This is a genomic window from Oerskovia sp. NPDC060287 (assembly GCF_042726775.1).
GTDB lineage: Bacteria > Actinomycetota > Actinomycetes > Actinomycetales > Cellulomonadaceae > Oerskovia > Oerskovia merdavium.
The window spans coordinates 1-46,247 of record NZ_JBHXBO010000004.1; the positions used below are offsets into that span (position 1 = coordinate 1).

The 46,247-nt window shown below is 73.5% G+C and carries 33 protein-coding genes and 2 pseudogenes; 14 read left to right on the top strand and 21 right to left on the bottom strand.

Annotated features, from left to right (window positions below; translation table 11 throughout):
• The 3 genes and pseudogenes from ACFWFR_RS00575 to ACFWFR_RS00585 form a co-directional block, all read right to left on the bottom strand.
• Window positions 1-549, bottom strand: a pseudogene (locus ACFWFR_RS00575) (hypothetical protein); the annotation flags it as partial.
• 216 nt (window positions 550-765) lie between these two features.
• A pseudogene (locus tag ACFWFR_RS00580) lies at window positions 766-912 on the bottom strand (type IV toxin-antitoxin system AbiEi family antitoxin domain-containing protein); the annotation flags it as partial.
• 194 nt (window positions 913-1,106) lie between these two features.
• The gene (locus ACFWFR_RS00585; RefSeq protein ID WP_377620476.1) at window positions 1,107-3,422 is read right to left on the bottom strand and encodes a cytochrome c oxidase assembly protein; all 2,316 of its coding nucleotides are present in this window, start codon (window positions 3,420-3,422) and stop codon (window positions 1,107-1,109) included.
• Between the two features lie 249 nt (window positions 3,423-3,671).
• Here ACFWFR_RS00585 and ACFWFR_RS00590 point away from each other — a divergent pair, with 249 nt between their 5' ends.
• The 6 genes from ACFWFR_RS00590 to ACFWFR_RS00615 are packed head-to-tail and all read left to right on the top strand — an operon-like array spanning window position 3,672 to window position 9,385.
• A complete protein-coding gene (locus ACFWFR_RS00590; protein ID WP_191805118.1) occupies window positions 3,672-4,670 on the top strand; it encodes a MoxR family ATPase in 999 nt (332 codons plus the stop codon).
• Window positions 4,671-4,680: 10 nt separating this feature from the next.
• Window positions 4,681-5,607, top strand: a complete 927-nt coding sequence (locus ACFWFR_RS00595) for a DUF58 domain-containing protein (protein ID WP_377620478.1) — start codon at window positions 4,681-4,683, stop codon at window positions 5,605-5,607.
• Window positions 5,594-6,112, top strand: a complete 519-nt coding sequence (locus ACFWFR_RS00600; RefSeq protein ID WP_377620481.1) for a hypothetical protein — start codon at window positions 5,594-5,596, stop codon at window positions 6,110-6,112. Before ACFWFR_RS00595 ends, ACFWFR_RS00600 begins: the two co-directional genes overlap by 14 nt.
• Window positions 6,106-7,212 carry a VWA domain-containing protein gene (locus ACFWFR_RS00605; protein ID WP_377620483.1) on the top strand — a complete coding sequence of 369 codons (1,107 nt, stop codon included), beginning with the start codon at window positions 6,106-6,108 and terminating at the stop codon, window positions 7,210-7,212. The genes ACFWFR_RS00600 and ACFWFR_RS00605 overlap by 7 nt, the downstream gene beginning before the upstream one ends.
• Window positions 7,209-8,261, top strand: coding sequence for a VWA domain-containing protein (locus ACFWFR_RS00610; protein ID WP_377620485.1), 1,053 nt, complete (start codon window positions 7,209-7,211; stop codon window positions 8,259-8,261). Before ACFWFR_RS00605 ends, ACFWFR_RS00610 begins: the two co-directional genes overlap by 4 nt.
• A complete protein-coding gene (locus ACFWFR_RS00615) occupies window positions 8,258-9,385 on the top strand; it encodes a hypothetical protein (RefSeq protein ID WP_377620487.1) in 1,128 nt (375 codons plus the stop codon). The genes ACFWFR_RS00610 and ACFWFR_RS00615 overlap by 4 nt, the downstream gene beginning before the upstream one ends.
• Before the next feature lie 24 nt (window positions 9,386-9,409).
• On the opposite strand, the gene soxR is transcribed toward ACFWFR_RS00615, so the two are convergent.
• Complete coding sequence (gene soxR, locus ACFWFR_RS00620; protein ID WP_191805126.1) at window positions 9,410-9,880, bottom strand: redox-sensitive transcriptional activator SoxR; 471 nt, start codon at window positions 9,878-9,880, stop codon at window positions 9,410-9,412.
• A gap of 152 nt (window positions 9,881-10,032) precedes the next feature.
• Here soxR and ACFWFR_RS00625 point away from each other — a divergent pair, with 152 nt between their 5' ends.
• The gene (locus ACFWFR_RS00625; RefSeq protein WP_377620489.1) at window positions 10,033-11,568 is read left to right on the top strand and encodes an MFS transporter; all 1,536 of its coding nucleotides are present in this window, start codon (window positions 10,033-10,035) and stop codon (window positions 11,566-11,568) included.
• Between the two features lie 71 nt (window positions 11,569-11,639).
• Here ACFWFR_RS00625 and ACFWFR_RS00630 read toward each other — a convergent pair whose 3' ends face one another.
• The 9 genes from ACFWFR_RS00630 to ACFWFR_RS00670 form a co-directional block, all read right to left on the bottom strand.
• Window positions 11,640-12,539: a sirohydrochlorin chelatase gene (locus tag ACFWFR_RS00630; RefSeq protein ID WP_377620491.1), complete on the bottom strand. Its 900-nt coding sequence runs from the start codon at window positions 12,537-12,539 to the stop codon at window positions 11,640-11,642.
• Window positions 12,536-13,627, bottom strand: coding sequence for a uroporphyrinogen-III synthase (locus tag ACFWFR_RS00635; RefSeq protein ID WP_377620524.1), 1,092 nt, complete (start codon window positions 13,625-13,627; stop codon window positions 12,536-12,538). The genes ACFWFR_RS00630 and ACFWFR_RS00635 overlap by 4 nt, the downstream gene beginning before the upstream one ends.
• A 71-nt stretch (window positions 13,628-13,698) precedes the next feature.
• Window positions 13,699-14,991: a uroporphyrinogen-III C-methyltransferase gene (gene cobA / locus ACFWFR_RS00640; protein ID WP_377620492.1), complete on the bottom strand. Its 1,293-nt coding sequence runs from the start codon at window positions 14,989-14,991 to the stop codon at window positions 13,699-13,701.
• Window positions 14,988-15,503 (bottom strand): nitrite reductase small subunit NirD, encoded by a 516-nt coding sequence (gene nirD, locus ACFWFR_RS00645; RefSeq protein ID WP_377620494.1) that lies wholly within the window; start codon window positions 15,501-15,503, stop codon window positions 14,988-14,990. The genes cobA and nirD overlap by 4 nt, the downstream gene beginning before the upstream one ends.
• Window positions 15,500-18,184, bottom strand: coding sequence for a nitrite reductase large subunit NirB (gene nirB / locus ACFWFR_RS00650; protein ID WP_377620496.1), 2,685 nt, complete (start codon window positions 18,182-18,184; stop codon window positions 15,500-15,502). Before nirB ends, nirD begins: the two co-directional genes overlap by 4 nt.
• Before the next feature lie 197 nt (window positions 18,185-18,381).
• Window positions 18,382-22,011, bottom strand: coding sequence for a hypothetical protein (locus ACFWFR_RS00655; protein ID WP_377620498.1), 3,630 nt, complete (start codon window positions 22,009-22,011; stop codon window positions 18,382-18,384).
• 102 nt (window positions 22,012-22,113) lie between these two features.
• The gene (locus ACFWFR_RS00660; RefSeq protein WP_377620500.1) at window positions 22,114-24,162 is read right to left on the bottom strand and encodes an FAD-dependent oxidoreductase; all 2,049 of its coding nucleotides are present in this window, start codon (window positions 24,160-24,162) and stop codon (window positions 22,114-22,116) included.
• Window positions 24,159-26,495 carry a molybdopterin oxidoreductase family protein gene (locus ACFWFR_RS00665; RefSeq protein WP_377620502.1) on the bottom strand — a complete coding sequence of 779 codons (2,337 nt, stop codon included), beginning with the start codon at window positions 26,493-26,495 and terminating at the stop codon, window positions 24,159-24,161. Before ACFWFR_RS00665 ends, ACFWFR_RS00660 begins: the two co-directional genes overlap by 4 nt.
• A 2-nt stretch (window positions 26,496-26,497) precedes the next feature.
• Window positions 26,498-27,982: an MFS transporter gene (locus tag ACFWFR_RS00670; RefSeq protein WP_377620504.1), complete on the bottom strand. Its 1,485-nt coding sequence runs from the start codon at window positions 27,980-27,982 to the stop codon at window positions 26,498-26,500.
• A gap of 376 nt (window positions 27,983-28,358) precedes the next feature.
• On the opposite strand from ACFWFR_RS00670, the gene ACFWFR_RS00675 reads away from it, so the two are divergent.
• On the top strand, window positions 28,359-28,733 hold the full coding sequence (locus tag ACFWFR_RS00675) for a hypothetical protein (RefSeq protein WP_377620506.1): 375 nt from the start codon (window positions 28,359-28,361) through the stop codon (window positions 28,731-28,733).
• Between the two features lie 120 nt (window positions 28,734-28,853).
• Here the strand turns inward: ACFWFR_RS00675 and ACFWFR_RS00680 are convergent, their stop codons facing one another.
• Complete coding sequence (locus ACFWFR_RS00680) at window positions 28,854-31,193, bottom strand: choice-of-anchor A family protein (RefSeq protein WP_377620508.1); 2,340 nt, start codon at window positions 31,191-31,193, stop codon at window positions 28,854-28,856.
• Window positions 31,194-31,695: 502 nt separating this feature from the next.
• Here ACFWFR_RS00680 and glsA point away from each other — a divergent pair.
• Window positions 31,696-32,718 carry a glutaminase A gene (gene glsA / locus ACFWFR_RS00685; RefSeq protein WP_377620510.1) on the top strand — a complete coding sequence of 341 codons (1,023 nt, stop codon included), beginning with the start codon at window positions 31,696-31,698 and terminating at the stop codon, window positions 32,716-32,718.
• On the top strand, window positions 32,715-34,352 hold the full coding sequence (locus tag ACFWFR_RS00690) for an MFS transporter (RefSeq protein WP_377620511.1): 1,638 nt from the start codon (window positions 32,715-32,717) through the stop codon (window positions 34,350-34,352). The genes glsA and ACFWFR_RS00690 overlap by 4 nt, the downstream gene beginning before the upstream one ends.
• A gap of 13 nt (window positions 34,353-34,365) precedes the next feature.
• On the opposite strand, the gene ACFWFR_RS00695 is transcribed toward ACFWFR_RS00690, so the two are convergent.
• The 5 genes from ACFWFR_RS00695 to hisC all read right to left on the bottom strand — a co-directional run bounded on the left by ACFWFR_RS00695 (window position 34,366) and on the right by hisC (window position 39,875).
• Window positions 34,366-35,805, bottom strand: coding sequence for a dihydrolipoamide acetyltransferase family protein (locus tag ACFWFR_RS00695; protein WP_377620512.1), 1,440 nt, complete (start codon window positions 35,803-35,805; stop codon window positions 34,366-34,368).
• Between the two features lie 68 nt (window positions 35,806-35,873).
• Window positions 35,874-36,884, bottom strand: a complete 1,011-nt coding sequence (locus ACFWFR_RS00700; RefSeq protein WP_191805146.1) for an alpha-ketoacid dehydrogenase subunit beta — start codon at window positions 36,882-36,884, stop codon at window positions 35,874-35,876.
• A complete protein-coding gene (pdhA, locus tag ACFWFR_RS00705) occupies window positions 36,881-38,050 on the bottom strand; it encodes a pyruvate dehydrogenase (acetyl-transferring) E1 component subunit alpha (RefSeq protein WP_318244623.1) in 1,170 nt (389 codons plus the stop codon). The genes ACFWFR_RS00700 and pdhA overlap by 4 nt, the downstream gene beginning before the upstream one ends.
• Before the next feature lie 382 nt (window positions 38,051-38,432).
• Window positions 38,433-38,714, bottom strand: coding sequence for a hypothetical protein (locus tag ACFWFR_RS00710; RefSeq protein ID WP_225220546.1), 282 nt, complete (start codon window positions 38,712-38,714; stop codon window positions 38,433-38,435).
• Window positions 38,715-38,759: 45 nt separating this feature from the next.
• The gene (gene hisC / locus ACFWFR_RS00715; RefSeq protein WP_377620514.1) at window positions 38,760-39,875 is read right to left on the bottom strand and encodes a histidinol-phosphate transaminase; all 1,116 of its coding nucleotides are present in this window, start codon (window positions 39,873-39,875) and stop codon (window positions 38,760-38,762) included.
• A gap of 168 nt (window positions 39,876-40,043) precedes the next feature.
• Between hisC and ACFWFR_RS00720 the strand changes: the two genes are divergently transcribed.
• On the top strand, window positions 40,044-40,433 hold the full coding sequence (locus ACFWFR_RS00720) for a phage holin family protein (protein WP_377615311.1): 390 nt from the start codon (window positions 40,044-40,046) through the stop codon (window positions 40,431-40,433).
• A 99-nt stretch (window positions 40,434-40,532) separates the two neighbouring features.
• Window positions 40,533-40,970 (top strand): protein-tyrosine phosphatase family protein, encoded by a 438-nt coding sequence (locus ACFWFR_RS00725; RefSeq protein ID WP_377620516.1) that lies wholly within the window; start codon window positions 40,533-40,535, stop codon window positions 40,968-40,970.
• A 31-nt stretch (window positions 40,971-41,001) separates the two neighbouring features.
• Here the strand turns inward: ACFWFR_RS00725 and ACFWFR_RS00730 are convergent, their stop codons facing one another.
• Together ACFWFR_RS00730 and ACFWFR_RS00735 are read right to left on the bottom strand one after the other, a co-directional pair.
• The gene (locus ACFWFR_RS00730) at window positions 41,002-42,588 is read right to left on the bottom strand and encodes a hypothetical protein (RefSeq protein WP_377620517.1); all 1,587 of its coding nucleotides are present in this window, start codon (window positions 42,586-42,588) and stop codon (window positions 41,002-41,004) included.
• Window positions 42,585-42,884, bottom strand: a complete 300-nt coding sequence (locus ACFWFR_RS00735; RefSeq protein WP_377620519.1) for a hypothetical protein — start codon at window positions 42,882-42,884, stop codon at window positions 42,585-42,587. The genes ACFWFR_RS00730 and ACFWFR_RS00735 overlap by 4 nt, the downstream gene beginning before the upstream one ends.
• A gap of 181 nt (window positions 42,885-43,065) precedes the next feature.
• Here ACFWFR_RS00735 and purB point away from each other — a divergent pair, with 181 nt between their 5' ends.
• Both purB and ACFWFR_RS00745 read left to right on the top strand, forming a co-directional pair.
• Entirely contained in the window at window positions 43,066-44,538 is a 1,473-nt protein-coding gene (purB, locus tag ACFWFR_RS00740) for an adenylosuccinate lyase (RefSeq protein ID WP_377620521.1), read from the top strand.
• Window positions 44,539-44,780: 242 nt separating this feature from the next.
• Entirely contained in the window at window positions 44,781-46,139 is a 1,359-nt protein-coding gene (locus ACFWFR_RS00745) for a glycoside hydrolase family 6 protein (protein WP_377620523.1), read from the top strand.
• Window positions 46,140-46,247 lie beyond the last annotated feature (108 nt).

The window sequence follows — 46,247 nt, forward strand, 5'->3', positions numbered from 1 at the left end:
CCGCACGACCTGTCCCACCCCCGGGAGATCGCGATGGGTGAAGCGCAGCACGTCTACCCGACCGGTGGCGACGATCAGGTTCTGTCGGTACCGATCGGCATAGACAGCGCTCGGCTCGCCGTGCACCTCGTGGCCGTCCATCTCCGCCACGAGCCACCGGCCGCCGTCCCTCCGCCACGCCATGTCTCCTCGGAGAGTGGACATCCCGTCCGGGTGCTCGATCGGCAGCTGAAGCACAGTCGGCGGGACACCCTCGTCGAGGCAGTCGAGCCTGCCGAAGGACTCGAGCGGCGACTCTGCGCGCGCGTCCGCAAGGGCCCAGAGCTCATGGGTCCGAGCGACGCCCCTCCGCCCGCGAGCCATGTGGTGGGCGACCTCCAGACCTTGGCGGCCGATCGCGCCGCGGTGGAGTGCCGAGTCGAGGACCGCCAGTGCGTTCGCTCGCGGGAGCTCGGGGACCGCCTGGGCGAGCGCCCAGTCGAGAGTGACGAGTCGTCGCGACCCGACGCGAGTCGTCGTCATCCCGTCATCGAACTGACGCAGCCGCATCGCAGCGCGGTCGACACGGTTCGCGGCGCGCGGGAGTGCCGCTTCGGGCCTGATGCTGGCGGGCAGCCCCTGGATCTCGTGGAGCGCAAGGGCACAGGCACCTACCGCGACCGCCTCCGGTCCGAACGCGAGCAGCGCCGCCCAGGCCGCGCGACGGCGTCGTGCGCTGAAGGACCGTTCCCGGATCGGGAGGTTCGACGTGTCGTAGACCGCCCGTGCGATGCGAAGCCAGATGCCCCGCGCGACGTACCCACGGACCTCGCCGTCGGTGAGCCCAGCGGCACGCGCCTGACGGACGTCGACCAGACCAGCCTGGCCGGCTGCGAGCGCGAGGAGTTCGGGTGGGACCGGGCGTCGAGGCATCGGTCCAGTTCAGCGGATCCGTCCGAGCAGCGCCGACGACCCGCAGGCCGTTGTGGACGTCAGGGTGCCGGTCAGCCCTGTGGACAGGCCAACTCCGGGTCGAGCATGCGGTTCACGTCCGTCGAGCATGCGGTTCACGTCGAGAATCGACGAAAACTGAACGCCAACCGCATGCTCGCACCCCAGGAGCCAGCTCAGTCCTTCGCGTCCCGCTCCGCCATCTTCGCGAGCATCTCGTTGTACTCGTCCATCTCGACGTCGCCCACCTGGTCCACACGCCGGTCGCGCCGCTTGGCCTCGCGGTCGTCGGACCTCGACCACATGATCGCGACGATGATCGCGAGCGAGAGCGTCGGCAGCTCGCCGATCCCCCACGCCACGCCTCCGCCCCGCTGCTGGTCGGCGATCGCCGTGATCCCCCAGTCGTGGCCCAGGAGCCCGAACCACTCGGGCACGAGCAGCGCCGTCCCGGTCGTGAGCGCGACACCGAAGAACGCGTGGAACGCCATGGTCGCGAACAGCAGGAGCAGGCGCTGGGGCCAGCCGGGCCGGTGCGGACCGGGGTCGATCCCGATGAGCGCGTTCGCGAACAGGTACCCGGCGAGCGTGAAGTGCAGCAGCATCGCGAGGTGCCCGACGTACGTCGTCAGCGCGAGCTCGAACGCGGGCGTGTAGTAGAAGACGATCATCGAGCCGGCGAAGTTCACGGCCGCGACGACGGGGTTCGCGAAGAACTGCCCCCACTTCGAGGTCACGAGCGCGAGGACCCACTCGCGGGGCCCGCGCGAGCCGTCCTTGCGCACGGGCACTGCGCGCACGAGCAGCGTCACGGGGGCGGCGAGAACGAGGAAGATCGGCACGACCATCGCGAGGACCATGTGCTGGACCATGTGCGCACTGAACAGCACGTGCCCGTACATCGCGGGCCCGCCGTTGGTGACCCAGAACAGGATGACGATGCCGAAGCACCACGAGATCGTGCGTCCCACGGGCCACTTGTCGCCGCGCCGGGCGAGGCGTCGGACCCAGCGCAGGTAGACGACGAGCGCCGCGACGCACGCGAACGCGGGCAGCAGGTCCCAGCGCCACTCGGTGAACCACCGGCCCAGGTCCGGCTCGGGGGGCAGCGGGTGGCCCGTGACGAGCTCGGCGGGCGTGGGGAGCGCGGGGGGCTCGTCGGGGATGGGCGGGGCCGTCGAACCGAGGGCCACGGCGACGCCGGACACGGCTCCCATGACGAGCAGCTCGACCGCGACGAGCCGCCAGAACAGCCAGGTCGCGGCCTTCTCGGTCGCGGGAGCCACGGCGGTCCGTGCGGCGGTCCCCTTCTTCTGCCCGACGGCGGAGCCGCCCGCCGTCGTCGCCCCACCCGGGGCGGTGGTCGCGCGGGCCGAGGGAGCGGCCTCCTTGTCGGCCGCGGCAGCGACCCCTCGCCCACCCGTCGTCTTCCCCGCCGGACGAGCGTCTCCCGCGGCGCGCGCGGAGCCGCCCCCGCCGGCCGACCCACGGGCGGCGCCGCCGCGTCCCCCGCCGGCCGGGCCGACCCCCTGGAGCCTTCGCACGACGAGCTCGCGGTGCGCGAACCCGAGCGCCCCGAGCACGACCATGAGCCCGACCTTGGCGAGGATCAGGATGCCGTAGTCGGTGCTGAGCCCGTCGATGCCCCCGACCCGGATCCAGGCGTTCGCGACGCCCGAGACCGCGACCGCGACGAACGACCAGCCCGCGATCGAGGAGTAGCGCGAGACCGAGGACGCGAACGACGTCCGGTCGAGCCCGCCGCGCAGCCGTACGATCGCGAGGACGCCGAGCCCGCCGATCCACAGGGCCGCGCCGCCGAGGTGCAGGAACATCGAGGAGATCGCGAGCTCGTGGCTCGCTGCGCCCGCCGTGTGACCGGTGTTGGCCTGGAACGCGAGGGCCGAGATCGCGAGGAGCGCGGTCCACAGCGCGCCCGTGGGGGTACGGACCGCGAGCGCGCACGCCGAGGTGAGCGCGGCGACGATGATGACGCCCAGGAGGCTGCGGCCCAGCGAGATCTGGGTGACGAACGCCGCGAGCTGGTCGCCGAACCCGATGCTCGAGACGGGCATGCTCGACAGCACCGAGTAGCGCAGCACGGTCTGCACGACGGTCAGCACGGCCCACGTGGCCGACGCCGCACCGGCGACCCCGAGCGCCCGACGCATGGGTGGGCCGGCGGGCAGCACGCAGGCGGCGAGCACGAGCGCGCCGATCGTGAGCGAGATCGCGAGCTCGGTGAGGACCGTGGAGACGGGCAGGCCCCACCGCGAGATCGCGCCGGGGTCGGCGAAGCCCGTGAGCGCCTCGAAGGCTCCGGAGAACGCTCCGGCGGCCAGGACCGCGAGGACGGCGACGACGACCGCGGCCGGTCCGGCCGCCACGAGCCACCAGGGGTTGCGCGGGGAGTCGACGACGTCCCGGCCGGGGGTGCGCGCGGCCCGGTCGGGCGCGGTTCCTGGGGTGCTGCGGGGGGCGGTAGCGGTCACCGGTCCAGGGTAGGCGGCGTGCGGCGGATCGTGGTATTCCCGCTGGTCGGCCCCTCCTGCGGGAGAGGAGCCGCGCCCGGCGGGCGGCGCACGCGTGGGGACCTCGCACCATGCCCCACCTGTGGAGGACCCGGTCCCCCGTCAGGGTCCGCTGGCATACTGGGCCGGGTTCGCACGGCGTCCCCCTCGTGGGCGACGGCCGTGACCACGTCCTCAGCACGACCCGAGCACACGCGAAGGACCTCCACCATGGCCACAGGTCACGGCAGCATCTCCACGACGGACCTGGACCGTGCGGGTCACCTGCTCAAGCGCGTCGAGCAGGTGTTCGACCAGCGCGTCGTCGGGCAGGAAGCCCTGCGCACGGCCCTGATCAGCTCGCTGCTGGCGGGCGGCCACATCCTGCTGGAGTCCGTCCCGGGCCTCGCCAAGACCACGGCCGCGCAGACGCTCGCGGCGGCGATCAACGGCTCGTTCCGCCGCATCCAGTGCACGCCGGACCTCATGCCCAACGACATCGTGGGCACGCAGATCTACAACTACGCGACCGGGTCGTTCACGACACAGCTCGGGCCCGTGCACGCGAACCTGGTGCTGCTCGACGAGATCAACCGGTCGAGCGCCAAGACCCAGTCGGCGATGCTCGAGGCCATGCAGGAGAAGCAGACGTCGATCGGCGGCGAGAACTTCCCGCTGCCCTCGCCGTTCATGGTCCTCGCGACGCAGAACCCCATCGAGGAGGAGGGCACGTACGTGCTGCCCGAGGCCCAGATGGACCGCTTCCTCATGAAGGAGGTGCTGACGTACCCGGCCCCCGCGCAGGAGCTGGAGATCCTCGACCGCATCTCGACAGGGCGCATGACGGCGCCCATCACGGCCGAGCCCGTCAGCATCGACGACGTGGTGTTCCTCCAGCGCCTGGTCGACGACGTGTACGTCGACGAGTCGATCAAGCGGTACATCGTCGACCTCATCAACACGACCCGGCTGTCGGGGCCGCGCCCCGTCCCGGGCCTCGACCAGCACGTGCGCGTGGGCGCGAGCCCGCGCGGCGGGATCGCGCTCATGCGCGTGGGCCAGGCCCTCGCGATCCAGGCGGGTCGCGCGTTCGTCATCCCGGACGACATCAAGGCCGTGCGCTACTCGGTCCTGCGGCACCGTCTGGTGCGCACGTTCGACGCGCTCGCGACCAACGTCCAGCCCGAGCAGCTCATCGACGCCGTGTTCGACGCGGTCCCCACCCCGTAGGGCGCGGTCCATGGCAGACGTGTCGCGACTGGCCCAGGTGCGGGCCAGGCTCGAGCTCCCGCTGGCCCGGCGGGCCTCGGGGCTGCTCGAGGGGCGACACCGCTCCGTCCTCAAGGGGCACGGGCAGGACTTCGACGACCTCCACCTGTACGCGCCCGGCGAGGACGTGGGTGACATCGACTGGAAGTCGAGCGCCCGCGCTGGCATCCCCGTGGTGCGCAGGTTCGTGCGCGAGTCCAACGTGAACCTGGTCCTCGTGGTGGACACGGGACGCAACATGGGTGCGACCGCGGCGAGCGGCGAGCCCAAGGCCGACGCGGTGAGCTTCTGCTGCGCGCTCGTGGCCTACCTCGCGCGCGACCGCGGCGACCGGGTCGCGCTCGTCGCGGCGGACGCCGGGCGCATCGTCCAGCTCCCGCCCAGGGCCAGCACGCAGGACCTCGAGCTCATGCTCCGCACGGTCGAGAAGCAGCTGAGCGTCGACGCGCCCGCGAGCGACCTGAACCGGGCGCTCGACCGGGCGCTCAACGCGTTCCAGCGGCGCTCGCTCATGGTCGTCGTGACGGACGAGGCCCGCCCGGGTCCCGAGCACGAGCGCCTGCTGCGGCGCCTGCGCGTGCGCCACGAGGTCATGGTCGTCGCGGTCGCGGACCTGTCGCCCGTCGGGGTGGCGACCGTCGGCACCACGGCCGGCCCCGCGGCGCACCGTGCCCTCGGAGCGGTCGCGGACGTCGACGGCACGCTCGACCTGCCGCCGTTCCTGCGGGGTCGCGTGGACGTCGCCGAGGGCGCGGCGCAGGCCGTGCGTGCCCGGCGCGAGTCGGTCGTGGCCCTGCTGCGCACCCTCCAGGTGGAGGCCGTGAGCGTGACCGGGACCGACGACGTCGTGCCTCGTTTCGTCGAGCTGCTGGGGAGGCAGAAGCGTGCCCGACGATGAGCTCTACGCCCCGGTCCTCTACAGCGGCTGGTGGGCAGCCCTCGGGGTCGCCCTGCTGCTGCTCGTGGTCGGGTGGATCGTGTTCGCGTTCCTCTCGACGCGCGCGTCGGCCGAGGAGAAGGCGCAGCCGCCGGCTCCGCGCATTCCCACGGGGCCCTACGACCCTTACGCGGGCCTGCGCGCCGAGTTCGAGGCTCATCTCGACGCGGTCGAGCAGCGCTACCTCGCGGGCGAGCTCGACGAGCGCGGGCTCCACCTGGCGCTGTCCAAGGAGGTCCGCGGCTTCGCGTCGGGTCGTCTGGGCGTGGACGCCTCGGTGCTGACGCTCTCGGAGATCGAGCGCATGACGGGCACCCAGCACCTGACGCGCCTCATCGCGCGCTACTACCGCCCGTCGTTCGCGGAGTACGACGTCGACCCGCTGGCCCGCCTCGACGAGCACGGCGTCACCCCCACGGGCAGGGACTCGATCGACCGCGCCCGCACGGTGGTGAGGACGTGGTGACACCGCTGGCCGCAGCTCTCGCGGTCCTGACGCCCGGGCCGCAGGGCGCCTCGATCCTGTGGCCGTGGCTCCTCGCCGCGGTCGTCGTCGTGGTCCTCGCCGCGGGTGCGGCGGCCTGGTGGCTGGCACGCCGCCGTCGGGCACGTGCGGAGCAGGCGCGGGACGCCGACGGCGTGACGTGGGTCGCGAACTCGTCCTACCTGGCGCAGGTCCCCGCCTTCGCGGCGTGGGTGCGCCGCTACCGGACGCTGCAGGTCGCGGGGCTCGTCGGGTTGCTCGTGGCGCTCGTCGGGGTCGGTGCGGTCGCGGCGCGGCCCGTCGAGACCGACGTGGTCGTGGACCGGCTGGGGACCCGCGACATCGTGCTGTGCCTCGACGTGTCGGGCTCCATGACCGCGTACGACGGCGAGATCCTCAAGGTGTACTCGGAGCTGGTGGACAACTTCGAGGGCGAGCGGATCGCGCTGTCGATCTTCAACTCGACGTCGCGCACGGTGTTCCCGCTGACCGACGACTACACCCTGGTCAAGGAGCAGCTCGCGGCGGGCGTCGCAGCGTTCGACAAGGACCCGAGCACGCTCGACTTCATGCGCGAGGGCGACGAGAAGGACATCCTGGAATACCTCACGTACACCGCGGGCACGCTCGCGAACGAGTCCGCGGCGAGCCTCATCGGGGACGGGCTGGCGAACTGCGCGCTGCAGTTCGACGAGGAGGCCACGGAGCGCTCGCGCTCGATCATCCTCGCGACCGACAACTACGTGGCGGGCGAGCCCATCTACACGCTCGAGCAGGCAGCGGACCTGGTGACCTCGCGCGACATCACGCTGCACGGGATCTACGGGGGCTCGGACCTGTACGCGGGCACACCCGAGGAGGTCGAGTACCGCGACGTGGTCGAGGCGGGCGGGGGGCTGTACTTCCTCGCGGGCGACCCGCAAGCCGTCGAGGGCATGGTCGAGGACGTCGTGGCGCAGCAGGCCGTCGAGCTCGACGCGAGCCCCGAGGTGATCGTGACGGACCTGCCGACGGTCTGGTTCCTCGTGGCGACCGCAGGTGCCGCGCTCCTGCTCGTCGTGGCCTGGAGGTTGCGCGAATGACCCTCCACCCGTTGATCCCCCTGTGGGCGTGGGCCGTGGTGTTCGTGCCGCTGCTCGGGCTCGCCGTGTGGCAGCTCGTGGCCGCGCTGCGAGGCTCGTCGCGGGGCTCCGCCGGCAGGCAGGGCCCGCCCGCGGGCCCGCGGGGCGCGTGGGCGCGACGCACCGCGCTCGTCGCCGTCCTCGCCGTGATCGGCCTCGGGCCCTCGGTCCCCGTGACGGACCGGGACACGTCGGTCGCGAACGTCGACCTGTTCTTCGTGGTCGACCGCACGGGCTCCATGGCCGCCGAGGACTTCGACGGCACGAACGAGCGCCTCGTGGGCGTGCGCCACGACATCGCGAGCCTCACGGCCGACATCCCGGGCGCCCGCTACTCGATCATCTCGTTCGACTCGCAGGCCAGCCGCCAGCTCCCGCTCACGACCGACGCGCGCGCCATCACGTCCTGGGCCGACACGTTCAAGCGCGAGATCACGCTCTACTCCAAGGGGTCGCTCACCGACCGGCCGCTCGACGAGCTGCGCGACGCGCTCCAGGGAGCCGCGGCCGAGCGCCCGTCGAACATGCGGCTCGTGTTCTTCCTGTCCGACGGCGAGCAGACCGTGGACGGCGAGCCCCGCTCGTTCGAGGACCTCGCACCGCTCGTCGACGGCGGCGCGGTGCTGGGCTACGGCACCGCGGAGGGCGGGCGCATGAAGGAGTACATGCCGGGCGAGGACCCGGCCGCGGCCGAGTACATCGAGGACCCGTCGCAGGCGACGATCGACGAGTCCGAGGTCCCCGACGCCCTGTCGATCCTCGACGAGGAGAACCTGCGCGCGATCGCCGACCAGCTGGGGGTCCCGTACGTGCACCGAGAGACCACGAGCCCGACGGCGGAGCTCGTCGCGGGCGTCGACCCGCAGCAGGTCGCGGCCGACGGCAGGCGCCTCGTCACGGCCTACCGTCCGATCGTGTGGCCCTTCGCGCTCCTCGCGGCCGGCCTCCTGGGGATCGAGGCGTGGTTCGCGGGCCGGTCCGCGGCCCGCCGGGTGGGGGTGCGCGCATGAGCGACGACGGCGTGCTCCCGCAGCAGCCCCCGTGGGGCAGTGCGAACGGGTCGGGTGGGCCCTCCGGTTCCCCGGCCACCGGAGGCCGGCCCCCGCAGCCGGCTCCATCGTGGGGCGGGCCGTCGACGGTCCGCCCCGGCGCGCCGTACCCGCAGCCGCCTCGCGCGCAGCGGCCCGGCCTGCGCTCCCCCCGGGCCGCGGCGCTGCGCTCGAGGCGGCTGCGCCGTCGGGCACTGCTGCTCCTCCTGCCGATCCCGCTCCTGGTCGCCGCGATCGTGCTCGGGGTCAAGCTCGCGTTCCTGCCCGTGATCGCCTCGATGGGTTCCGACGACTACGACGCGGGCGACTACTCGGGCGCCGCCGACCTGTTCGACGTCCAGAAGACCATGAACGTCGTCGACCCGTGGAAGGCCTGGTTCAACACCGGGACCGCGCGGCACAGCAGCGGCGACGACTACACCGCGATCAACGACCTCCACCGGGCCTACGACCTCGCCGAGGGCGAGGAACCGATGGTCCGCTGCCGGATCCAGATCAACCTGTCGATCTCCTACGAGACCTCCGGGGACTACGAGAAGATCACCGCGGACGACTACATGGCGCAGAAGAAGGCGCTCGAGGAGGCGCTCGCCTCCCGTGCTGCGGGCGAGGACTACGACGCGACCGTGATCGACCCCTACGGCGACGGCAACGAGCTCACGCCCGAGCAGGTCCAGGACGACGCCACGACCTGGTACTCGTTCGCCGAGCGCTCGTTCGCGACGGCCGAGCAGGTGCGCGGCTGGCCCGGGTGCGAGGACCAGTCGGAGCAGGAGAAGGAGCAGAACGAGCAGTCGGTCCAGCGTCTGCAGGACAAGCAGCAGCAGGCCCAGGACGCGCAGCCGCAGGAGCCCCAGGACCCGCAGGAGGGCGACGAGCAGGAGCAGGAGCAGCCCGAGCCCGACCAGACCGAGGAGGAGCGGGCCGAGGCCGAGCGGCAGGAGAAGCTCCAGGAGCAGAACTCCGAGGCCAGGGACGACGAGGACCAGAGCCAGCAGGAGTACCAGAACTACTACGGGGGCGACGAGCCCGCGGGGGGCACGGGCGAGGAGCAGGGCGGCGGAGGCTCGAGCAAGAACTGGTGAGCGATGGTCGGTTCGGTCCGGCCCTCAGTCGTCCAGGCCGTCGACCAGCAACGTCCGGGGGCCAGGACCCTCCTCGGCCAGCACGTCGTGCGGGTTGGCCAGGACGCACTTGCGCAGCGACAGGCAGCCGCACCCGATGCAGTCCGTGAGGTGGTCGCGCAGGCGCACGAGCTGCTCGATCCGCGCGTCGAGGTCCGCGTGCCACATGCGCGAGAGGCGGCGCCAGTCCTTGGCGGTCGGGGTGCGGTTCTGCGGAAGGGTCGCGAGGGCCTCGCGGACCAGCGCGAGCGGGATCCCGACGCGTTGGGAGACCTTGATGAACGAGACCCGGCGCAGCGTCTCGCGCGGGTAGCGCCGCTGGTTGCCGGGGGTGCGGCGCGCCGTGAGCAGGCCCTCGCGCTCGTAGAAGTGCAGCGCCGAGACCGTGACGCCGCTGCGGCGCGCGAGCTCGCCGACCGTGAGCTCGTCGTCGGGGTGGGGCCCCTCGTCAGGCATGATTGCTCCAGGCATTCGTCACTCCGGCCATCGACGGGTCGAATGCACTTGACCTCGACAATGGTTGAGGTTCGAGACTAGTCGAAGCGCTCGACCGAGCGCACCCGTCGCGCGACGCCCCACCGGGTCGGCGCCCACCCCTGCGAGGAATCATGGAACCACCACGCCCATCGGCGCCCGAGGCAGACGTCGCCGAGGCGATCGCCGACTCCCCTGCCTTCGGTTCCCCCTCGACGGCCGCGCCGGCGGCCGGTTCGGTGGACCACCCCCTCACCGACGCGCCGAGCGTCGGCGCGGCTCCCGCGACCGGCACCACAGGCACCACCGACACCGCTTCCCGGAGCGGCGGCCTGTCCCCCGCGACCCAGCGCACGGTCATGATCGGCATGGTCGCCCTGGTGCTGCTCGGGGCGTTCGAGGCTCTGGCCGTCGCGACCGCGATGCCGACCGTCGCGCAGGCGCTCGACGGCTTGACGCTCTACGCCGTCGCGTTCGCGGGGTCGATCGCCGCGAGCGTCGTCGGGATGGTCGCGGCCGGTCGGTGGTGCGACAGGTTCGGACCGAGCCCGTCGCTGTGGGCCGGGGTCGGCCTGTTCCTCGCCGGCCTGGTCGTCGCGGGGCTCGCCCCGACCATGGAGGTCTTCGTCGCCGGGCGCGTGGTGCAGGGGCTGGGCACCGGGATGTACATCGTCGCGCTGTACGTGCTCGTCGCCCGGGTGTTCCCCGAGGACCGTCGCCCGTCCGTGTTCGCGGCCTTCGCCGCGGCGTGGGTCGTGCCCTCGATCGTCGGCCCGGCGGTCGCGGGGCTCGTCGTCGAGCACGTCGGGTGGCGCTGGGTCTTCCTCGCGGTGCCGTTCCTCGCGGTCCCGGCCGTGCTGATGATGCGCCCCGGCCTGCGCGCCGTCGTGCAGGACCGCCGCGCGAGCGACACCCCGGACCCTGCGGGGAACGCCGCGCTCTGGTGGGCCGTGGCCGCTGCCGTGGGCATCGGTCTCCTGCACTTCGCGGGCCAGCAGGACGGCGTGCTGCTGTACGCGGCGCTCGTGGTCGCGCTCGCCCTGGTCGTGGTGAGCGTGCCGCACCTGCTCCCGCGGGGCACGGTGCGTGCGGCGCGCGGGCTGCCCTCGGTGATCGCGATCCGCGGCCTGGTCGCGGCGGCCTTCACGGGCACCGAGGTCCTGCTGCCGCTGCTCCTCTCGCACGAGCGCGGCCTGTCCCCCGCACAGGCGGGCGGCGTCCTGACGTTCGGCGCGATCGGCTGGTCCGTCGGCGCGTGGCTGCGTGGCAAGGCCCGCTGGGGGTGGCCGCACTCGCGCTTCATCCTGATCGGGTCGTTCCTCATCGCGGGCGGGATCGCGGGCACCGCGCTCCTCGCGTGGCCCTCGGTGCCCCCGATCCTCGGCATGCTCGCGTGGACCGTCGCGGGCCTGGGGATGGGCATGGTCCACCCGACGCTCTCGGTGCTCACGCTCGCCCTGTCGCCCGAGGACCAGCAGGGTGCGAACAGCTCGGCGCTCCAGGTCTCGGACGCACTGTCCGCGGCGATCGCGCTGGCCGTGACCGGGTCGATGCTCTGGGCCCTGCACGACGCGTTCGGCCTTCTGGCCTACGTCATCTGCTTCGGGGTGACGGTCGTGATCGCGCTGCTCGCGGCGTTCGTCGCGCCGAGGACGCGGGTCCAGGCCTGAGCCGTGGCGCCGCCCGGGCTCGGCCCGTGCGGCGCCCGCGTCGCACCTGAGCGGTTGCGCGCAGCCGTGGCCTAGCGACCAGGCAGCGCCGCGACGCCCTCGGCGTAGCGGTCGAGGACGATCGCCGTGAGCCGGGCGTCGGGGGCCAGCGGCGCGGTGACGACGTCCGCGCCGGCCTCGAGCAGGCGGTCGTGGAAGAAGCCGGGGGCCAGCAGGTAGGCGGCGATCACCACGCGGGGGGCGGGTTCGCCCTCGCTGCCCGACGGCGCCGCACCGGCCGCTACGGCAGCTCCACCCGGGGCCGTGGCCGGCTCGCCCGGGACCACGGCGGCGGCGAGCGCCTCGCGCGCCGCCTCGACCGCGTCCCGCACCGACGGGGTGGCCATGGCGCCGAACCCGACCGTGACCGGTCCGTCGTGGTGCGCACGCAGGTGCTCGGCGACGGCCTCGACGTCGCGCGCCGCCCCCGACCTGCTCGATCCGGCGGCCGCGAGGACGACCGCGTCGTGCGGCCGGACCCCCGCCGCGGCGAGGCGGTCCGCGAGGATCTCGGCGAGCCGGGGGTCGGGTCCCAGGGCGCGGGCAGCCGTCGCTGCGCCGTGCTCCGGCCCGCGCCCCTCGTGCTCGGGCGAGACGGCCTCGGTGATGTCGACGTTCACGTGGAAGCCCGTGGAGAGCAGCAGGGGGACGACCACGGCCTGGCCACCCGCCCCCTCGCCCGGGGCGCGCGGTGCGACCGCGTGCGTGACGACGTCGGCCACCTCGGGCTGCTGGACGTCGACGAACGCCTCGCGGACGTCCAGGTCGGGGCGCGTCGCCCGGACGTCGTCGAGCAGTGCGCGGATCGCTGCCTGGCCCGCGGTGTCGTTGGTCCCGTGCGAGCACCCGACGAGCACGGGCGCACCCGTGCCGCCCGACGACGAGGCTCCCTCCGTCGCGCCCGAAGGGAATCCCAGGATCTCCGTGCTCATGCCAGCTCCAGTCGATAGCCACGTTTGACGACGGTCTTGACGAGGGTGCGCTCGCCCACGGCCTCGCGCAGCCGGGCCACGGCGACCTCCGCGGCGTGGGGGTCGCGCGAGTCCCCCGGCAGGGCGGCGAGGACCTGGTCGCGGGTCACGATCTCCCCGGCCCGGGACGCGAGCAGGCGCAGGACCTCGAGCCCGCTGGGCGAGAGCGGGAGGACCCGACCGTCGAGGACCGCGACGCGCGACCGGATCTGCAGGATGCCCGCGACGGTCACCAGGGCCAGGGTCTCGGCGTGCTCGTAGTGACCGACGAGCGTGCGGACCAGCGCGCCGAGGCGTCCGCGGTCCGGCTGGAGGGTCGAGATCCCGCGGTGCGCGAGGGGGCGGGCCGTGATGGGCCCGACGGCCGCGGCGATCATGGCGCCGCTCGCGAAGCGCGCGACGACCGCGTCGCCGACGCCCTCCGACTCCGCCACCGTGAGCCACGCCTCGGCGCCCGGGGCCGAGGTGAAGACGACCGCGTCGATCTCGCCGCCTGCGGCGGCGTGGACGGACGCCCGGAGCGCCGCCTCGTCGGGCGGCGGACCCCAGCGGTAGACGATGAGGCTCGCGACGTCGGCTCCTGCCTGCGCGAAGACCGTGTCGAGGCCGTCTGCCCCCGCTCCGTGGTGCTGGACCGCGATGCGCAGCCCGTCGACCCCCTCGCCGAGCAGGACGTCGGCGATCTCGCCCGACGTCTCCGACTCCGCGACCCAGTCGGCCTGGAGCCCGGCGGCCTGGATGGCACCGCGCGCCTTGGGTCCGCGGGCGACCAGGCGGGCCCCGCCCATGACGGCCAGGAGCTCGTCGGCCAGCCCGTGGGCGTCGGCCGCCTCGATCCAGCCGCGGAACCCGATGCCCGTGGTGACGACCACGACGTCCGGCGGGCGGGCGATCAGGTCGCGCGTGCCCGCCAGGAGGGCCTCGTCGTCCTCGTTGGGCACCATGCTCAGGGCGGGCGCGTGACGCACCTCGGCCCCCCGACGGATCAGCGCGGCGGCGAGCTCGCCCGAGCGGCGGTCGGCCGTGACGAGGACCGTGCAGCCGGCCATGACCTGACCGAGCGCGGGACGCTGCGGTGCGGTGGCGGGGACGGGAGCCTCCTGTCCCAGGGCGGGAGCCGTCACGGGGCCCGCTCCGGGACGAGGGCCGGAGCCAGCAGGCCCTCGGCCGCGACGTCGCCCACCACCACGACCGCCGGGGCGCGGACGCCGACCTGGGCGGCGCGCTCGACGAGCGTCCCGAGCGTGGCGCGCGTGACCCGCTGGTGCTCCGTGGAACCCGACTCGACGACGGCGACGGGCGTGCCGACGTCGGCCCCGGCGGCGACCGCCTGGTCCGTGATCTCGCTCAGCATCGACACTCCCATCAGGATCACCAGGGTAGCCGTGCGATCACGGACCGCGGCGAGGGCGCCCACGTCCAGCCCGTCGTGGCCGTTGACCACGTGGAACGCGCCGACGGTCCCGCGGTGGGTGAGCGGGATGCCCGCGAGCGCCGGGACGGACAGGGCGCTGCTCACTCCGGGGACCACTTCGACCGCGACCCCCGCGGCCCGGCAGGCCAGGACCTCCTCGCCTCCGCGGCCGTAGACGAACGGGTCGCCGCCCTTGAGGCGCACGACGGTCCGGCCGCGCTGCGCCTGCTCGACGAGGATCGCGTTGATCTCGTGCTGCGGGACGGGGTGGTGGCCCGGGGTCTTGCCGACGTCGATGATCTCGACGCTCGCGGGCAGCTCGCCGAGGACCCCGACGGGCCCCAGCCGGTCGGTCACGACCACGTCGGCCGTCGCGAGCGCGCGCCGGCCTCGGAGCGTGAGCAGGTCGGTCGCGCCGGGGCCGCCCCCGACGAGAGTCACCGACCCGGCGGCAGGTCCCCGTCGCGTCGCGGTCCGGTGGGCTCCCGACGGCTCGTCCGGACGGGGGCGGCGCAGGTCGACCCGGCCCTCGCGGAGCTGCTCGGCGAGGCGGTCACGCACCGCTCCGGCGTGGTCCTCGTCGTCCGCGAGCACCGCGACCTGGACCCGTCCGCTGCGCGTCGTCGCCGGTGCGACGGCCGAGGCGGCGCCGGCCCGACGGGCGCCACGCCCCGGGCTCCCGGGACCGGCCCCCGCGAGGCACCACACGCGCGCCGACTCGGCCCACGCCGTCACGTACCGGTCCTCGACGTCGTCGCCCGTGGCGGCCACGACGAACCAGGCCCCGTCCAGGTCCGCGGCCTCGGCCGAGCCCACGCGCCAGGTCGCGTCGGGCGCACCGGTCAGGACGTCGGTCATGTCCTCGCACAGCGCGGGGGCGACGACGCGGAGAAGCGCTCCGTCGTCGACCAGCGCGCGGGCGCGGCGCGCCGCGGCCGGTCCGCCACCCGCGACCACGACCAGGCGTCCGCGCAGGTCGAGCCCCACGAGCGTGCTCACGGCGTCGGCCCGTCGGCCCGGGTCCGGCCCGCGGCCCCCCGAGCGCCGCCCACCTGGGCGGCCTCGTCGGCCGTCGCGACGACGTGTGCAGGACGAGCCACGTGCACGACGCCGCCCCGCACCTCGACGGGCCACGTCGCCAGGTCCGGGCCCGCCGCGAGCACCGGGAGGAACCCCACGGGGTCGAGGCACACCCCGGTCTCGAGCGCGAAGACCTGCTTGTACATCGGTGACGCGACGGTCGGGACTCCTGCACGCGTGCCCACGATCCCGCGCGACATGACGTTGGCCCCGCTGAACGGGTCGACCTGCTGGACCGCGAGCACGCGCCCGTCGGTCAGCCGGAAGAGCGCGACCTGCTGCCCGTCGACGAGCGCCGCGGCGCCTCGCTCGACCGCGAGGTCGGTGGCCCGGCACACGGCCTCCCAGACCGTCCCGGTGTCCGCGCCCGTCCCCTCCCCCTGCTCGGGCAGTCCTGCTGCGGCCTCGATACCCATCGTGTTCGTGCTCATCTCCGCACCTCCAGAGTCGTCCCGGCGATCAGGACCCCACCCGTCGTGGCGCTCTCGCGCTCGGCGGCCGTGGCCGGGCGCGGCTGACCGCGCTCGGCGACGTACGCGAGGTCGGGGTCGGCCGTCGCGGGCGCGTTGACGAAGGACCCGAACCGCTTGAGCTTCTCGGGGTCCTCCAGGACGGCGCGCCACTCGTCCTCGTACGCGTCGACGTGTCCCGCCATCGCGACGTCGAGGTCCGCGGCGATCCCCAGCGAGTCCTCGAGGATCACGGCGCGGATCCCGTCGAGGCCTCCCTCCACCTCGTCGACCCAGACCGACGTGCGCTGCAGGCGGTCCGCGGTGCGGATGTAGTACATGAGGAAGCGGTCGATCGTGCGGATCATGGTCTCGTCGTCGAGGTCCTCCGCGAGGAGGCGGGCGTGCTTGGGCGTGAAGCCACCGTTGCCGCCCACGTACACGTTCCAGCCCTTGTCGGTCGCGATCACCCCGACGTCCTTGCCGCGCGCCTCGGCACACTCGCGCGCACAGCCCGAGACCCCGAGCTTGATCTTGTGGGGTGAGCGCAGCCCGCGGTACCGGAGCTCGAGCTCGACCGCCATGCCCACCGAGTCCTGCACGCCGAACCGGCACCACGTCGACCCGACGCACGACTTCACGGTCCTCAGCGACTTGCCGTAGGCCTGGCCCGACTCGAAGCCGTGCTCGACGAGGCGGCGCCAGATCTGCGGGAGCTGCTCGATCCGGGCACCGAACATGTCGATCCGCTGGCCGCCCGTGATCTTGGTGTAGAGCCCGAAGTCCTTGGCGACCTGCCCGATCACGAGCAGCCCCTCGGGCGTGATCTCGCCCCCCGGGATGCGCGGCACCACCGAGTACGTGCCGTCCTTCTGCATGTTCGCCATGACGTGGTCGTTGGTGTCCTGGAGCGCGGCCTGCTCGCCCGACAGGATGTGGCCGTTGCCCAGCGACGCCAGGATCGACGCGATGACCGGCTTGCAGATGTCGCAGCCACGGCCCGGGCCGGAGGCCGGGAGCCCGGCCGGTGCGGCGTCGTCGGGCACGTGCGTGGCCGCTGCCGGGACGCGTCCGAACCGCGCGATGATCTCGCTGAACGTGTGGAGGTCCGCGACACGGACCGCGTCGAAGAGCTGCGCCCGCGAGAGCTCGAAGTGCTCGCACAGCGCGTTCGAGACCTCGATGCCGGCCTTCTCGAGCTCGGTCGTCGTGATCTTCTTGACCAGCGGGAGGCACGAGCCGCAGCTCGTGCCCGCCTTGGTGCACGACTTGACCGAGGCGACGTCGGTGCACGCGTGGTCGGTCACGGCCGAGCGGATCGTGCCCGCGGTGACGTTGTTGCACGAGCAGACGGTGGCCTCGTCGGGCAGCTCGAGCCCTGCCGCACCGCCGCCCGACGATCCCTCGGGCAGGAGGAACGCGCCCGGGTCGCCCGGCAGCTCGCGCCCGACCATGGGACGCAGCGACGCGTACGGCGTCGCGTCGCCCACGAACACGCCGCCCAGGAGGGTCCGCGCGTCGTCGGACAGGACGAGCTTCTTGTAGACGCCCGCGACCGGGTCCGCGTAGACGAGCTCCATGGCCCCCTCGGTGCGCGCGAACGCGTCGCCGAAGCTCGCGACGTCCACGCCGCGCAGCTTGAGCTTGGTCGCCGTGTCCGCACCCGGGAACGTCGCCCCGCCGCCGAGCAGGCGGTCCGCGACGACCTCGGCCATCGCGTAGCCCGGTGCCACGAGGCCCAGGCAGCGCCCCTCGATGCACGCGACCTCGCCGATCGCCCACACGTGCGGGTCGTCGGTGCGGCACGACAGGTCGACGACCGCCCCACCGCGCTCGCCGACCGGCAGCCCCGCCCCACGGGCCAGCTCGTCCCGCGGTCGAACCCCCGTCGCCATGACGACCACGTCGACGTCGAGCCGCCCGCCGTCCACGAAGTCGAGGCGGCCCACGTGACCCGTCGTCCGCGCGGGACGCATCTCCTTGGTCCCGGTGCTCACGCGCACCGCGATGCCCATGTCGTTGATGAGGCGCCCGAGCGCCTGACCGCCGCCCAGGTCGATCTGCGCGTCCATGAGGTGCGTGCCGAACTGGATGACGGTCGCCTGGGCGCCGAGCGCCTTGAGCGCACCCGCGGCCTCGAGGCCCAGGAGCCCGCCGCCGATGACCGCGCCACGCACCGGGCGGTCGTACGACGACCCGGCCCGCTCCTCGCGCTTGGCCTCGACCCAACCGCGCAGGGCCGCGACGTCGTCGATCGTGCGGTAGACGAACACCCCCGGCAGCTCGTTGCCGGGGATGGGCGGCCGGGCAGCGCTCGAGCCCGTCGCGAGCACGAGCTCGTCGTAGTCGTGGACCCGGCCCAACCGGTCGGTGACCTGGCGCGCCTCGCGGTCGATCGAGACGACGCTGCAGTCACGGACCAGGCGCACGAGCGGGTCGTCCCACAGCGCAGGGTCGCCGAGGTTGAGCTCCTCGGGGTCGCGCGCCGAGAAGTAGGACGTGAGCGCCACGCGGTCGTAGGGGTAGCGCGGTTCCTCGGCGAAGACGGTGACCCGCCACCCGCCGGCGGTGTCACGGGCACGCAGCGCCTCGACGAGGCGCTGGGCGACCATGCCGCCGCCGACGATCACGAGATGGCGGGGAGAGCTCGATGGTGTGGTCACGGGGGCTCCTGGGGGGTGCGGTCCGGGTGTCCTGGAAGCAGCTGCTGCTCCGGACACTAGAGACGCGCGGTTTCCGCGCCGCACCCTCTCCTTTGCCCCTCCGTAACGTTCTTCTCACGCGCACCGCCGCGGGCGCGTGAGAACCCGCCAGGGCTGCGGGTCCCCGGGGCCCGCAGCAGTGACCGTGGACCTCCGGCTCAGCCCTCCCCGCGTCGACGGCGCGCCACGACGACCAGGGCTGCCCCGGCCAGCGCGAGGGCCGCCGCGAGCGCCGCGGCGCCCGCTGCCTCGGCCCCCGTGCTCGCGAGCGGACCGTCGGGGTCGGCCGAGCCGCCCCCTCCCCCGTCCGTCGGCACGGGCGTGGGGCTCGGCGGGTCGGTCGGGGTGGGCGTGGGCCCGACGGCGGGGACGAACGTGTTGACCACGGTGCACGTGACGTCCCCGCCCGCCGAGACCTCGACCGTCCCGTCCGTGACGGTGCCGCCCGTGCACGTCCAGCCGCTCGCGTCGTAGTCCTCGGGCCCGCCCGACTCGGTCAGCGCGTAACCACCGGGCTCGACCGTCACGTGCGAGACCTCGACGCCGCCGCTCACCCCGGCCAGCGCCTCGGGGCCGTCCGCGTGGAGCGTGAAGTCGTCCGGGCCGGCGGTGCCCCCGCCCGTGTTGTCGACCTCCTTCACGAGGGTCAGGTGCGGGAGCACCGCGGTGTTGGTCACGGTGCAGGTGACGTCGGCGCTCTCTGCGACGCTCACGACCCCGTCGACGAGCGTCGCCTCGCCGCAGTCCCACCCGGTCTGCTCGTAGCCGCTGGGCCCGCCGGACTCCGCGAGCACGTAGTCGCCAGCGAGGACCGTCGCGCCCGTGACGGGGGGGGCGCCGCCGGCACCCGAGATCGAGACGCCGTCGGTCGGGCTGCCGGCCACCCCTTCGGCCGCGAGGGTCCATGCGCCGGGGGGCGCCGAGCCGCCGTCGACCTCCTTGACGAGCGTGAGGGTGCCCGAGGTCCAGTGGTTGGTCAGGAGGCACCTCACGTCCTCGCCCTGGGCGACCGCGACGTGTCCGTCGACGACCGGGATCTCGTCTCCCCCGACCTCGGTGCACGTCCACGTCCCCGTGCGGTAGCCCGCGGGTCCGGTGCCCTCGGCCAGCTCGAACTCGCCCGACGGGACGAGCTGCGAGGTCACCCCGACAGAGCCCGTCGGGCCCGAGATGACAGCCCCAGCCGCGCCCGTCCCCGTGCGACCGGTCGCACGCAGCTCCCACGAGTCGGCGGCGGCCGGACCTCCGGTGACCTCCTTGAGCAGGGTCAGGCGACCGCCCTCCCACACGTTCTGCACCGTGCACGTGACGTCCTGGGCGAGCGCGAGGGTGACCTGCCCGGCGTCCGTCACGGGGACCGTCGCACCGGCCGCGTCGGCGCAGGTCCAGGGCCGCGCCGAGTAGCCGAGCGGGCTGCCGACCTCGAACAGCCGCCACGTCCCGGCCGTCACCGGGGCGTCGGTCACCTCGGGGCTCCCGGAGAAGCCCGTGACCAGGCCGGGCGACCCCGCACCGAACAGCCGCCAGTCGTCGACGTCCGACGGCCCGCCGACGACGTCCTTGACCAGGGTGAGCCGTGGCGCGATCGCCGAGTTCGTGATGACGCACGCGACGTCGGTGTTCTCCTCGATCGTGACGACGCCCCCGGGGGTCACGTCCGCTCCCTGGCACACCCACGCGCCCGCACGGTACCCGTCGGGGCCGCCCGACTCCGAGAGCGTGTAGTCGCCCGGCGGGACGGCGACGAACGAGACGCCGGGCGAGCCGCTCGGGCCCGAGAGGTCCGTGCCCGCTCCGTCGGTCGCGGCGAGCGTCCACGCGGTGACGGGAGCGAAGCCGCCGCCCTGGTGGTTCACGAGCTTGATGAGCGTGAGGTGCTGCGTCGCGAGCGGGCTGTTCGTGAACGTGCAGGTCACGTCGTCCCCCGCTCCCACGGTGACCGTGGGTTCCTCGACGCTGGTCCCGGCCGAGCCCGTGCACGTCAGGTCCGTGAGCTCGTAGCCGAGCGGGAACGCGTCGGACTCGGTGAGGTCGTAGTCGCCGGGCGGCACGGGCACCGCCGTGACGCCGGTCGATCCTGTCCGGCCGGTCAGGGTCGGCAGGCCCGCGTCCGTGCCCGTCGCGGTGAGGTCCCAGGCCGAGGCCGGGGCGCCGCCGCCCGCGACCTCCTTGACGAGCGTCAGCGTCCCCCCGTCCCAGGTGTTGGTGATCGTGCAGGTCACGTCGTCGCGCAAGCCGACGGAGACGACCCCGTCGGCGGCCGTGGCGCCGTCGCAGACCCAGTCGCCCGCGGCGTAGCCGAGCGGTCCGCCCGACTCCGAGAGCGTGTAGTCGCCCGGCGTCACGGCCTGGTGCGTCACCGCGGGGCTGCCGCTGGCCCCCGCGAGGGGTGTGGCGCCGTCGGCCGCGAGCGTCCACGCGGCCGGGTCCGCTGCAGGACCGCCGTCCGGACCCACGACCTCCTTGACGAGCGTCAGCGACGAGCCCGCGAGGGTGTTGGTCGCGGTGCACTCCACGGCAGCGTGCGTCCCGACCGTCACGCGGTAGGTCGCCCCCGGCCCGCCCGACGACGGGTCCACGACCAGCTCGCCGCCCGTGCAGGTCCAGCCGACCAGGTCGTAGGCGTCGGGCCCGAGCTCGGTCAGCGTGTAGGAGCCCGCCGGGACCCCGGCCCCCGTGACCGCGGGCTGCCCCATGGTCCCGGAGTGCGCGAACCCCGCGTCGTCGGTCGCGACGAGCTGCCAGGCCTGCGGTGGTGCGCCGCCCTCGGCGACCTCCTTGAGCAGCGTGAGCGACCCGCCCGTCCACGTGTTGGTGACCGTGCAGGTCACGATGTCGTCGGCGTCGAGCGTCACCTCGGCACCCGACAGCGACCCGCCGTCGCACGTCCACGCACCGGGGGTGTAGCCCGGGCGGCTCGACTCGCTCAGCGCGTAGGTCCCCGCCGAGACGCCCGCCCCCGTGACCGCGACCGACCCCGAGGGGCCCGAGATCGTCGTGGGTCCCGTCCCCGTGAGCGTGAAGTCGCCCGGGACGGCCGGGCCGCCACCATCGTTGACGACCTCCTTGCGCAGCGTGAGCTGTGGGGCCGCCGAGGTGTTGCGGATCGTGCACGTGATGTTCTCGTCGAGGCCCACGGTCAGCCGGTTGCCCACCAGGACCGCGTCACCGCAGTCCCAGTCGCTCGGCGTGTACCCCGTGGGGCCGCCCTGCTCCGAGAGCGTGTAGTCGCCGATGCGGACCTTGCGGTTCGTGACCTCGGCGGACCCGCTCGGTCCGACGAGGTTGGTGGGACCCTGCGCCTGCAGCGTCCAGTCGGTCGGCGACGCCGACCCTCCCACGACCTCCTTGACGAGCGTCAGCGTGGGCTCGATCGCCTCGTTGTCGACCGTGCACGTCACCTGGCCGCCGTCGGGCACCGTGATGACGGGGGTCGGGTCGGTCGTCTCGGAGACGTCGGCGCCGCTGCACGTCCAGTCCTGGAAGCGGTAGCCACCCACCCCGCCGCTCTCGGAGATCTGGTAGCGCCCGGGCACGACCTCGAGCGACTGGACCCCGTTGAGCCCGTCGCCCGTGATCTCCTGGCCCGTGTCGAGGTTGAGCGCATGCATGGTCCACAGCTCGCGGCGCCCTTCGCTCGCGCCGCTGTCGAGGTTCTCGATGCGCTTGAAGAGCGACAGCCGTGCGGTCGCCTGCGGTTCGACGACCGCGGACGACGACGTCGCACCGGCCCCCGCGACCGCCGCCAGCAGGACCACCAGGCTTGCCGCCGCGATACCTCGTCGCACGCTCTACCTCCGGATCGATCGGGCCGGGGAGCCGTGCGGACGCAGAGGCTCCGGACTCCTCCGAGGCTAGGAGAGGGGTCGCGCGTCCGCACCCGCAGCCGCTCAGCCGTGGACCGGCACGGACTCGGGAGCCGGTTCGTCCGCGCGGGACGACGCGGACGCCGTCCCGGGCTGCTCCGGGTCGGCCTTGCGCAGCCAGTCCGCGAGCCCGCACACGACGTCCTTGCAGCCGCCGCACCCCGTGGTGGCCCGTGTCGCGCGCGCGATGTCGGCCGTGCTGCGAGCGCCTTCGCGCCAGCTCGCGACGATGTCCCCCTTGCTCACGCCGTTGCAGCTGCACACCGTGGTCCGGTCGGGCATGTGCGTGGGGTCCGACGCCGGCGCGGCGGCCTGCGCGACGGGTTGCAGCAGGAGGTGGGCCGGGTCGGCGGGCACGGGGATCCGGCGCGTGTAGGTCGCCGTGAGGTCGGCGCCGATCTGCGGCGCGCCGACCACGGTCGCGCCCACCAGGAGGCCGCCCGCCACGACGACCTCGACGTGGCGTCCCGCGTCGGGGTCGGTGAGCCGGAGCGTGCGGTGGCTCGGGTCGTGGGCGCGCCGCGCGCCGCAGACCCCCATCGCCACGACGTCGAGGCCCGCGGCCTTGAGACGCACGACGTCGGTCGGCGCGGCGGGGGGCGACGGCTGGTCCGTCGGCGCGGGCACCCGTGGCCGCCGCTCCCGAGATGCGGCCGACGGGACTCGTGGAACGCCTCGGACCCCCGCGGGCCGCATCTCGCGAGGATCGCGACCCGACGGGCCCCACGCGGCCCGCTCGACGTCGAGCGCGATGCGCAGGGCCATGCTCGGGCGCTCGGCCGCCGTGAAGCGGACGTGCGCCCGGCCCTCGGGCGGGGGCGGGACCGCAGCGCCCGTCGTACCTGCCGCGTCGGGGCCCGCGTGGCCGAGGGGGCTCGCTGCGTCCACCAGCCTCTCCGCGAGCAGGGACGCGAGCCGCCGCGACTGCTCCCACCCCTGCGCGATGAGCCCCGTCCCGCCCTCGGGGGGCTGCGCGCAGTCACCGATCGCGTACACGTCGGGGTCGTCGGGGCTCGCCAGCCCGTGCCCGACGACGACCCCTCGGTCCACGGTCAGGCCCGCGGTCCGGGCGAGGGTCGCCTCGGGCACGGTCCCGCAGGCCAGCACCAGCAGGTCGGCCGGGACCTCGTCGGTCGGGCCGCTCGGGTCCGTGGCAGGGCGTCCCCCCGCGGCCGGGTCCCGCGGCGCCGGGCCCGTCCCCGTGGCCCCGTGGTCCGGTCCCCCGTCTCCTCCGGGACCTGCCGCGCGGGGCGGGCGCCCGCCGTCGGGCACGAGGACGACCCCCGTGACGGTCGCGCCCCGGCCGACGATCCCGCTCACCACGACCTCCCGCGTGCGGGCCCCGGTCCGCACCGTGATGCCGAGCCCGGCGAGCGTGCGCGAGGCGGCGAGGCCCGCGTCAGGGCCGAGCTGGCGGTCCATGGGGCTCGCCCCACCGTGGACCACGGTCACCGCGAGCCCGCGGCGGGCCAGGCCGCACGCGACCTCGAGGCCCAGGACACCCGCACCGATCACGACGGCGCGGCGCGCGTTGGCGGTCGCGGCGACGATCTCGCGTGCGTCGTCGAGCGTGCGCAGCGCGTGGACCCCGGCGGGCAGGGCTCCTCCGGGACCTGACCCGAGCCCCGGCACGTCAGGGACCCGGGCGGCCGAGCCGGTCGCGAGCACCACGGCGTCGTAGGGGAACGCACCGTCGCTCGTGAGGACCGTGCGCGAGCCGCGGTCGATCGCGATCGCCGGAGCGCCGCGGTGGACCTCGGCGCGCGCGTCGCCCGTCGAGGGCAGGGTCAGCGCGCCGATGTCGGCACGCCCTGCGACGACCTCGCTCAGCAGGACGCGGTTGTACGGCTCGTACCCCTCGTCGCCGAGCACCGTGACGCGCAAGGGCCGGGCGCGGTGCTCCGTGTCCGGGCCGGCCGTCGCCAGGAGGTCGGCCGCGAACCGGGACCCGACCATCCCGTCGCCCACCACGACGACGCGGAACGGCCTGGCTGCGCCGTCCACGGGCGGGCCGTCGGAACAGGGGCCCGCGGGCTGCGCCGGTACCGGCGGTCGAGCAGCGGCGTCGGTCATGCGACCACCTCCGGGGAGCGTGCGGGCGCGACGGCGACCGCGCAGACCTTGAACTCGGGCATCCCGGAGACCGGGTCGGTCGCGTCGGTCGTGATCCGGTTGACGCTCCCGGCCCCGCTCCAGTGGAACGGCATGAAGACCGTGTCGGGGCGGATCTTGTCGCTCCACCGCGCAGGCGCCCGGACCTCGCCCCGGGCCGACGTGAGCCGCACCGGGTCACCGTCCTGGATGCCGAGGCGGAAGCCGAGGATCGGGTGCATCTCGACGAACGGTCCGGGCACGATCCGGTCGAGCTCGGCCACGCGTCGCGTCTGCGCACCCGACTGGTAGTGCTGCAGGACGCGGCCCGTCACGAGGTAGACGGGCGCGTCGGGGCGGACGTCGTCGCTCGGCCCCACGTGGTCGACCGCGACCATGCGCGCGCGCCCGTCGGGGGTGTGGAAGCGGTCGAGGAACAGTCGCGGGGTGCCGGGGTGCGCCTCTCCCCCGGCCGCGGCAGACGACACCGCAGGCACGGGCCAGAACAACCCCGGCCCGCCCGCGGCCTCGTCGGCGTCGAGGCGCGCGTGGCTGAGCCCCGAGTAGTCCGCGACACCGCCCGCCGAGGCCCGCGCGAGCTCGTCGAACACCTCGGCGGGGTCGAGCGGGAAGGACACGGTCGACCCCAGGCGTCGCGCGAGCTCCGCGAAGAACCACAGCTCGGACCGCACGCCGTCCGGCGGGTTCACGGCTCGGCGCCGGCGGATCACGCGCCCCTCGAGCGAGGTCATGGTCCCCTCCTCCTCGGCCCACTGCGTCACGGGCAGCACGACGTCGGCACGCAGCGCGGTCTCGGAAGGCACCAGGTCGCACACCACGAGCAGGTCCAGGGCATCGAGACGCTCGGCGACGTACGTCGCGTTCGGCGCGCTGACCAGCACGTTCGAGCCGTGCACGAGCAGCGCGCGCGGCCCGCCCGGCGTCCCGAGCGAGCGCAGCAGCTCGACCGCAGGCCTGCCCGGCCCGGGGAGGGACGCGGGGTCCACGCCCCACACCGCGGCGACGTGGGCGCGCGCGGCAGGGTCGTCGATCTTGCGGTAGCCGGGAAGCTGGTCGGCCTTCTGGCCGTGCTCCCGGCCGCCCTGCCCGTTGCCCTGCCCCGTGATCGCGCCGTACCCGGAACCCGGTCGGCCGGGCAGGCCGAGCGCGAGCGCCAGGTCGATCGCTGCGGTCACGGTCGCGGTCCCCTGGGTCGACTGCTCGACGCCGCGACCCGTCAGGACGTACGCCCCGCGCCCGCCGCGGGAGGGCGAGGCCGCCGCGAGCAGCCGCGCGACGCGGCGGAGCTCGTCGGCCGAGATCCCGCACACGGTCTCGGCGCGCTCGGGCCACCAGGCCGCGACCGCGCGGCGCACGTCGTCGACCCCGGACACGCGCGCGGCGAGGTACTCCTCGTCGGCGAGGCCCTCGGCCCACACGACGTGCAGGAGCGCGAGCAACACCACGAGGTCGGTCCCGGGGACGGGCTGGAGGTGGAGTCCCTGAGGCGGCCCGTCCGCCGTACCGCCGGTCGCCCCCGCCCCCGTGAGCGCGGCCGTGGCCGACCTCCGCGGGTCCACGACCACGAGCCCGCCGCGAGATCGCACCCCCGCGAGGTGCTGCACCGAGGGCGGCATGGTCTCGGCCAGGTTCGAGCCGAGCAGCAGCACCGCGTCGGCCCCCGCGAGGTCGGCGAGCGGGAACGGGAGCCCGCGGTCGGCGCCGAACGCGCGGTTGGCGCCGGCCGCGGCGCTGGCCATGCAGAAGCGCCCGTTGTAGTCGATGTTCGCGGTCCGCAGGACCGTCCGTGCGAGCTTGCCCAGCGCGTACGCCTTCTCGTTCGTGAGCCCCCCGCCTCCGAAGACCGCTACCGCGTCGCGCCCCGACTCCGCCTGGATCGCGGTGATGCCGCGGACGACCCGCGCGAGCGCCTCGTCCCACGTCGCGGGCCGCAGCTCGCCACGCGTCACGGCCCCCGCCGCGTCGACCGCCCGGTCCCGCACGAGCGGCACCGTGAGCCGGTCGCTCGCGCTGAGCAGGCTCGCGCTGGTCCAGCCCTTCTGGCACAGCCCGCCCTTGTTGGTGGGGAACTCGCGCGGTGCGACGACCACGCGGGGCGAGGCTCCGGCGTCGGGCACCTCAGGGGGCGCAGGCGTGAGCGACATGCCGCACTGCAGCGCGCAGTAGGGGCAGTGCGTGTCGGCACCGCTGCCCGACGGCGCCGCGCGCCCGGGGCGGACGACGCCCGCCCGGGCGCCGGGCGGGCCGAGGACGGCCGGGCCGGCGCCGGGGACCGTGACAGGACGGACGACCATGCTCAGATCCCGGCCGCGGCCATGGGCGCACCCCGACGCTGGTACACGGCCCACGTCACCACGGCCATGACGGCGTAGACGCCGATGAAGATCCACAGGGCCGGGACGAGCGACCCGGCGAGGTCGTTGGAGATCGCGAAGCCGCGCGGGATGAGGAAGCCGCCGAACGCCCCGATGGCCCCCGCGATGCCGATGCAGCCCGCGGCCGCCTTGCGGACCCGGGTGCGGTGGGCCGCGCGCTCGTCGTCGGGCAGAACCTCGGCGGCGAGCTCGCCCGAGGCCGAGAAGACCGCCGGGATCATCCGGTAGGTCGCGCCGTTGCCGACGCCCGTCGCGACGAACAGCAGCAGGAACGACCCGAAGAACAACCCGAAGCTGTGCGACTCGAGCGCCTGGATCGCACCGAACGCCCCGACGGCCATGACGCCGAACGCCGCGATCGTCACGCGGGCCCCGCCCACCCTGTCGGCGATCGTCCCGCCGAGCGGCCTGGACACCGAGCCCACGAGCGCGCCGAGGAACGCGATCGAGAGCGTGACCTCGGGGAACTGGTTCTTGAGCAGCGTCGGGAACGCACCCGAGTACCCGATGAACGAGCCGAACGTCCCGATGTAGAGGAACGAGATGATCCACGTGTGCCGGTTGCGGGTCGCTGCGGCGAACGAGCGGAAGTCGGCCTTGGCGTGCGACAGGTTGTCCATGTACCGCCACGCGAGGAACGCCGCCAGCAGGATGAACGGGATCATCATGAGCCCCGCGCGTTCGAGCGCGATGCCCGCGCCCGCGACGATCACGAGCGGCACCGCGAGCTGGACCGCGGCCGTCCCGAGGTTCCCGCCCGCGGCGTTGAGGCCCAGCGCCCGGCCCTTCTCCTTCTCGGGGTAGAAGAACGAGATGTTGGCCATGGAGGACGCGAAGTTTCCGCCGCCGACCCCCGCGAGCGCCGCGACGAGCAGCATCACGCCGAACGGCGTCTCGGGGTTCTGCACGACGACGGCGAGCGCGACCGTGGGCACCAGGAGCAGGAGCGCCGACACGACGGTCCAGTTGCGACCGCCGAACAGCGGGACCGCGAAGGTGTACGGGATGCGCAGGGTGGCGCCCACGAGGCTGGGGACGGCGATGAGCCAGAACTGCTGGTCCACGGTGAAGGTGAAGCCGGCTGCGCCGAGCTGCGGGACGACGATCGACCACAGGGCCCAGACCGCGAACCCGAGGAACTCGGCGAAGACCGAGATCCCCAGGTTGCGCGTCGCGACCTTGCGTCCGCCGTCGCGCCAGAACGTGGGGTCCTCGGGGTCCCAGTCGTCGATCCAGCGCCCGCGACGGCGCGGGGCGCTCCGGGCCGCGGGGTCTGCGGCGGTGCCGGGCCGTCCGTCCGTGCCCGACGGCGCAGCGACCGACGCGAGCGCGGGCGCGGGGTGGTCGGTGGCGGGGTGGTCGGTCGTGGTCGTGGCCTGCGAGGGGGGACCTGCGGGGACGGACATGGCGCCTCCTGGAGCGGTGACCTGGAGCGTCGAGCGGTGCTCGACCAGTACCCGTGACGGTAGGAAACGTGTGTTTCCCGGGGGCGAGCCGACCGTTTCCCTGCCGTAAGGCTTTGCGCACAGCCCCTGCCCGGCGGCTGTGAGAGGGAGCCCCACCCTCGTGCTCGACCTGTCGCGGGGGTCGGTGGCGCATGCCTTCGAGACACGAGCAGGAGTCCGGCGTTTCATCCTGTCCGGTCCACATGTTCGCGGTCTAGACTCACGCCAGCCCACGCGTCGTCCACCCCTGGAGCGGGCGCTCTCCGAGGACCCGGACGACGACGGCCCGCCGTCGGACCGACGTCCGACGGTCGAGATCGAGCAGAAGGATCCGCGCATGCCGCGTCAGAGAATCGCAGCACTCGCAGCAGCCAACCCCCTCCGCGCCCTCTCGGCACTCGTCCGGCTCGCTCGGGCCGACGGCCCCGGCGACGTCGAGAACCGCGCGACGCTGTGCCGCGTGTGCGCGTGGGACCTGGAGGAACCTGGCTGGACCCTCGACGGACCCACGCACGCGATCTGCGACTGCTGCGGGGCCGAGAGCGGGGTCGAGGACACCACGCCCGAGCGGATCATCGCGTACCGCCGCCGCTGGACCCGGGGCGGGCACGTGTGGTTCGACCCCTCCCGCATGCCCGAGGGCTGGTACTACGACGACGAGCTCCCGTACGACACGCAGGACCGCTGGCACGCGACGACCGGCCACGGGTAGCACCTCGCGCCGTCGGCGCCCCGGGAGGGGCATCCGGCAGCGAGCCGCCCCAGGACGGGCAGGTACCGTCCTTCCGCCCGGTGGAGCCCGGTACGGAAGGACGGTGCCTCGACGCCGGACCTACTCGCGACCCGCGAGGTGCCGGCGACGGGCCGCGACGATCGTGAGGCCGATCGCGACGAACAGGACCGAGACGCCCGCGAGCAGCGCGACGTCGGCGCCCGTCGAGGCGAGGTCGTCGCCGGGCGTGGTCGGGACCGTCGGGGTGGGCGTCGGGGTCGGGACCACGTCAGCCGTGTTCGTGACGACCACCTCGGCAGAGGCTCCCCCCGCCACCACGAGCCGGTTGGTCGCCCGGCCGTCGACCGTGATCGTGGGCGTGCCCCACGTGATGCCCGCGATCCCCGGCAACGAGATCTCCTCGAACGTGACGACCGTGCCCACGGGCAGGTCCTGGGGTCCGGTGACGAGCGTCCCGTCGGCGGGCACCTGGACGTCCTGGCTGACCGTCGTCCCGTTCACCTCGTAGGTGTAGCGCACCGTGAACACCGTGCCGTCCGGCACCTGCGCGTCGCCCTCGCCCGTCAGGGCCTTGGCGATCGAGAAGCCGCCGATCGTGCTGACGAACGTGTTCGTCACGGTCACCCCGACGATCCCGCTCTCCCCGGTACCGATCACGACCTGGTTCGGGTCGACCGTGGACCCCGACCACTCGTACGTGGTGCCGGCGAAGTCACCGGGCTCGGTCGTGAGCGCCGCCTCGGTGAAGGTGCACGTGCTCCCGACCGGGAACCAGGCCTCGCTGCCGTCCACCGTGGGGCGAGCCGTCGCCCCGGCGGCGACGCTCACGGTGCCCGACGACACCGCGGGATCGACTGCGACTCCGTCGACGTAGGCGCCGGCCGAGCACTGCCAGTCGACGTCGAAGCTCCGGTCCCCCACGTACCCGCCCGCGGGACCGGACACGACCTTGGTCACGTCGACCGTGCCGAGCAACGCATTGACGACGCCGATCGTGATCTCCTGCCCGTCCTCGGTGATCGTGAAGACGTTGGTGGCCTCACCGTCGATCGTGAAGACCGGCTCGGCCCATCGCCGGTCCCCGACGTCCACCAGGACCAGCTCACCGTCGACCTCCTGGTACACCCCGCTGAGGTCCTCGAGGATCACGCACGTCTCGCCCAGGGGGATGTTGCCGAAGACGGTGACCTCGTCGGCCTTGACGGCCCAGCGCGTCACGAAGATCGCACCTCCGGGGAGGCTGCAGCGGGCAGAGCCCGTGAAGACGAGGTCCGTGAGCCCGGACCCGGGGGTCACGCTCTTGGTCACGCTGACCGACCCGACCTCGGTCGGGATCGGCGGGACCTCGTCCTCGCACGGGAACGCGTAGTTCCACGGGTAGTTGTGGTGCTCGGTGCCCGCTCCGCCCATCGTGTGGTCACCACCGACGAGGATGCGGCCGTTGGTGCTGGTCGTCGCCGTGAGGTCGATCTCCGGGCCCAGGATCGACCCCATGAACTGACCGTTCTGGCCGATCGACACCTGCGTGTCGCCCGTGAAGTTCCACAGCAGGCTCGACGCGAAGGCCCCGAACCCGGGGAAGCCGAACGCGTCGACCCGCACGCCGTCCGCGGTGAAGTCCTGGGGCGAGAAGGTCACGGGCCCCCCGGTCACGTTGACCACGATCGAGTCGCCGCCGGGGATGCCGTTGAACTGGATAGCGTTCGAGCCGTCGAGCGTCGCGGCGTCGACCTCGAACACCTGGAGCCCCGGGTGGGCCGGGTCGTCGGCCCCCGCGGTGAAGATCACCGTGTCACCCGTGCGGGCCGCCGTGCCGTTCGCAGCGAACGCGGCCATCTCGGCCGAGACGTCGATCATCTCCTGGGGGAAGACGTCCGGGTCGTACGGGGACAGCGCGGGGCCCTGCCCCATGTTCTCGATGGCTCCCGCACCGTTCGTCAGGAGCCGGGAGTCACCGTCGATCGTGCCGCCGACGTGCACGGCGCCCCCTCCCGCGGTCCCCGCGCCGACGTCCACGGCCGAGGTCGGACCGATGGTCAGGTCACCGCCCACGGCCAGCATGGTCGAGCCGGGCGTGGGCACCGAGCCGGACCCTGCGCCCACGACGCCGACGTTGAAGATCCCGTCCCGCTCGAAGCTCGCGTTCCCGTGGACGACCAGCAGGCCCTCCGACTCGGCTGCGTCCTCGTTCGCGGTGAAGTCACCGCCGACGTAGACCGCGACGGCGTTGTCCGTGAACAACGGCGGCCCGACGGTCCCGTCGCTGTCACCGTCCGGGCACGTCGGCAGCTGCTCGGCCGCGGCAGGGGCGACGAACGGACCCAGGGCCGCGGCCCCGAAGGTCATCACCGCACCGAGCACGAGCACCGACGTCGAGGCGACCAGTCGCCTGCGCGGAGGCGCCGCCGCTCGTCCGGACAGAGGGGTCTCGCTGGTCATGTCACGCCCTTTCCTCGGTGGGTGCTGACAGTCTCAGGCCGAGGAACGGGGTGGGCAACCGGTGGTAGGTATTCACCGGGCCGCCGTGCGCGTCCAGGTCACGGCCCCGTCACCCGACGATGCACCGCGTCCAGGTCGGCGCGTCGCACGAGCACCCCGTGCGCGTCCCGCTCCCAGCACCGACCGGCCGCGTCGGAGAACGTCATGAGGCCACCACGGCAGCGAGCGTCCCGATCGCGATGAGCGAGTTCAGGACGAACGTCAGGACCAGCTCGTTCTCGACGATCCAGGCTTCCACGCACCGATCTTGGCGCGTCGGCGTCCGGAGCGCACGGCCGTCGGCTCGGCGGCCGGTCGATGTCGCGCCTCGGTCGGGCACCACCCCCGACAGGCAGGGCGCGGGCTCTCGGCGCGTGTCGTCTCCTCACGCCCCGCTCGGGACGTCGAGGGTGTAGAAAGACAGAGGCCCGGGCAGTTCTCAGCACTCGAGAGGGGCGAGGCGATGGACCTGGCGACGGACGTCGACGGTGTCGAGCAGGAGGTGGCGACGGGGACGCTGCCGGGGTGGGACCAGGTCGAACGGCTCGTGCACGCGGCTCACGAGCGGTGTCGTGCCCATGACGGCGGTCAGGTGGCGGACTACATCCCCGTGCTCGCCGAGGTGGATCCGGGGCTCTTCGGCGTCGTCGTGGCCGAGTCGGGTGGAGAGGTGCACGCCGTCGGGGACGCCGACGTCGAGTTCTCGGTCCAGTCGATCTCCAAGGCGTTCGTGTACGCGCTGGTGTGCGAGGCGTACGGGCACCAGGAGGTGCTCGAGCGCGTCGGGGTGAACAACACGGGCCTGGCGTTCAACTCGGTCATGGCGGTCGAGCTCAACGACGGGCACCCCCGGAACCCGATGGTCAACGCGGGGGCGCTCGCCACGACGGCCCTGATGCCCGGTGCGACGCCGGCGGAGCAGTGGGAGAACGTCCGCACGGGCCTGTCACGGTTCGCCGGGCGCCAGCTCGAGCTCGACGGGGTCGTGTACCGCTCGGAGGCCGAGACGAACATGCGCAACAAGGCGATCGCCCGGCTGCTGGAGAGCTACGGCCGGATCCGGACCGACCCCCTCGAGGTGGTCGACGTGTACACGCGGCAGTGCGCGCTGCGGGTCAGCGCCCGCGATCTCGCGGTCATGGGCGCGACGCTCGCGGACGGGGGCGTCAACCCGGTCACGGGCGAACGCGTGGTCTCGGCGCAGGTGTGCCGCGACACCCTCGCCGTCCTGGCCTCGACCGGGATGTACGAGAGCTCGGGAGAGTGGCTCTTCGAGATCGGGCTCCCCGCGAAGTCGGGCGTCTCGGGCGGGATCGTCGCCGTCGCGCCCGGCAAGGGCGCGATCGGCACCTTCTCCCCGCTCCTGGACCCCGCCGGGAACAGCGTCCGCGGGCAGCGAGCCACGGCCTACCTGTCCCGGGCCTTGGGCCTGAACCTCTTCGCGTCTTCCGTGCACGTGCCCGAACGAACGGAGCCCTCCGCATGAGCCGAACCGATGCAGCCGCAGGAACGACCGTCGAGGAACGCCGGTCGTGGGTCCCGATGGTGGGGCTGTTCCTCGCCCAGGTCCTCATGTCCTTCAACGTCGCGGCCCTGCCCGTCTCGTTGGGCGGGATGGTCGAGGAGTTCGGCGTCCCTCCGACGGTCGTGAGCTCGACCATCGTCGTCTACGGGCTCGCCGTCGCGGCGCTCGTCATGACGGGTGCCAAGCTCGGCCAGCGCATCGGGTGGGTCGTGGTCTTCCGCGTCGTGGTCGCGACCTTCGCCGCCTCGGCACTGATGATGATCTTCTCCCCGACGGTCGGCTGGGCCATCGCGGGCCAGGCCGTGGCCGGGGCCTCGGCCGCGATCATCGTGCCGGCGCTCGTCGCGCTCATCGCGGAGAACTACCACGGCGCCCAGCAGGCGACCGCGATCGGGTCGCTCGGCTCGGCCCGCGCGATCTCCGGGGTCAGCGCCTTCTTCATCGGCGGCGCGCTCGGCACGCTCGTGGGATGGCGGCCCGTGTTCGGGATCGTGCTCGCGCTCGCGGTGGCCGTCTTCGTGTTCAGCTTCCGCCTGCGCTCGGACCGCGGCGACCCCGGGATCAGGATCGACCTGGTCGCTGCCGTGCTCATCGGCGCCGCGATCGTCCTCCTGACGTTGGGCTTCAACAACCTCAACGCCTGGGGGCTGCTCTACGCGACGCCCGAGGCGCCCTTCTCGGTCCTGGGGGTCTCGCCCGCACCGCTGTTCGTCGTGGTGGGCGTCGTCCTGGGGCAGACCTTCTTCTGGTGGACACGACGGCGAGCCGCGGCCGGCAAGGTCCCGCTCGTCGACCTCAGCGTCTTGGGGGCCTCGAGCGAGCGCGCCGCGGTGTACGCGATGTTCATCGTCGTCGCGCTCGAGGCGGCCCTGAACTTCACCGTGCCGCTCTACATCCAGATCGTGCAGGGCCGCACCCCGTTCGACACCGCGCTCGCGATGATGCCCTTCAACCTCACCGTGTTCGTCACCGCCACCCTGGTCGTGCGGTTCTACGGACGGTTCAGCCCCCGGGTCATCGGCGTCTTCGGCTTCGTCCTCACGACGGTCGGGCTCGCCTGGCTCGCGCTCGTGGTCACGAACAACTGGGAGACCCTCCCGACGATCCTGGGGCTGTTCGTGTTCGGGGTGGGGCAGGGTGCGCTGGTCACGCTCGTGTTCAACGTCCTCGTGACCTCGGTCCCCAAGACCCTCGCGGGAGACGTCGGATCGATCCGCGGCACCACGCAGAACCTCGCCTCGGCCGTCGGCACGGCCGTCGTCGGTGCCATGCTCGTGACGATCCTCGGGATCTCGGTGGGACGCGCGGTCGTCGAGCACCCCGAGCTGCCCCCCTCGCTCGTCGCCCAGGTCGACCTCGACTCGGTCAACTTCGTCAGCAACGACGACCTGCGCGAGGTCCTCGCGGCCACGGACGCGAGCACCGCCCAGGTGGACGCCGCCGTCGCCCTCAACGAGCAGGCGCGCCTGGACACCCTGCGCATCGGGCTGCTCGTCCTCGCCGCGATCAGCGCCACGGCGATCTTGCCCGCCAGCCGGCTCCCGGGCTACCGGCCCGGCGAGATCCCCGACCCCTCCCCCGAGGACACGGAATGACCGGCGTCCGCCGTCAGCCCCAGACGAGCGCCTGGGCCGGGTCCTCGAGGATCTTCGCGACGTCGCTCAGGACGTAGGCGCCCAGCGCGCCGTCGACCAGGCGGTGGTCGAAGCTCAGCGCGAGCTGCGTGACCCAGCGCTTCTTGATCTTGCCCTTGTGGACCCACGGCTGCTCGCGGATCGCGCCGAACGCGAGGATCGCGGCCTCGCCCGGGTTGAGGATCGGGGTGCCGGTGTCGATCCCGAACACGCCCACGTTGGTGATCGTGATGGTCCCGTCGGACATGTCGGCGGGCGTGGTGCGCCCGGCGCGAGCGGTGGCCGTGAGGTCGGACAGGCCCTGCGCGAGCCCCTTGAGGTCGAGGCGGTGCGCGTCCTTGATGTTGGGCACGACGAGCCCGCGCGGCGTGGCGGCCGCGATCCCCAGGTTCACGTAGTGCTTGTAGACGATCTCCTGCGCGGCCTCGTCCCAGCTCGCGTTGATGTCCGGGTGGCGGCGGACCGCGAGCAGCAGGGCCCGTGCCGTGATGAGCAGGGGCGTGACGCGCACGTCCTTGAACTCGCGGTCCTCGCGGAGCTTCGCGACGAGCTTCATGGTCTTGGTGACGTCGACCGTGTGGAACTCGGTCACGTGCGGGGCCGTGAAGGCGCTCTGGACCATGGCCTCGGCCGTGCGCTTGCGCACCGACTTCACGGGCACGCGCGTCTGGCGTCCGTCGGGGGTCACCGACGACCCCGTACCGGCGTCGTTGAGCCACGGCGAGTCGTCGCCCGCGTAGGTCGCGAGCGTGCGCGGCTCGGAGCGCGCGCTGTAGGCGAGCACGTCCTCGCGCGTGATGATCCCGCCGGGACCGGTCGCGGGGACCGACGCGAGCTCGACGCCCAGGTCACGGGCGAGCTTGCGCACGGGGGGCTTGGCGAGGACGGTGCGTCCGGCGGTCGCGGCCGAGACCAGGGCACGGATGGGGCCCGACGGCGCAGGTCGCACGGGCGCTGCGGCCGCCGGTACCGCGACGGGCGCGGCAGGTGCGACGACGGGAGGGGCGGGCTCCGCCGTCGGGCCGGAGAGGGCCGCGGCAGCCCCGCGGCGCGGGCGACGCGCGCTCGCCTGCTCGGCGACGCCGTAGCCGACCAGGACCGCGCCGCTGCCCGACGCCTCCCCTGCCGCAGGCTCCGCGGCCGGGGCACCGGCCGACGCGGCGCCCGACGGGTCGGTGTCGACCACGATGATCGGGACGCCGACCTCGACCGTGTCCCCCTCGGCGACGAGCAGCTCGGCGACGACGCCCGTGTAGGGCGACGGGAGCTCGACGAGCGACTTGGCCGTCTCGATCTCCACGATCGTCTGGTTCACCGTGACCTCGTCACCCACGGCGACGTGCCACTGCACGATCTCCGCCTCGGTGAGTCCTTCGCCGGCGTCAGGGAGCTTGAACTGCTCGAAGGTGGGCACTGCCTGCTCCTCGGGTGATCGTGGTGCTGTGGTCTGGGGGTGGTGCGACGGGCCGGGCGGGACCGGGCCTAGAACGCCATGGCGCGGTCGACCGCGTCGAGGACCCGGTCGAGGCTCGGCAGGTACTCGTGCTCGAGCTTGGCGACGGGGTACGGCGTGTGGAAACCGCCTACGCGCAGCACGGGCGACTGGAGCGAGTAGAAGCACTCCTCGGTCACGCGCGCGGCGATCTCGGCTCCTGAGCCGAGGTACGTCGCAGCCTCGTGCACGACGACGCAGCGCCCGGTCTTGCGGACCGACGCGACGACGGTCGCGGTGTCGAGCGGCGAGATGTTGCGCAGGTCGACGACCTCGATGCTCGTGCCCTCGGCAGCGGCTGCCGCGGCGACCTTGAGCGCGGTCGGGACGGTCGGGCCGTACGCGACGAGCGTCAGGTCCGTGCCCTCGCGCACCACGACCGCCGAGTTGAGCGTCGAGTCGCCCACGGGGCCGTCGAGCACGACGTCGCCCTTGTCCCAGTAGCGGCCCTTGGGCTCGAAGAACAGCACGGGGTCCGGCGAGGCGATGGCCTCGCGGATCATCGAGTAGGCGTCCTGCGGGGTCGACGGCGACACGACGCGCAGCCCGGGGGTGTGCGCGAACAGCGCCTCGGGGCTCTCGCTGTGGTGCTCGACCGCGCCGATCCCGCCGCCGAACGGCACCCGGATGACCACGGGGAGCTGGAGGCGCCCGCGCGAGCGGTAGTGCATCTTGGCGAGCTGGGTCGTGATCTGGTCGTAGGCCGGGAAGATGAACCCGTCGAACTGGATCTCGCACACGGGCCGGTAGCCGCGCAGCGCGAGCCCGATCGCCGTGCCGACGATGCCCGACTCGGCGAGCGGGGTGTCGACCACACGGTCCTCGCCGAAGCTCGCCTGGAGGCCGTCGGTCACGCGGAAGACTCCGCCGAGGGGGCCGATGTCCTCGCCCATGAGCAGGACCTTGGGGTCGCTCGCGAGCGACGCGCGCAGGCCCTCGTTGATGGCCTTGCCCAGCGTGAGGCGGGACGTGGTGGTTGCCGTGGTGGTCGGCGCGCTCATCGTGCTCCTCCGTGCTGGTCGTGCGTGCGGGACGCGCCGTCGTCCGTGAAGGACGCCTCGTACTCCTCGAACCACTGGCGCTCGGCCGTGACGACCGAGTGCTCGGTCGCGTAGACGTGGTCGAACATGGACTCGGTCGAGGGGCGGCCCAGGCCGCGGACGAACGTCCGCAGGCGCTCGCCGAGCGCGTCGCCCTCGGCCGCGAGGTCCGCGGCCCACTGCTCGTCCCACGCGCCCTCGGCCTCGAGGAGGAGGCGCAGGCGGTCGATGGGGTCCCGACGACGCCACAGCGCCTCCTGCTCGGAGGTCCGGTAGCGCGTGGGGTCGTCCGAGGTGGTGTGGGCGCCCATGCGGTACGTGTAGGCCTCGATGAACGTGGGGCCGCCACCGGAGTGGGCCCGCTCGATCGCTTCGGCCGTCGCGGCGTAGCACGCGAGGACGTCGTTGCCGTCGACGCGGACGCTCGGGACCCCGAACCCGTGCGCGCGCTGGTAGATGGGCACGCGAGACTGCTTGGTCGTGGGCTCGGAGATGGCCCACTGGTTGTTCTGGCAGAACAGCACGAGCGGCGCGTTGTTGACCGCGGCGAAGACCAGCGCCTCGCTCACGTCGCCCTGGGACGTCGCGCCGTCACCGAAGTAGGTGACGACCGCGGTGTCCTTGGTCGGGTCGCCCGTGCCGACCAGGCCGTCACGCTGCACGCCCATGGCGTAGCCCGTCGCGTGGAGCGTGTGCGAGCCGATCACGAGCGTGTACAGGTGGAAGTTGTGCTCGTCCGGGTCCCAGCCGCCGTGGTCGACGCCGCGGAACTGGCGCAGGATGTCGGCGAGGTCGAGACCGCGCGTGTGGGCGACCCCGTGCTCCCGGTAGGACGGGAAGACGTAGTCCTGCGGCGACAGCGCGCGGCCCGAGCCGATCTGCGCGGCCTCCTGGCCGAGCGACTGCGGGAAGAGCCCGAGCTCGCCCTGGCGCTGGAGCGACGTGGACTCGTCGTCGAACCTCCGGGTCAGGACCATGTCGCGGTACAGGCCGCGCAGGGCGTCGGCGTCCAGGTGGGCGACGCGCTCACGGTAGGCCGCGTTCTCGGGGGTCTCGACCCGCTCGCCGGCCGGGGTCAGGAGCTGCAGGAGCTCCGCGTCGACCGGGAGACCTGCCCCGGTGTCGATCTGCGGGTCAGCGGAGGACCCGACCTCGGGATCTGCTGCAACGGCGGTGTTCTGCTGGTTCACACGCTCTCCTTGGGTGCGGCCGGAGGCGGGGGCCCGGGTCGCTCGGGGGGTCGGTCCTCGGTCGTCTCCGACCGAACCTACGTTACCGTAGCTTACGCAAGCGTAGGCTACGAGTGCGTAGCTTCCTCCGCCATTGGAGGACAAACCTGGCCCGCCCGTCTTTGGAGGTTCCCTCCAAACGCCCGAGGGGCACTTCCAGGTCTCACCGGGCACGGACGACCGGATCGTTGGCACATTCCGTCAGGTCCGGCGCCGCCCGGCCCACCCCGGGCGCGCGGCGCGCGAGCGATGCGGGGGTCTGCCCACCGAGACGTGGGGGTCAGCCCGGCGGGTACGTCCCGGAGTACCCGGCCTGCGCCCGCAGGGCGTCACGCTCTCGCGTGACGGGCCACGTCGAGAACGCGAACACCAGGAACATCACGATGTTCAGCAGCGGCACGATCCCGACGAGCACCCACCACCCCGAGTAGCCGGCCTTGCGGATGATCTGGATGTAGGCGATCAGGAAGATGATCGCGACGGCAGCCCAGATGATCAGGGCGGCAGTGCCGAAGAGCCAGCTGTACTCGTCCGGGATCTGGTCGACCGAGGGAGTGTCCATGACGCGAGTCTTCTCTCGGTGGACCCCTCCGGCAACAGGTACCGGCTACCGCCAGCCTGCCGCGACCCGCAGGAACGCCGCGGTCGCCTCCTCCTCGCCCACGCTCACCCGGATGCCCTCGCCCGCGAACGGGCGCACCAGCAGACCGGCAGCCGACGCGCCCACGGCGAGCTCCGCCGTCGGGCCGCCGAGCGGGAACCACACGAAGTTCGCCTGCGTCTCCGGCAGGTCCCACCCCTGGTCGCGCAGCCCCTCGACCAGACGCTCGCGCCGCGAGACCAGGTGCTCGACGCGCTCGAGCAGCTCGTCCTTGACCGACAGCGCCGCGAGCGCCGCGCGCTGCGCGACGTGCGAGACACCGAAGGGCGTCGAGACCGCGCGGATGCCCACCGCGAGCGCGGGCTCGGCGACCGCGTAGCCCACGCGCAGCCCCGCCAGGCCGTACGCCTTGGACAGCGTGCGCAGCAGCACCACGTTGGGGTGCGCGGCGAGGACCGCGAGGCCGTCGGGAGCCTGCGGGTCGCGCACGAACTCGAGGTAGGCCTCGTCGAGGACGACCAGGACGTCGCCCGGCACGGACGCGAGGAACGTCGCGAGCTCGTCGGCGTGCACCACCGGGCCCGTCGGGTTGTTGGGCGTGCAGACCAGGACCACGCGCGTGCGGTCGCTGATCGCCGCGGCCATCGCGGGCAGGTCGAGGCGACCGTCCTGCGTCACGGGCACGCGCACCGAGGTGCCGCCCGCGACCGCGACCGCGATCGGGTACGCCTCGAACGAGCGCCACGGGTAGACGACCTCGTCGCCCGCGTCCACGACGGCCGACAGGATGTGCGCGAGGACGGCCACCGAGCCGTTGCCCACGACGACCTGCGCCGCGTCCACCCCCAGGTCCGTGGCGAGCGCCTCGGTCAGGTCGGTCGCGTACATGTCGGGGTACCGGTTGGTGTCCGCGGCCGCGTCGACGATCGCCGCGACGACCGCGGCGGGCGGCGGGTACGGGTTCTCGTTGGACGACAGCTTGAACGCGCTCGACCCGGGCGCGAGGCGCGCGCCCGGCACGTAGGCCGGCAGGGCGGCGACCGCGGCACGGAGGGGCACGCGGAGGGCCTGGGACGCTGACGCTGCTGCGGACGTGGGCACGGAGGGCGTGGGGCTGGTCACGCCCACCAGGATGCCACCCCGTCCCGCAGCCCGACGGCGTCGCTCACCTCGCGGGCCGGGCGCGGCGGGCCGGGGTACGGCGCGAGGCGTGGCCGGCCGCGGGGGCCGGATCGGCGCGACCGCGTGTACGGGAGACCTCTCACAGCGGGCGGTGGCAGGATGACACGCATGAGCTTCGTCATCCGCGTCATCGTCACCGGCATCGCGATCTGGCTCACGAGCCTGTTCATGAGCAGCCACTTCGAGATCGTCGGCTCCGACACCGTCGGCGGCCAGATCGTGATCGTCCTCGCCGTGGCCCTCATCTACTCGCTGGTCAACGCGATCATCAAGCCGATCGTCCAGATCATCTCGATCCCGCTCTACATCCTCACGCTGGGCCTGTTCACGCTCGTCGTGAACGCCCTCATGCTGATGCTCACGGCGTGGATCACCGAGCAGACGGACTGGGGCATCCGCATCGACGGCGGGTTCTGGTGGGCGCTCCTCGCCGCGCTGATCATCGGCGTCCTGAACTTCGCGATCTCCGCGGTGGTCGCACCCAAGGCGCGGGTCTGACCGACCGCCGGGTCCAGGGGCGGGCGCGGGCCGTGCCCCGTCCCCGCACCCGGCCCCGGCCCCGGCGCTGCCCGGTACCGACCGTGGAGATGGACACCCATGAGCCTGTGGAGCGACACCACGGCAGGACTCGTCGTCCTGCCGGGTGGACGACGTGTTCGCGGTCGTGGCCTGCACGCCGGGCCGCCTGACCTGACCGAGGCCCCGGAGCTCGGGCTCTATCTCACTGCGCGGCCGCACGTCGAGGTCGCGTGGGAGTCGCGGTGGATCAGCTGGCCGGACTTCCGCCTCCCCCGCTCGTCGTCGGACGCGGTCGCAGCGCTCCGGGACGCGTTCGAACGCTCGGCCTCGTCGCGGGTGGAGATCGCGTGCGACGGCGGCACGGGCCGCACCGGCACCGCGATGGCGATCCTCGCCCGGCTCGCCGGGATCCCGGCCGACGACGCCGTCGCCTGGGTGCGCGCCCACTACCGCGAGCGGGCGGTCGAGACCCCGGGGCAGAGACGCTTCGTCTCCCGCGTCGAGCTGGCTCGTTGAACCGTCCACGGCGGACCGCCGTGGACGTCCCTCAACCACTGCGCGACCTCTCGAGCCCCTCCACGAACCCGGCCACCCCGGGCGGGGTCAGGGCGCGCGCCGCAGCAGCGGGATCGAGCTCGAGCGTCCCGCGGAAGTAGCGCGCCTCGACACGCTCCCCCGACACGGCCGCGTCGATCGCGGCGAGGTTGTCGGCGAGCCCGGGCTGGCCGACCTCGCGCGCCCGCCCGAGGACCTCGACGTGGAACGGCACACCGTGCGGCACCTTCCCCCCGGTGCCGGGAGCCCCCTGCGCCTCCAGGTCCGCCCGGACGGTGACACGGTCCCGGCCGACGGGGTTGTCGGTGCCGTCGAGCTGGGACACGCCCTCCTGCTCGATCTCGACGTGCGTGCCCCGCACCCCGGCGGGCAGGGTCGCACCTCCCACGGGGGCGCCGGCGGTCAGGACGTGCCGGACGTCGTAGCGGGGGCCGCTCGCGCCACCCGTCGCCGCGGCTGCTCCCGTCCCGGCGGCGGTGCCCGTCACCGCGGTCGCGACGGCCATCGCGACCATGCCTCCTTGCGAGTGCCCCACGATCAGGACCTCCTCGCCCGCAGGGATCTCGGCCTGCCGCATGGCCTCGAGGACGAACGCCGTGCTGTCGGCGTCGGCGCCCTGCACCAGGTCGAAGTTGGAGGTCATGCTGAACGGCGTCGTCGAGCTCCCCAGCTGCGTGCCCGGTACGGTCACGACCCATGTCGCGCGGTCGTCCGCTCCGACGTACCTCTCGACCGACACGACCGAGTCGGGCAGGTCGTTGCCCTTGCCGTAGACCACGTCGATCCCCGACAGCAGCGCCTCGGCGCTGTGCGCCACCGGCTTGGCGAACCCCACGGGCAGGGCGTCCCCCGTGAGCTCGGTCGTCGTGACGTCCGGGGCGAACAACCCCCGGTACGGCTGCGACACCCCGCGCAGCGCCCCCGCGGCCCGGCCCACGCTCGACTGCCCCGTCAGGGCCGCTCCGGGAACCAGGAGGCCGATGCCCACGCTCGCCCCCTGGACGATCTCGTCGTGGTAGGCGCCCGAACCCGTGAGGAGACGCGCCGGCTGGAAGCCCTGACCTGTCGCCAACCCGTTCCTGACGCTCACGATCCCCATGCCGACGAAGACCCCGACCCCCGCCACCGGCACCCTCGCGAGCCACGACAGCAACGCCTCAGTACCCGACTCACCCTCCTCGTAGATCCCGGCGGCGTTCCTGAGCCGGTCGACGAGGCCTTGGAGCATCCCCTCGACCGAGACCAGCGCCTCGGTCAGAGCCACGATCTCGTCGAGCAGCGCCGCGCGGGCCGCGAGGACCTCGACCGGGACCGGCGCCCACGAGCCCGGCATGCCACGGAGCAGGGACTGCCCGGCGTAGCACGCGGCCGTGCCGTCGACCCAGCGCACCGACGACGAGGGCCCGGAGAGCAGCCCGCTGACCAGGCCTTGCGCCCGCCGTGCTCCGACGAGCGCGGCCTCGACGCGCTGCGCGGCCACTCCGACCACGAGCGCGGCCGCCACCAGGTCCGCGGTCTCCACGAACGTGACGCCCCCTGAGACCACGATCCCCGCGGTGGGGTCGGACGTCCCGCTCATCGCAGGCTCGCCTCGGCGTTCGCGGCCTCGACGGTCCGGACGTACCTCGTGGCCGCACCCACGGCTCCGTCCGCGACCCGGTCCACGCGGTGCAGCTCGCGGACGGCCTCCTCGACGAGGGCGCGGTAGCCCTCGGACGCCTCGCCTCGCCAGGCGATCGTGGTGCTCTGGTCCACGAGGGGGATCGCTGCGGCCGCCTGAGCGGCAGCCTGCTGCAGCTCGGGTCGTGGATCGACCACGTCGAGCGCGGGAGACCAGGCGGGGGTGGCTCCCGGGAGGGCGGAGAAGGTCGACATGCGACGACCGTAAGGACGCGGGCCGGGAGTCCGCCCGCCCCTCCGGCCCGGCTGTGGGAAAGGACGTCACCAGCGGGCCTGTGCACGGCCCGGGTGCACGCGCTCAGCAGTGCCCCGCCCGTGCCCAAGCTGACGACGAGACGCCCGCTCCGCCGTCGGGCACGCGTGGGAGAATGGCGCCATGCCTACGGACTCCGCCGACTCCGCCGCGCCTGTGACCACCTCCCAGCGCGCCACGCTCGCCGACATCACCCCGCCCATCGCCCTGGGCCCGCTCGACGGGCGCTACCGCGGCGCCGTCGCGCCCCTGGTCGACCACCTGAGCGAGGCCGCGCTCAACCGCGAGCGCCTCCACGTCGAGGTCGAGTGGCTCATCGCCCTCACCGAGGGCCCCGTGGTCCCGGGCGCGCCCACGCTGAGCGACGCCGAGAAGGCGTACCTGCGCGCGATCGTCACGGACTTCGACGCCGCGGGCATCGCCGAGCTGGGCGAGATCGAGCGCGTCACGGTCCACGACGTCAAGGCGATCGAGTACTACATCAAGCGTCGCCTCGAGGCCGCCCCGAGCGTCCTGGGCGAGGGCACGGTCCTGCCGTCCGCGGGCGAGCTCGTGCACTTCGCGTGCACGAGCGAGGACATCAACAACCTGTCGTACGCGCTCATGGTGCAGGGCGCCGTGCGCGACGTGTGGCTGCCCGCCGCGACGGCCCTCGCGGACCAGCTCGCGGACATGGCGCGCGAGCACGCGGCCGTCCCGCTGCTGAGCCGCACGCACGGCCAGCCCGCGACGCCGTCGACGCTGGGCAAGGAGCTGGCGGTGCTCGCGCACCGCCTGCGCCGCCAGCTGCGCCGCATCGAGGGCGCCGAGTACCTCGGCAAGCTCAACGGCGCGACGGGCACCTACGGCGCGCACACGGTCGCCGTCCCGGGCGTCGACTGGCCGGCCGTCTCGAAGTCCTTCGTGGAGAGCCTCGGCCTCACGTGGAACCCGCTGACGACGCAGATCGAGTCGCACGACTGGCAGGCCGAGCTCTACAGCGACATGGCCCGCTTCAACCGCATCCTCCACAACCTCAGCACCGACGTGTGGACGTACATCTCGCTCGGCTTCTTCAAGCAGATCCCGGTGCCAGGCGCGACGGGGTCCTCGACCATGCCGCACAAGGTCAACCCGATCCGCTTCGAGAACGCCGAGGCGAACCTCGAGATCTCCTGCGCGCTGCTCGACACGCTCGCCTCGACGCTCGTGACCTCGCGCCTGCAGCGCGACCTCACGGACTCGACGACGCAGCGCAACATCGGCCCGGCGTTCGGCCACTCGCTGCTCGCGGTGGACAACGTCTCGCGCGGCCTGCGCGCCCTCGCGGTCAACGCAGACCTGCTCGCTGCGGACCTCGACGCCAACTGGGAGGTGCTCGGCGAGCCCATCCAGTCGGCCATGCGCGCGGCCTCGGTCGCGGGCGTCCCCGGCATGGAGAACCCGTACGAGCGCCTCAAGGACCTCACGCGGGGGCACCGCCTGACGGGCGAGGAGATGCGGGAGTTCGTCCAGGGCCTCGGCCTGCCCGACGACGTCACGCGCCGCCTCACGGACCTCACCCCGGGCACGTACACGGGTATCGCGGAGCAGCTCGTGGGCGAGTACCTGGACTGAGTCCGGGTTCGCTCGGGCTGCCGAGAACGAGGTTGCGGTCGTTGTCCGTCGGATAGCGGCCGCAACCTCGTTCTGGGCGGGCGCGGGACGGCGCGAGCAGGGCTGACCTAAACGATTCACCCCCTGCCCGGGGCCCGGACCCCGGACCTACCCTCGAGCCGTCCGACGCCGCCCCCGGCAGCGCGTCCGGACGGCGGACGGCGACGAGGCCGACCGTCCCGCACGGCGAGGAACGGTGGACCATGCCAGACCCCAGAACGCGCACAGCACTGACCGCCTCCGCGGTCGCCGTCGGACTGGTCGTGGCTGCCGCAGGCGCGGTCACGGCCGCGCAGGCCGCGCCCACGAACGGGTGCCGCGTCGACTACGCCGTCTCGAGCCATTGGACCGGCGGGTTCCAGGGAACCGTCGACGTCACCAACCTCGGCTCGCCCGTCAGCTCCTGGGAGCTGGCCTGGACCTTCGCCGACGGCCAACAGGTGTCCCAGGCGTGGAACGGCACCGCGCAGCAGGCCGGCAGCTCGGTCGTGGTCCGCAACGTGGCCCACAACGGGTCGCTCGCGACCGGGGCGAGCGCGTCGTTCGGCTTCATCGGGTCATGGCAGGGCGCCAACTCGGTCCCGGTGTCGTTCTCGCTCGGCGGCACGGTGTGCACGGGGAAGGTCACGCCGACGACGGAACCGACGCAGGAGCCCACGCCCACCCCGACGCCGACGCCGACGCCGACGCCGACCGATGAGCCCACGTCCGGGCCGTCGACGCCGTCCGCCCTCTACGTCGACACCACGACCCAGGCGTACACCGCCTGGAGCACGTCCTCCGGCACCACGCGGACCCTGCTGGAGAAGATCGCCCTGACCCCTCAGTCGTACTGGGTGGGGAACTGGGACGACGCCGCGCACGCCCGCGACGAGGTCGCGGACTACACGGGTCGCGCCGTGGCTGCGGGCCGCACGCCCCTGCTGACGGTCTACGCGATCCCCGGACGCGACTGCGGCAACCACTCCGCAGGGGGTGTGGGCACGAGCGAGTACGCGCGCTGGATCGACACCGTCGCGGCGGGGATCCAGGGCGAGCCCTGGGTGGTCCTCGAGCCCGACGCCCTCGCCCAGCTCGGCGACTGCTCCGGGCAGGGAGACAGGGTCGGATACCTGCGCTATGCGGCGCAGGTGCTCAGCGAGGCCGGCGCGCACGTCTACATCGATGCCGGGCACTCAGCCTGGTTGAGTGCCGGCGAGGTGGCTTCCCGGCTCCAGCAGGTCGGCTTCGATCATGCCGAGGGGTTCGCGCTCAATACCTCGAACTACCGGACCACGGCCGAGTCGCGCGCCTACGGCGAGCAGGTGTCGGCGGTGGTCGGTGGCAAGCCGTTCGTGATCGACACGTCGCGCAACGGCAACGGGTCGAACGGCGAGTGGTGCAACCCCCGCGGCCGTGCCCTCGGCGAGCGACCACGGCTCGTCGACGACAGCACCCACCTGGCCGCGCTCCTGTGGGTCAAGCTGCCGGGCGAGAGCGACGGTGCCTGCAACGGCGGCCCCGCCGCCGGGGCGTGGTGGCAGGACGTGGCGCTGGAGCTCGCGGCCAACGCGCAGTGGTGACGATCGGCGCAACCGAGAAGTGAGTAGATGCCCCTGGATCTTGGGGAGAGGGGGAGAGATAACAAAGAAGCCCGCCGGGGGGAGGCCAACCCCACAGAAAAACCGGGG

Bases quoted from the DNA above. Each gene is read 5' to 3' on its own strand.
- ACFWFR_RS00590 (WP_191805118.1), top strand. From the start codon at position 3,672: ATGGCCACAGGTCACGGCAGCATCTCCACGACGGACCTGGACCGTGCG.
- ACFWFR_RS00595 (WP_377620478.1), top strand. From the start codon at position 4,681: ATGGCAGACGTGTCGCGACTGGCCCAGGTGCGGGCCAGGCTCGAGCTC.
- ACFWFR_RS00610 (WP_377620485.1), top strand. From the start codon at position 7,209: ATGACCCTCCACCCGTTGATCCCCCTGTGGGCGTGGGCCGTGGTGTTC.
- ACFWFR_RS00615 (WP_377620487.1), top strand. From the start codon at position 8,258: ATGAGCGACGACGGCGTGCTCCCGCAGCAGCCCCCGTGGGGCAGTGCG.
- soxR (WP_191805126.1), bottom strand. From the start codon at position 9,880: ATGCCTGACGAGGGGCCCCACCCCGACGACGAGCTCACGGTCGGCGAG.
- ACFWFR_RS00625 (WP_377620489.1), top strand. From the start codon at position 10,033: ATGGAACCACCACGCCCATCGGCGCCCGAGGCAGACGTCGCCGAGGCG.
- ACFWFR_RS00630 (WP_377620491.1), bottom strand. From the start codon at position 12,539: ATGAGCACGGAGATCCTGGGATTCCCTTCGGGCGCGACGGAGGGAGCC.
- ACFWFR_RS00635 (WP_377620524.1), bottom strand. From the start codon at position 13,627: ATGGCCGGCTGCACGGTCCTCGTCACGGCCGACCGCCGCTCGGGCGAG.
- nirD (WP_377620494.1), bottom strand. From the start codon at position 15,503: ATGAGCACGAACACGATGGGTATCGAGGCCGCAGCAGGACTGCCCGAG.
- ACFWFR_RS00660 (WP_377620500.1), bottom strand. From the start codon at position 24,162: ATGACCGACGCCGCTGCTCGACCGCCGGTACCGGCGCAGCCCGCGGGC.
- ACFWFR_RS00665 (WP_377620502.1), bottom strand. From the start codon at position 26,495: ATGGTCGTCCGTCCTGTCACGGTCCCCGGCGCCGGCCCGGCCGTCCTC.
- ACFWFR_RS00670 (WP_377620504.1), bottom strand. From the start codon at position 27,982: ATGTCCGTCCCCGCAGGTCCCCCCTCGCAGGCCACGACCACGACCGAC.
- ACFWFR_RS00675 (WP_377620506.1), top strand. From the start codon at position 28,359: ATGCCGCGTCAGAGAATCGCAGCACTCGCAGCAGCCAACCCCCTCCGC.
- ACFWFR_RS00680 (WP_377620508.1), bottom strand. From the start codon at position 31,193: ATGACCAGCGAGACCCCTCTGTCCGGACGAGCGGCGGCGCCTCCGCGC.
- glsA (WP_377620510.1), top strand. From the start codon at position 31,696: ATGGACCTGGCGACGGACGTCGACGGTGTCGAGCAGGAGGTGGCGACG.
- ACFWFR_RS00690 (WP_377620511.1), top strand. From the start codon at position 32,715: ATGAGCCGAACCGATGCAGCCGCAGGAACGACCGTCGAGGAACGCCGG.
- ACFWFR_RS00700 (WP_191805146.1), bottom strand. From the start codon at position 36,884: ATGAGCGCGCCGACCACCACGGCAACCACCACGTCCCGCCTCACGCTG.
- ACFWFR_RS00710 (WP_225220546.1), bottom strand. From the start codon at position 38,714: ATGGACACTCCCTCGGTCGACCAGATCCCGGACGAGTACAGCTGGCTC.
- ACFWFR_RS00720 (WP_377615311.1), top strand. From the start codon at position 40,044: ATGAGCTTCGTCATCCGCGTCATCGTCACCGGCATCGCGATCTGGCTC.
- ACFWFR_RS00725 (WP_377620516.1), top strand. From the start codon at position 40,533: ATGAGCCTGTGGAGCGACACCACGGCAGGACTCGTCGTCCTGCCGGGT.
- ACFWFR_RS00730 (WP_377620517.1), bottom strand. From the start codon at position 42,588: ATGAGCGGGACGTCCGACCCCACCGCGGGGATCGTGGTCTCAGGGGGC.
- ACFWFR_RS00735 (WP_377620519.1), bottom strand. From the start codon at position 42,884: ATGTCGACCTTCTCCGCCCTCCCGGGAGCCACCCCCGCCTGGTCTCCC.
- purB (WP_377620521.1), top strand. From the start codon at position 43,066: ATGCCTACGGACTCCGCCGACTCCGCCGCGCCTGTGACCACCTCCCAG.
- ACFWFR_RS00745 (WP_377620523.1), top strand. From the start codon at position 44,781: ATGCCAGACCCCAGAACGCGCACAGCACTGACCGCCTCCGCGGTCGCC.